The organism is Frisingicoccus sp. (assembly GCF_048388605.1).
Classification (GTDB): domain Bacteria; phylum Bacillota; class Clostridia; order Lachnospirales; family Lachnospiraceae; genus Frisingicoccus.
Map to the genome: position 1 here is coordinate 57,672 of NZ_DBGCTU010000012.1, position 44,570 is coordinate 102,241.

A 44,570-nucleotide genomic window follows, 5' to 3' on the forward strand; every position below is an offset into this window, starting at 1 on the left:
TTGAATCTGGATGCGGAGGCGGATGCCATTGAAGCGGCTGTGCAAAAAGTATTGGAGGATGGATACCGCACTGTGGATATTATGTCCGATGGATGTCAGCTTGTGGGCTGTATTGAGATGGGCGACGCTATTGTCAGCAGGTTGTAAAACATTTCCAATTCAATACAAAATGTACTAAAAAGTAGCAAATAGTACAAAAGCATTGCATTTAAAAAAATATGTGGTATACTGTGAACAATATAAATGAACGTGATACTCTATTAAAGAACTAAAGGAAGGAAGATATCGATGAAAAGTGATGTTGTAACGAAAGGGATGCAGTCGGCACCTCAGCGTTCGTTATTCAATGCTTTAGGCATGACAAAAGAAGAGCTTTCAAGGCCGTTGGTTGGAATTGTCAGTTCTTATAATGAAATCGTACCCGGACATATGAATATTGATAAAATTGTTGATGCCGTAAAGATGGGCGTTGCCATGGCCGGCGGTACTCCGATCGTGTTCCCGGCAATTGCTGTATGTGATGGTATTGCCATGGGACATATCGGTATGAAATATTCTCTTGTAACAAGAGATCTGATCGCGGATTCAACGGAATGTATGGCTTTGGCTCATCAGTTTGACGCCCTTGTGATGGTGCCGAACTGTGATAAAAACGTTCCCGGGCTTTTGATGGCGGCAGCCCGTTTGAATATACCTACGGTATTTGTCAGCGGCGGCCCGATGATGGCCGGACATGTCGGCGGAGAAAAACGGAGTCTCTCCAGCATGTTTGAAGCGGTAGGTTCCTATGCGGCAGGTACAATGACAGAAGAGCAGGTCGATGAATTTGTCAATAAGGTTTGTCCTACCTGCGGTTCCTGCTCGGGCATGTATACGGCGAATTCCATGAACTGTCTGACAGAGGTTCTCGGCATGGGACTTCAGGGAAATGGAACCATTCCGGCCGTTTATTCCGAACGTCTTCGCCTTGCCAAACATGCGGGTATGAAGGTTATGGAAATGCTTGAGAAAAATATCCGTCCGAGAGATATTATGACGGAAAAAGCTTTTATGAATGCTCTGACCGTGGATATGGCCCTCGGCTGCTCCACAAACAGTATGCTCCATCTTCCGGCGATCGCCCATGAAGCAGGGGTTGAACTGAATGTGGATATTGCCAATGAAATCAGTGCAAAAACGCCGAATTTGTGTCATTTGGCCCCGGCCGGATACACATACATGGAAGATTTGAATGAGGCCGGCGGTGTCTATGCAGTAATGAATGAGTTAAACAAAAAAGGTTTATTATATACAGATTTGATAACAGTGACAGGAAAAACGGTTGCTGAAAATATTGCAAACTGCGTCAATAAGAATCCGGAAGTCATTCGGCCGATTGACAATCCATACAGCCCAACGGGCGGTATTGCCGTATTAAAAGGAAATATCGCGCCGGATTCCTGTGTGGTAAAACGTTCTGCCGTTGTACCTGAGATGATGGTACATGAAGGACCGGCCCGCGTATTTGACTGTGAGGAAGATGCTATTGCAGCGATTAAAGGCGGACAGATTGTTGCCGGAGATGTGGTCGTTATCCGTTATGAAGGACCGAAAGGCGGCCCGGGTATGCGCGAGATGCTGAATCCTACGTCAGCGATCGCGGGTATGGGCCTTGGTTCCAGCGTGGCATTGATCACGGATGGCCGTTTTTCAGGCGCTTCCAGAGGCGCTTCCATCGGACATGTGTCCCCGGAGGCAGCGGTAGGCGGCCCGATCGCCTTGATTGAAGAGGGAGATATCATTAAAATTGATATTCCTGCGAATACGATCAATGTGGATATCAGTGATGAGGAACTTGAAGCCCGCCGTGCAAAATGGCAGCCGCGGGAACCTAAAGTAACCAGCGGATACTTGGCAAGATATGCTTCCATGGTAACTTCCGGTAACAGGGGAGCAATTCTTGAGATACCTAAAGCGAAATAGAAAGAGGTAATTATATGGAATTAACAGGCGCACAAATTGTGATTGAATGTCTGAAAGAGCAGGGTGTGGATACGATTTTTGGATACCCTGGCGGTGCCATTTTAAATGTATACGATGAATTGTATAAGCATAGAGATGAGATTACCCATTATCTGACATCCCATGAACAGGGCGCTGCCCATGCGGCGGATGGTTATGCCAGAGCGACCGGGAAGGTCGGCGTCTGTTTTGCGACCTCCGGGCCGGGAGCAACCAATATGGTCACCGGAATTGCAACGGCCTACATGGATTCGGTTCCGGTGGTTATGATTACCTGTAATGTCGGATTGAATCTGCTCGGAAAAGACAGTTTTCAGGAGATAGATATTTTAGGGATAACAATGCCGGTAACAAAATATAATTTTATCGTTAAAGATGTTAACAAGCTGGCAGACGTTATCCGCCGGGCATTCCAGATTGCTCAGACCGGCCGCCCGGGACCTGTTGTTGTGGATATTACAAAGGATGTCACAGCGAAAAAAACAGAATATACATATAAAAAGCCGGAGCCGATCACGCCGGATGTATCCCAGATTGATGAAACCGATGTGGAAAAGGCGGTAACGATGATCGCCCATTCCAAACGGCCTTTTGTATTTGTCGGCGGCGGCGTTACATTGGCTAATGCTTCCGAAGAATTGCGTCGCTTTGTGAAAAAGATTGACGCGCCGGTGGCGGATTCTCTTATGGGAAAGGGCGCCTTTGATGGAACGGATGATTCTTATGTGGGAATGCTTGGGATGCATGGTACAAAAGCGTCAAATTATGGAATTAACCAAAGCGACTTGATTATTGTTGTCGGTTCCCGGTTTTCTGACCGTGTGATCGGCAATCCGAGAACCTTTGGCAGCAAAGCTCAGATCCTTCAAATCGATGTGGATGCTTCGGAGATTAATAAGAACATCGTGGTAGACCATTGTATTGCAGGCGATGCCAAGCTGGTTTTGAGAAAATTGAGCGCCCAGTTAAATCAGATGGAACATAAAGAATGGATGCAGTATATAAATGAATTAAAAATGCGTTATCCGCTGACTTATCCGAAAGACCGGTTGACAGGTCCTCAGATCGTAGAGACCATCTATGAGATGACAAAGGGCGACGCCCTTATTTGCACCGAAGTTGGCCAGCATCAGATGTGGGCAGCTCAGTTTTATAAATACGATGCACCGAGAAAATTTATTTCTTCGGGCGGCCTTGGAACAATGGGCTATGGCCTTGGCGCCAGTATCGGTGCGAAAGTGGCCTGCCCGGAAAAAACGGTCATTAATATTGCCGGTGACGGTTGTTTCCGAATGAATTTTAATGAATTACTTACCGCTTCGAAATATCATATTCCGATTATTGAAGTGATTTTTAACAACAGTGTATTGGGAATGGTACGGCAGTGGCAGACACTGTTCTATGAGAGACGATATTCTAACACTATTTTAAATGGTGATTTTGATTATGCAAAGATTGCGGAAGCCTGTGGTTGTCGCGGCATAAATGTCACGAACAAGGAAGAGCTGACTGCGGCGCTTAAGGAAGCGCTGTCAGCCGATGGCCCGGTTGTCATCAATTGTTTTATTGACTGTGATGACAAGGTGTGGCCGATGGTAGCTCCGGGCGCCTCAATTTCTGAAGCATTTTCGGAAGAGGATATGATCAGAAAGTAAAGTATTATTAAAAAAGGAGATAAGAGAAATGAGCAGAGTATGGAATTTTTCAGCAGGACCAGCTGTATTACCAGTGGAAGTTTTGCAGGAAGCAGCAGATGAAATGCTGGATTACAAAGGAACAGGCATGAGTGTTATGGAGATGAGTCATCGTTCCAAAGCTTTTGAGACAATTATTAATGAAGCAGAAGCCGATCTGAGAACATTGATGAATATTCCGGATAATTATGAGGTGCTTTTCCTTCAGGGCGGAGCAAATACACAGTTTGCCATGGTTCCGATGAACTTTATGAAAAACCGCAAAGCCGGCTATATTCTTACCGGACAGTGGGCAACAAAGGCATGGAAAGAAGCCGCTATTTTTGGAGAAGCCGTAGAGTTGGCGTCTTCAAAGGATAAGACATTCTCTTATATTCCTGATTGTTCGGATCTGCCGATCACAGATGATATGGATTATGTACATATCTGTGAAAATAATACAATTTATGGAACAAAGTATAAAACACTTCCGAATACAAAGGGCAAAATTCTTATTGCGGACCAGTCCTCCTGTTTCTTATCCGAACCGGTGGATGTGACAAAATACGGTATGATTTATGCGGGCGCTCAGAAGAACGTCGGACCGGCAGGTGTTGTCATCTGTATCATCCGCAAAGATTTGATTTCAGAAGATGTTCTTCCGGGAACACCGAATATGTTGAGATATAAGATTCATGCAGATAATGGTTCTCTTTATAATACACCGCCGGCTTATGGTATTTATATCTGCGGCAAGGTATTCAAATGGCTGTTAAAGAACGGCGGTTTGGAAGCAATGAAAGAGAAAAATGAAAAGAAAGCAAAGCTTTTCTATGATTATCTGGATTCCCAGGATTTCTATAAAGGAACCGTTGTGAAAGAGGACCGTTCTTTAATGAATATCCCATTTGTCATTGGCGATAAAGAATTGGAAGATAAGTTCGTTGCCGAGGCAAAGAAGGCCGGATTTGAAAACTTAAAGGGACATCGTACCGTTGGCGGTATGAGAGCAAGTATTTATAATGCAATGCCATATGAAGGTGTTGAAGCTCTCGTTGAGTTTATGAAGAAGTTTGCTGCTGAGAATAAATAAGAGGTGTTGAAAATGTATAAAATTAATTGCTTAAATCCGATTGCTGCAATCGGAATGGATATATTTACGGATGCCTATGAAAAGACCGAAAATTTTGCGGATGCTCAGGTGGCTATGGTAAGAAGTGCAGTGATGCACGATATGGATCTGCCGGAAGGCCTTTTGGCAGTTGCCAGAGCCGGAGCCGGTGTGAATAATATTCCGTTGGATAAATGCGCTGAAAAAGGTATCGTTGTTTTCAATACGCCGGGCGCCAATGCCAACGGTGTTAAGGAACTTGTTCTTGCCGGACTTTTCATGGCAACACGTAATGTTGTGGCCGGTGCAAACTGGGTTACGGAAAATAAGGCGGATGAAAACATTTCCAAAACGATGGAGAAAGCAAAAAAAGCTTTTGCAGGTACAGAAATTCTTGGAAAGAAAATCGGCGTGATTGGTTTGGGCGCGATCGGCGCGATGGTTGCCAATGCCTGTGATGCTCTTGGAATGGTGGTTACCGGTTATGATCCGTTTTTGAACGATGCAATGAAGGCCAAATTGGCAGGAACTGTTGTAACAACCAATGATATCAATGATATTTATAAGAACAGTGATTTTATCACAATTCATGTACCGGCGATGGATTCCACCAAGAAAATGGTCGGCAAGGCTGCTTTTGAGCAGATGAAGGACGGCGCGGTCGTTCTGAATTTTGCAAGAGATGTGCTTGTGGATGATGATGCCATGGAAGAAGCGCTGAAATCAGGAAAAGTTGCAAAATATGTGACAGATTTCCCGAATTATAAGACAGCCAATATGGATGGTGTGATCGCTATGCCGCATCTCGGAGCTTCCACGGAAGAATCTGAAGACAATTGTGCGATCATGGCAGCCAAAGAAGTCCGTGATTTTATTGAGAATGGTAATATTAAAAACTCCGTAAACTATCCGGCGGCAGATCTCGGCGTATGCACAGCGGCAGGACGTATCGCTGTTTGCTGTAAAGCCTCCGCGGGCGTTGCTGAAAAACTTGCCGCAATTATCGGTGAAACTGAACAGGTTGTCAGCGGCACGAAGGGCGACTGGATGTATATTCTGGCTGACACAAAGGCAGCTGTTGCCGATGATGCGGTTCAGGCAGTCGCAGCAGTGGATGGCGTTGTCAAAGTACGTGTGATTAAATAATATATAAAATGGAATTTGATACCCCTGAAAAGCTTCTTTGCTTTTCAGGGGTATTTTTATGTGGTATACTATAAGCAGGAAAGCAGCGTTAAAGACAAGGAGGGCTTGTTATGGAAGATAAATTATTGAAGTATATGCAGTGGCCGGAAATTGAGGCGATCATTTACTCGGAGCATGACCGTCCAAAACAGATTTTGGGACCGCATAAAGTAGATGAAGGCGTACTTGTTCAGGCTTATTTTCCGGGAGCAGACAAGTGTGAAATCATTGTGAAGGGAAAAGATGCTCAGGAGATGCGCGAGGTAGATGAAGATTATTTTGCGGTTCTTCTTTCTGAAGAAAAAATACCAAATTACCATTATCGTGTTACTTATGAAGACGGACATACGGTGAAGTGCCGGGATGCTTACGCTTTTCCTGCCACAATACAGATAGAAGACATCAAGAAGTTTCAGGCCGGAATTCATTATGAAGTTTATAAAATGCTTGGCGCCCACCCGATGACAGTACAGGGTGTCAAAGGCGTTCGCTTTGCGGTGTGGGCGCCGAAGGCGATTCGTGTCAGCGTTGTCGGTGATTTTAATCAGTGGGATGGAAGACGCCATCCGATGCAGCGGCGGGATGGGGATATCCATGAGCTGTTTATTCCCGGATTAAAAGAAGGTGAAATCTATAAATATGAGATTAAGGTGAAAGGCGATACGGTTGTTTTGAAGTCGGATCCCTATGGAACACTTATGCAGCTTCGGCCGGACAATGCCTCCGTTATTTATAATATTGAAAAATGTCATAAATGGCAGGACAGCGCCTGGATGTCTCAGCGAAAAAAACTGGCAAGGAAGGAAAAACCGGAGTTTGTCTATGAGCTTCATCTGGCAGGTTTTATGAGGCCGGAGGCCGTTGTGGAAACGGATGAAGCCGGCGTTGAAACGGTTATTGAGCCGGCAGGATTTTATAATTACCGGGAAATGGCCGAAAAGATCACTGCCTATGTGAAAGATATGGGATATACCCATGTAGAACTGATGCCGGTGATGGAACATCCGCTGGATGAATCCTGGGGATATCAGGTAACAGGATATTATGCGCCGACATCCCGATATGGTACTCCGGAAGATTTTATGTATTTTGTGGATTATCTGCATCAGAATGATATCGGTGTCATTCTTGACTGGGTTCCGGCCCATTTTCCAAGGGATTTAAACGGTCTGGCCCGATTTGACGGCGGTCCGCTTTATGAGCATCCGGATCCGCGGCGCGGCGAACACCCGCACTGGGGAACCTTAATTTTTGATTATGGCAGAAAAGAGGTCAGCAATTTTCTTATCGCCAATGCCATGTATTGGGTTGAGCAGTACCATGTGGACGGTTTGCGGATGGACGCGGTGGCTTCCATGCTTTATCTCGATTATGGCCGGAATGAGGGCGAGTGGACGGCAAATATCTATGGCGGCAAAGAGCATCTGGAAGCTATTGAATTTTTGAAACATTTGAATTCGATGATGAAAAAACGGAATCCGGAGGTTCAGATGATCGCGGAGGAATCGACGGCATGGCCGAAGGTTACCGGTGCTGTGGAAGAAGACAGTCTCGGCTTTGATATGAAGTGGAACATGGGTTGGATGAATGATTTCCTCGGATATATGTCCCTGGATCCGTTGTTCCGAAAGGGCGCTTACGGACAGCTTCTGTTCAGTCTTGTTTATGCTTATAGTGAAAAGTTTATGCTTGTATTGTCCCATGATGAGGTCGTTCATGGCAAAGGCTCCATGATTGGAAAAATGCCGGGCGAATATAGGGAGAAGTTTGCCAATCTGCGGGTTGCCTATGGATTTATGCTGTGTCATCCGGGAAAGAAACTTCTGTTTATGGGACAGGATTTTGCCCAGTTTACTGAATTTAACGAGGGAAAGAGCCTGGAATGGTTTATGCTTGAATATGAGATGCATAAAAAAATGCAGGATTATATGCGGGAACTGATTCATTTTTATAAAGCATATCCGGCATTATATGCACTGGATGATGAACCGGAAGGCTTTGAATGGATCAATGATATTTCTGCCGATGAGAGCATTATCGTATTTACACGAAATACTTCCAAAAAGGATGAAACATTACTTGTTGTCTGCAACTTTACACCGGTGGTGCGGAAGGACTATAAGATTGGCGTGCCGTTCCGCGGAAAATTCAAAGAGATTTTTAACAGCGATGCGGTGAAGTTTGGCGGCGATGGCAATGTCAATCCGAGATTAAAACAGTCAAAGGCGGAAGAATGTGACGGCCGGGACGATTCAATCAAAATTGTTGTACCACCGCTGGGTATCAGCATTTTCAAATGTACGCCACTGGCACCGGCGAAGAAGCGGAAAAAATAGAGAAAATGGTCGAAGCATTGTAATTGAAGAAATTGGTTTTTATGTGGTAACATATACCTATTCAGAAAGATGTGCTGTGGGAAAAAGAATATTGATGGGCACATTGACATACGTAATAATACGTGATACTATAAAACGGTGATAGGGAAGGGAGATACAAAAGATGCCAATGACTTCGCAGGAGATGATAAAACTCCTGAAGAAAAATGGTTTTGAATTTGTCAGTCAAAATGGTTCGCATATTAAACTGAGAAATTCAAAAACCGGAAGAATGGTAATTGTTCCTTATCATTCCAAGGGCTTGAAAAGAGGCTTGGAAAAGGCAATACTTAAACAGGCCGGGCTGAATTGAGCATTGTCATATAATGGAGGTATCGCATATGAATAGATTGTTTTATCCGGCATTGTTCCATGAAGCGGAAGAGGGAGGCTTTTGGATTACGTTTCCGGATATTCCTGAGTGTATGACGCAAGGAGAAGATATGTATCAGGCCTATGAAATGGCTGTTGAAGCTTTGGGTCTTGCGTTGACAGGCAGGGTGGAAGAACAGAAAGAACTTCCGGCAGCATCGAGTCCACAGGATGTTTGCATTGATTCAGGCAGTATTTTAGTGGTGGTTGAGTTTGATATGGCTGAATATCGAAGAAAGCATTGTTCCAGGGCTGTAAAAAAAACTTTAAGTATACCGGAATGGCTGAATGAAATGGCAATGAGGCAGAACATCAATTTTTCTCAGGTTCTGCAGGAAGCTTTGATGGAAAAAATCGGTGTAAAATAGCAGCGAATGAAGAACAGAAAAAGACGGGATCAAGAGGCAGTGTTTTGATCCCGTCTTTTTGACTGTTTCGGAATGTTGATATATTCCGGCAATGTTTATACCCAAAGGTAATCCGTATACACCGGCTGTAAGCCATGATTTAAAATGGCATTGTGAACTTCGGTAACGCTTCGAGGGTCGGAGATCTCAAATTGTTCGTCACCTTTGGCCTCTTCTTCATGGCCGCCGACACCCACGCTGACACCGGCGGAAATTTTTGTGGCCGCCATGCCGATCACATTGTCCCGGAATCCGGCACGTTCCCGGGTGGAAATAGTGATTCCGGCAAATGGCATAAAGAGACGGTAGGCGAGCATGACCTGTAAAAGCTGAGGCTCATGGACGTCATTTGGGTTATTTTCCGCGTTATTTACATAAGGGCGGAGCCGCGGTGTTGAGAAGGAAATTTCGGCGTGGGGATATTTCTGCTGAATGTAGTAGGCGTGCATTCCCGAGGCAAAGGCGTCTTTCCGGAAATCATCCAGCCCCAGAAGAGCGCCGAAGGAAACGCCGCGCATACCGCCCATCAGGGCCCGCTCCTGGGCGTTCAGCCGATATGGGTAAATGCGTTTCGGGCCGCTCAGATGCATTTGCTCATATTTGACCGGATTGTAGGTTTCCTGATAAACGCTGACAAAATCGGCGCCGCATTCATGGAGATACCGGTATTCATCCGAATTCAGCGGATAGATTTCAATGCCGATCGTAGAAAAATATTTTCGGGCAAGTTTTAGAGCTTCGCCGATATATTCCACATCCGACATGTGCCGGGATTCCCCGGTGAGAATGAGAATTTCCTTTAAACCGGTGGCGGCAATGACGGAGAGTTCATGATCGATTTCTTCATAAGTCAGCTTTGCGCGGTGAATCTTATTTTTGCAGTTAAATCCGCAGTACACACATTCATTTTCGCAATAGTTGGCGATGTAGAGCGGTGTAAACATGCATACGGAGTTGCCGAAGTGTTTCCGTGTTTCATATTGGGCCTTATGGGCCATTTCCTCGAGAAAAGGGAAGGCGGCCGGAGAGAGGAGGGCGGCAAAGTCCTCCGGGTTCAGATTGTCTTTGGCAAGGGCTGAACGGACATCGGCTGCCGTGTAACGATGGTAGTCATAATGATTCATGGCATTCAGAACTTTATCCATAATGTCTGAGTCGACAGCCTCCATGGTGTCCAGATATTTCATATGGTCTTCTGCTGTGATCTTCATGTTCCTCGCCTCCTAATTTTCCATAAAACCGGTCAGCGGGCTGGACGCCTCGCCGCGAAAATCAAGAACACGGCCCGGACCTGAGAGATAGGCCAGACGCCCTGCTTCAATAGCCAGTTTAAAAGCTTTTGCCATGGCGGCTACATCTCCGGCAGTGGCAATGGCTGTGTTTGCCATAACGGCGTCAACGCCCAGTTCCATCGCTTCACAGGCCTGGGAAGGACGGCCGATACCGGCATCAACAATAATCGGAAGGTCGATCTCCTCCACGATCATTTTTACAAAATCACGGGTACATAAGCCCTTGTTGCTGCCGATCGGAGCGCCGAGAGGCATGATCGCCGAAGCGCCTGCATCTCTTAAGGCCCTGGCGGCTACCAGGTCCGGCATCATATAAGGCATAACGATAAAACCTTCTTTGGCGAGAATTTCGGTGGCTCTGATTGTCTCATAGTTATCCGGCATAAGATATTTGGATTCATGGATCACTTCGATTTTTACAAAATCACCGCAGCCCAGTTCCCGGGAAAGGCGGGCAATACGCACAGCTTCCTCTGCGGTCCTGGCGCCGGAGGTGTTTGGCAGAAGAGTGATGCCTTCCGGCATATAATCGAGAATATTTTCCTTTCCGCCCGCATTGGCCCGGCGAAGCGCCAGAGTGGCCATCTCCACACCGCCGTTTTCGATAACAGCCTTGGTCATTTCCAGAGAAAATTTCCCTGAACCTAAAATAAAGCGGGAATTAAATTCATGTCCGCCGATAATTAACGTATCTTTCATTTGATGTTTCCTCCTGATCATTTATTTTTATTAAACCTCTTTGATTCCAAGCAATAGCCGAAGCGCCATGTTCGCCTCATGAGCCGCGCAGATCTGAACCCGGGGAGCCATGAGTGAGCCGACCGTTTCGATGCCGGATACTTTATCGCCGCATAGATAGAGATTGTTCATGACTTTTTCCGTGCGGATGGTATTGGAACTGCCGTATCCGGCCATCCCCGAACCGGAGATCAGCGGCAGGCCCGGACAGTTTTCAAGAAGGCTGTTGATCAGTTCGGCTTTCGCTTCCGGCTGATCAAAGGCTTCGCAGACTAAATCACAGTCTTTAAAAAGTTCCGGGGCGTTTTCACCGGTGATCTTCAGGCGCCGGGTGTCCAGCCGTATGTAGGGATTTGCCTGTAGGATTAAATCCCGGATCGCCTCGGATTTTGGCATCCCAAGATGGGAGATCATATAGTGTTGGCGGTTTAAATTGCTCGGCTCCACAATGTCAAAATCAATGAGCAGCAGATGTCCGACTCCGCTGCGGGCCAGCATCATGGCGATATTTGAGCCAAGCCCTCCGAGACCGGCGATTCCCACGCAGGCTTTGGACAATATGTCAAATGTTTTTTTGCCATGCCTTTCAATCAGCATAGCGTCATATTCATTTTTTGTAAGCATCATCAGCCGCCTCCGACAAAATGAACAATTTCAAGGGTATCCGCCTCGGTGAGCATAACGGAATCATAGGACTGTTTCGGAACAATATTTCCATTGCGCTCCACAGCAATGCGTCCGGCTTTATATCCGGAGTTTTCCAGAAATTCCATTAATGAGACAGATTTGGAGAGAGTGATGGTTTCGCCATTGACTTTCATAGGAAAAATACCTCCTTTATCTTTTTTAAACACAAAAAGGGATACACCCGCGGTGGTGTACCCCTTTTATAAAGCATTTGCTAAATAAACTTAACGAATCCATATGAAATTATTACAAAACAAAAATATCACAAAGCCGGCGTGTTGTCAAGATATTCCTGTTCAAGGCGAAGGACATTTTTCATGGCCTCCACGCCCGGTGCTCCAATCGTGTTTCGCGTATTGACGCAGGTTTCAAGGGAAATGGCGTCATAAATATCTTCTTCAAATACCGGGCTGATCGCCTTGTATTCTTCCAGTGTCATATCATCCAGCGCTTTATTGTTTTCAATACCGTAGAGAACAAGCCGGCCGATGATTCCATGGGCATCGCGGAACGGAACGCCGTGTTTCACAAGATAGTCGGCGGCATCGGTGGCATTGGTGAAACCGTTTCTTGTGCTTTTTGCCATGGCAGGCTTATTGATCTTCATTGTCTGAATCATGCCGGTGAAAAGTTTAATACAGCCCTTGGTTGTATCAATAGCATCGAAGGTCAGCTCCTTATCCTCCTGCATGTCCTTATTGTAAGCCAGAGGAAGCCCCTTCATGGTTGTGAGCATGGACATGAGGGCGCCGTAGACCCGGCCTGTTTTTCCGCGGACAAGTTCGGCAATATCCGGATTTTTTTTCTGAGGCATGATGCTGCTCCCGGTGGAGTAGGCGTCATCCAGCTCGATAAACTGATATTCATTGGTATTCCATACAATGATTTCTTCTGAAAAACGGCTGAGGTGCATCATGATCGTGGAGAGGGCGCTTAATAATTCAATCAGATAATCTCTGTCGGAAACCGAATCCATGCTGTTTAATGTCGGACCGTCAAAACCGAGGAGCTCTGCGGTGTATGCTCTGTCCAGAGGATAGGTTGTTCCGGCCAGGGCGCCGGCACCGAGAGGACAGGTGTTCATTCGTTTATAAATATCGGCCAACCGGCTCCGATCCCTTTTAAACATTTCAAAATAAGCGCCGAAATGATGGGCCAATGTCAATGGCTGTGCCTTCTGTAAGTGGGTAAATCCGGGCATAAAAGTTTTGGTATTTTCCTTCATAATGGAAAGAATAACAGAGAGAAGGTCGCAAAGAAGGGCGTCGCATTCCCTGATTTCATCCCGGGTGTAAAGTTTCATATCCAGGGCAACCTGGTCGTTGCGGCTGCGGCCGGTATGAAGTTTTTTACCGGTTTCGCCGGTGCGCTCGATGAGCATGGCCTCCACAAAACTGTGAATATCTTCATAAGCCGGAGAAATTTCAAGTGTACCCGCTTCGATTTCATTCTTTATATCCTTGAGAGCGGCAACGATGGTATCCCGTTCTTCATTCGTCAATATCTGCTGTTTGGCCAGCATGGTGACATGGGCGATACTGCCGTCAATGTCCTGTTTATAAAATTTTCGGTCAAAGGAAATGGACGCATTGAAGTTATGTACCAGCTGATCTGTCTGCTTCGTAAAACGTCCGCCCCATAATTTTAATTCCATTTGGATTCACTTCTTTCTATATAATAGTGTATGTCCTCACAATATTAGCTTATTTTGCATGAAAATGCAAGAAATATTCAATGTAAATTTACATCTTTACAATAAAAAATGTCTATGATATAATAATGCGGTATAAGTAATAACCCGTGTTCAGATGAGGGAAACTCCAACCCGTTCTTAGCACGAGGCATTTTAAGATTCAGGAGGAAAGAGATTATGATTACATCAGAGATGAAAAAAGAAATCATCGCTACTTATGGAAGAACACCGGAGGATACCGGTTCACCGGAAGTTCAGATTGCTTTATTGACAGCAAGAATTAGCGATTTAACAGAGCATTTGAAAGTGCACAAAAAAGACCATCATTCCAGACGGGGTCTGTTGAAAATGGTTGGTCAGAGACGTGGTATGCTCGACTATCTCAAGAAGACAGATATCGAAAGATACAGAGCTATCGTCCAGAAGTTAGGTTTAAGAAAATAATTTTAAACAGTGGGATGGAGCTTTCCATCCCACTATTTACATTCATTTTTCACAGGAATCTGCTATTCGAGACCACTGAAAAGCGCATGCAGCCGATGGATTTTCAAAGGGCGATTACGGAGAAGATTCGTGGCCCGCTTGTCTTTTTCAGTAGTTTCGATTGGTTTCCTGTGAAAATGATCAATATTTTTATAAGGAGATTGAATATGTCAAAAGAGTACAAGAGTTATTCTATGGAACTGGCAGGAAGAACCCTGCGCGTTGATATCGGCCGTGTTGCCAAACAGGCAAATGGCGCCGTTTTTATTCACTATGGAGATACGGTCATCCTTTCTACGGCGACAGCTTCTGAAAAACCGAGAGAGGGAATCGATTTCTTCCCGTTAAGTGTTGAGTTTGAAGAGAAAATGTATTCTGTAGGTAAGATTCCGGGAGGCTTCAATAAGAGAGAAGGTAAGGCCAGCGAGCATGCGGTATTGACTTCCCGTGTCATTGACCGCCCGATGCGCCCGTTATTCCCGAAGGATTACCGCAATGATGTCACATTAAATAACCTGGTTATGAGCGTTGACCCGGATGCTAATCCGGAGGTCGTTGCTATGCTCGGTTCTGCTTTGGCTGTATCTATTTCGGATATTCCGTTTGACGGCCCGATCGCCGCTACCCAGGTAGGACTTGTGGACGGCAAGCTCGTATTTAACCCGATGGAAGAGGAAAAACTGAATTCGGATCTGGCCCTGACAGTCGCTTCCACCCGTGAGAAGGTTATTATGATTGAAGCCGGAGCCAATGAGGTGCCGGAGGATAAGATGATCGAAGCTATTTTTGCCGCTCATGAGCTGAATCAGGAGATTATTAAATTCTTTGACGGTATTGTGGCTGAATGTGGTAAGGAAAAGCACAGCTATACAAGCTGCGCCGTGCCGGAAGAGTTATTTGCCGCAATTAAAGAGCTTGTACCGCCGGAAGAGATGGAGGAAGCTGTATTTACGGATGAAAAGCAGGTGCGGGAAGAGAATATTCGCCAGATTAAAGAAAAACTGGCAGAAGCCTTTGCTGAAAATGAAGAATGGCTGGAACTTATTGATGAGGCTGTTTATCAGTATCAGAAAAAGACCGTTCGTAAGATGATCTTGAAAGATCATAAACGCCCGGATGGCCGTGCGCTGAATCAGATCCGTCCGCTGTCTGCAGAGGTTGACTTACTTCCGAGAGTTCACGGCTCCGCCATGTTTACCCGTGGGCAGACTCAGATCTGTACCGTAACAACACTGGCTCCAATGTCTGAAGCACAGCGTATTGACGGTATTGATGTTAATATTACATCCAAGCGTTATATGCATCATTATAATTTCCCGTCCTACTCTGTCGGTGAGACAAAACCTTCCAGAGGGCCGGGACGCCGTGAGATTGGTCATGGCGCTTTGGCTGAAAAAGCATTGGTGCCTGTATTGCCGAGTGTGGAAGAATTCCCATACGCGATCCGTACAGTTTCTGAGACATTTGAGTCCAATGGTTCCACATCCCAGGCAAGTATCTGTGCATCGACCATGTCACTGATGGCTGCCGGTGTTCCGATCAAGAAACAGGTTGCGGGTATTTCCGCCGGACTTGTTACCGGGGATACAGATGATGATTATGTTGTACTGACAGATATCCAGGGACTTGAAGACTTCTTCGGCGATATGGACTTTAAGGTAGCGGGTACCCATGATGGTATCACAGCGATTCAGATGGATATTAAGATTCATGGCCTGACCCGCCCAATCATCGAAGAAGCCATCCGCCGCACAAAAGAGGCAAGAGAGTATATTATCAATGAAGTATTAACTCCGGCCATTGCCGAGCCTCGGAAGGAAGTCGGCAAGTATGCACCGAAGATCAAACAGATTATGATCGATCCGCAGAAGATTGGTGATGTTGTCGGCTCTAAAGGAAAAGTTATCAATCAGATCATTGATGAGACCGGCGTTAAGATCGATATCACCGATGACGGCGCTGTGGCTGTCTGCGGCGTAGAAAAAGAGGGCATTGATAAGGCCATCGAAATGATTCAGATGATCGCTTCCGAATTCGAAGAGGGCAAGATTTATGTCGGCAAAGTTGTCAGCATCAAAGAATTCGGCGCCTTCCTTGAATTTGCACCGGGCAAAGAGGGTATGGTTCATATCTCCAAACTGGATAAAAAACGTGTAAACCGGGTTGAAGATGTCCTTACTCTCGGCGATGTTATTAAAGTTAAATGCCTCGGAAAAGATAAGATGGGCCGTATCAGCTTCAGCAAAAAAGATGCTTAGTAAGAAATAATTGTATACAAAAAAACGTTATCTCCAGGAAACCGTTTCAAGGTTTCGGGAGATAACGTTTTTTGTTAGTGATTTATGTCGTATATTAGGATAATTGGTAGATGAATGATGATTGCATTTTTTGAAAAATAGCATATAATAAAAATAGAGATAGATATCTATCTTCGGGAGAGTCCCTGCCATATAGTGGGAGATTTTAAACTCGGGAGAGTCCCTGCCATATAGTGGGAAATTTTATTTTAAAGGAAGTGGGGTGTCCACTTCCTTTTTTAAGGGGAATATTGAGTGATAAATGAATTTAAGATATACAGTGTATCAGACAGGTATATTAGCTTTTTAAAGGCGCGTTGTCCAAACGTATATTCCAATAAGGAATTACAACGAGTACATACAAGAAAATATGTTGGGATAGTATTAAAGATAGAAGATTTTTGTTATTATATTCCAATGTCATCGCCAAAGGAGTCCGATTATCAAGTGGCTGGTAAGGATAAAGTGATTAAAAAAAGCATTGTACCGATTATTAGAATTGTTGTGAAGAATAGCCGTGGCATTAAAGAATTAAAAGGAACTTTGCGAATCAGTCATATGATACCTGTGCCGGAAACTGAGTTGGAATTATATGATATGGAACACGAAACAGATTTGGCATATAAGGATTTAGTTCAAAACGAGATTATTTTTATCCGGAGAAACAAAACAAAAATTGAAAATAATGCAAAGTTGATTTATAAACAGAAAAAAGAAGGGGATACTTCAGCGGGATATGTGAAATCAGCATTGGATTACAAATTATTGGAAGAGTATTGTCTGGAATATATGTCTAAACAATAAAAAACGTTATCTCCAGGAAACCGTTTCAAGGTTTCGGGAGATAACGTTTTTTGTCAGATAACGTTTTATTTCCATTACTTATGTTCCGGCTCCATGTTTTCTTCCGGTTCCGTCAGATAAACATGGATGGTATCTATTCGGTTTTTATCCATTTTTTCAATCACAAAACGGATGTAATCTTCTGTAATTTCTTCGCCTTCGGTTGGAATGTGTTCCAGCACATTGATCATATGACCGGCGATGGAGTCGTAATCATCGGATTCGATATGGCAGCCGAAGGTTTCATTGATGTCATCCAGACGGGTAGAGCCATCCACCAGGTATTCGCCGGTGTTCAGTTTCTGGATCGCATCGACTTCATCATCATCATATTCATCGCGGATCTCGCCGACGATTTCTTCGAGAAGGTCTTCCAGAGTAATAATACCGGCGGTAGCGCCGTATTCATCCAGCACGATGGTGATGTTGATGGAATTTTCGCGCATCTGGATCAGCAGATCCGATGTCTTTTGGTACTCATAGGTAAAATAAGGTTCACGAAGCAATTCGGAAAGCTTGAAATCTTCTTTAGGACCTTCATAATTGAAAAAGTCTTTTAATGTGACAATGCCGATCACATTATCTTTGGTTTCTTCATATACCGGAAGACGGCTGTACATGTCTTCTTTAAAGACAGCACGCAGTTCATCATAGGACGCGGCTATAGGGACAGAAACCATGTCGATTCGCGGAACCATGACATCCTTCGCAAGGGAGTCGCCAAAATCAACCACGTTATTAATCATTTCTTTTTCTTCGCTTTCAAGAACACCTTCCTCATGGCTGACATCAATGATCGTCAAAAGCTCATTTTCCGTCATTACCCGCTCTTTGCCCGTATAACGCATACCGAGAAGTTTCATAAGGCCAAAAGAAATCTTATTGACAATAAAGATCAGCGGCGTAAAAACAACGGTAAGCCAGTAGATCGGCTTGACGTAAATAAAGCAGATCCGCTCAGCGGAATGGGTTGCAATGGATTTAGGTGTGATCTCGCCAAATACTAAAATAACAAGGGTCAGCACACCCGTCGCCACACCGATGGCCGTAGCGGTTTTTGAGGCCAGTCCAAGGTTCATCATGATCCGGCTGACCATTGTGGTTGTCAGCGAAGAAGCAGACAGGTTAACAATATTGTTGCCGATCAAAATGGCACTGAGCATTTTCTGAGGCTCTTCAATAATCTTACGGATCAAGGCGGCCTTTGGACGGCCCTCCTCCTCAAAGGTTCTAATACGGATTTTGTTTACTGTTGTAAACGCGGTCTCCGCCGAAGAGAAAAATGCTGATAAAAGTACGAGAATAATCAGCGTGATCAGTTGCGCCACACTCGTGGGATCCAAATAAAATCATCTCCTGTATTTTTATATTATAATGAAAGATTCTATCTTATATAGGGGTGATTGTCAAGAAATAACAGGAAATCAGAGATTTACACTTGTCATTCGCGAAAAATCATTGTACAATAGGAAGGGTCTAATAGTTATGCTATTGTCAAAAGGAGGCACTATGCGTAAGAAATCACATATTTCACTTGCTAATCATATGTTGAATGAATTTAGAGATGATGCGTTCATAGCTCATACTTATATGTTTCAGTTTGGAAGCCTTTTGCCGGATTTGGTGCCGTCATTTATTACAAAAAAGCATCAGATGGATACGACTTTTGACATTTTAGAGAAGAAACTGCGTAAGGTGATCGAGGAATATAGCGGGGATGAGGGCCTTTCCATGTCCAGATGCAAGGATCTGGGTGTGATCACCCACTATATCGCAGATTATTTTACATTGCCGCATAATAAGAAATTCAAGGGAAATCTGAAGGACCATGTGAGTTATGAAGAAGTTCTCAAGCATGCCATGCGTCATTATGTCAGCCAGGAGAATATTGAGAATCAGCCATTGATTCGAATGTCCATGTCTTCCGTAGATGATATTTGTAATTTTATTAAAAACTGCCATATGGAATATATTAAAATGGCAGCCGATGGACAGGATATTGACTGCAGACACAGTGTTGAAGTATGCCGTCAGGTGCTTGAGGCTGTGATGTTACTGCGTCACCAGCAGCAGCGTCACTATATACGGGTGGCCTGAAGGAAGATTCATAAGGATTTACAAAAGTACTTTAACAATCCTGGTTGAAGTACTTTTTTTACAATTTATATAAAAGAAAAGTAGAGGATGATAAAATTGGAACCAATGATTAAGATTGAGCATCTGGATAAAACTTTCAGGGGCAAAACGCAGACGGTTTATGCGCTGAAAGATATCAACCTGGATATTCAAAAAGGGGACATATTTGGAATCATCGGTATGAGCGGGGCCGGAAAGAGTACCTTGATCCGATGTATAAACTTTTTGGAGCGTCCGACTTCCGGGACAGTAAAGATCGACGGCAAGGATCTGGCGGCCTTATCCGATAAGGAGCTTCGGAAGACCCGCCAGGAAGTAGCGATGATTTTCCAGCATTTTAATTTGCTTCAGCAGCGGAATGTACGGAAAAATATTGCTTTTTCCATGGAAATTGCCGGAATGAAAAAAGAAGATATTGATAAGCGGATCGATGAATTGTTGGAGATTGTCGATTTAAAGGACCGGGCGCTGATGTATCCGGCCCAGTTATCCGGCGGACAGAAGCAGAGAGTGGCTATTGCGAGAGCTTTGGCGACAAATCCGAAGATTATTCTCTGTGATGAGGCGACCAGCGCGCTGGACCCGGCGACGACCCAGTCGATTCTGAAACTGTTGAGGGATATTAATCGAAAATACGGTATTACCATTGTGATCATCACCCATGAGATGTCTGTTGTGGAGAGTATATGCAGCCATGTGGCCATTATTGATGACGGCCAGCTGGCGGAGGTGGGCACGGTGGAAAAGGTCTTTACCCAGCCCGAATCCAGAACAGCCAAACGGATCATTTATCAGAAATCCGGAGGAAATCAGGCGGCTCTCGGAAAACGCTGCATCCGTGTTGTATTTGACGGTAAATCCTCCTATGAACCGGTGATTTCCAATCTCATTATGGAGTGTAAGATCGCGGTGAATATCATGTTTGCGGATACAAAGGATATTGATGGAAAAGCCTATGGACATATGATTCTCCAGCTTCCTGAGGACAGGCTCCAGGGGGACAGGGCGATTTACTATCTCCGTTCGAAAAATCTTGTGGTAGAGGAGTTGGAAGATTATGTTATTTAGTTCAGATGTTTGGATGATGATCGCAGAAGGTGTCCAGGGAACGCTGTACATGGTTTTGGTATCTACAATTTTCTCTTATATTCTGGGACTGCCTCTGGCAATTTTGCTGGTGGTCACCCGAAAAAATGGTTTGCACCCAATGCCGGTGGTCAATATGATCGCTGACGTGGTTGTAAATATATTACGTTCCGTACCGTTTTTGATCCTGATGATTCTGGTTACCCCGCTGATGCGGCTGATTGCCGGAAAAAGCTACGGCCCTACGGCCACTATCGTAGCTTTGGTCATTGCGGCGGCGCCGTATGTGGCGCGAATGATCGAATCTTCGCTGTTGGAAGTGGACCCGGGAGTGATCGAAGCGGCCCTGAGTATGGGCGCTTCCACGAAAACAATTATTCTCAAGGTTCTGATCCCGGAAGCAAAGACGTCATTGATCGTGGGCTGTACCATTGTCATCGGAACAATTCTTGGATATTCCGCCATGGCGGGAGCCCTTGGCGGCGGCGGTCTGGGAGATATAGCCATTCGTTACGGCTATAACCGTTATCAGTTTGATATTCTGATCGTTACGGTTATCCTGCTTGTAATCCTGGTACAGATTTTCCAGATCATCGGCATGAAAATTTCCAAGAAAACGGATAAACGTATACGGGAGTAGACGAAAAAGGAAAGGAAGAATAAAAATGAAAAAAGGATTATCCTTAGTATTGGCTGCAGCACTTTGCGTCGCAGCGATGACAGGATGCGGAAACTCTTCAAAAGAGACAAAGGCAGAAACAACGGCTGAAACAACAGCAGAGACAACAGCAGAAACAGGCGAAGAAACAAGCGGTGCTGCTGAAGCCGGAACAAAATTAACCGTAGCGGCATCTCCGACACCGCATGCTGAGATTTTAAATGCCGCAAAGGAAATGATGGCTGAAAAAGGTATTGAACTTGAAGTTATTGAGTTTACGGATTACGTTCAGCCAAACAAAGTTGTAGATGCAGGCGATGTGGATGCAAACTACTTCCAGCATTTCCCATATCTCGAAAACTTTAATGAAGAGCAGGGAACAAAGCTGGTTTCCGCCGGTTCTATCCATTACGAGCCGCTGGGAATCTATCCTGGAAAGAGCAATGACCTGGCAAACATTGCGGACGGCGCAGAGATCATCGTTCCAAACGATGCAACAAACGAAGCAAGAGCTTTACTTTTGCTTGAAACAAACGGCGTTATTACATTAAAGGAAGGTGCCGGTTTAAATGCAACAGCCAATGATATTGATGAAAATCCTCACAATGTAAAAATTATTGAGATGGAAGCTGCTCAGATTGCCAGAGCAGTGGAAGATGCAGATTTTGTTGTATTAAACGGAAATTATGCCCTTCAGGCAAACTTCAATGTTGAGACAGATGCTCTGGCTAAAGAAGAAGCAGATTCTGAAGCAGCTCAGACTTATGGCAACATTATTGCTGTTCGCGAAGGCGATGAGGAAAGACCGGAGATTAAAACTTTAGTTGAAGTTTTAAAGAGCGATGAAATTAAATCTTTCATTGAAACAACTTATGAAGGAGCTGTATTACCTTTAGAATAATTGATACAGTGATCATGCGGCGGCCGGAAGTATTTCGGCCGCCATTTGTTATAGGCCTTCGGTGGATTCGAAGGGGAGTACAAACTGAAGGGGAGAAAAAATTTATGGAGAATCTCTTAGGCAGTCTGAGAAGGGAAAATAAAGAACGGGAGAGACGTTTGAACGTCGCAGATAAGAAACTTTTGTCGGATATGGTTGGTTATATGAAAACTCAAAAAATATGCGACTATGATGTTGAGCAGGTGCGTAAGACGATTATTCGGAATACCCTGCGTGCTTATGGAAAGCGGAAAAATCTTGAAATCTTATCCGGTGGAGATTACCGGGAATATTGTAATAAACTTTGCGAAAATATGCGGCACGCCTCCGGCAAAGAACTCATTTTGTCCAGAGGAGTGACGATTATATATGCACTGGCGCTGATGTATCTGGTGCGTTTAGGGGATGTATTGATTGCCGGAGGTAATTTTATTAAACAGCCGGTAGAGATCAATATGGGCTATTTGTCGGCTACAGCCGCCATTCTTCTGGGAACCGTGCTGATCTATTTATATGTTTCAGGGATATTAAAAGCAAAAACAAATCGTATGACGAATCCGCAGATGATGGGACTTATTGTTTTAATTGCGGTGATTATCGCTGCGGCTTATGGCGGTGTGTTCTTTTTATCCGGTATTCATTTATTTGATATTCAGTGGTGGATTCCGGTTATCATCATTGTTGTTTTGTGGGCCTTGTTTAAAATATTATACATTCAATATGAAGATCAGATGGCGAAAGAGGCTTGAAGACTGCTTTATACTGTGATATACTAAAGTGCACATTTGGTTGATAAAGAAAGAGGGAGAAGAGATGAATTTAACATATACAAGCACACGGGGACATGGTGAAACGGTCACTGCATCTCAGGCTATTTTGAAGGGCCTTGCGGATGACGGCGGTTTATTTGTCCCGACATCTTTGCCGAAATTGGAAGTGCCGATGGAAAGGCTGGCAGGTATGAGCTATCAGGAAACAGCCTATGAGGTGATGAAACTCTTTTTAACGGATTTTACGGAAGAGGAATTAAAGAATTGTATTGCAAATGCCTATGATTCCAAGTTTGATACAGAGGTGATCGCACCATTGGTACAGGCGGACGGCGCTTATTTCCTTGAGCTTTTTCACGGCAATACCATTGCCTTTAAGGATATGGCCTTATCCATTTTACCTCATTTGATGACGACGGCGGCAAAGAAAAACCATGTGAATAATGAAATCGTTATTCTGACGGCCACCTCCGGAGATACGGGTAAAGCGGCGATGGCCGGATTTGCCGATGTTCCGGGAACCCGGATCATTGTATTTTATCCAAAGGACGGCGTAAGCCCGGTGCAGGAAAAGCAGATGGTAACTCAGAAAGGTGAGAATACCTTTGTTGTGGGCATCGAGGGCAATTTTGACGATGCGCAGACCGGTGTGAAAAAGATGTTTAACGATGCGAAGCTGGCTGAAGAGCTGGCCGTGGCCGGTTTCCAGTTTTCTTCTGCCAATTCTATTAATATCGGCCGTTTGGTGCCTCAGATTGTTTATTATGTGTATGCCTATGCAACGCTGGTAAAAAATGAGCAGATCAAAAATGGTGATTTCATTAACATTACGGTGCCGACAGGCAATTTTGGCAATATTCTGGCCGCCTATTATGCGAAACTCATCGGACTTCCGGTGGATAAATTAATCTGTGCGTCCAATACAAATAAAGTTTTGTTTGATTTCTTTACAACAGGTACTTATGATAAAAAACGTGAATTTACGGTGACATCCTCTCCGTCTATGGATATTTTGATCTCAAGCAATCTGGAACGGCTTATTTATCGTATTGCGGGAAATGACGCCGGGAAGAATAAGGCGATGATGCAGGCTCTTTCCGGAGAGGGCGAATACACGATTACAGAAGAGATGAAAGCGGGGCTGACAGATTTCTACGGTAATTATGCCGATGAAAAGGAAACGGCTGAGACTATTAAAAATCTCTATGAAAATACGGGCTATGTCATTGACACCCACACGGCCGTGGCTGCTTCCGTCTATAAAAAATATGTGGCGGATACAAAGGATACAAAGCCGACAGTCATTGCATCCACGGCAAGTCCATATAAATTTGCCCGCAGCGTGATGACAGCGATTGATGGAAAATATGATGCTCTCAGTGAGTTTGAACTGGTGGATGAACTGGTGAAGCTTTCCAACACGCCGGAGCCGGAGGCGGTGAAAGAAATCCGTACAGCGCCGGTACGTCATAACAATGTATGTGCCGTCGACGCTATGGAAGCGACCGTGAAACAGTGGCTTGGCATATAAAATTGAGGAACAGGAAAAATAGAAGGGAATACTCTCTGACAGATAAATCGGCTGTCAGGGAATATTCCCTTTTTAAATCAAGGCTCAAATCCTTCAAAGATAATCATATCCGCGTTATTCCGAACGGCGTCATAGGCATCCATCGTATTAATTGTCCATAAGGCCAGACGGGCCTGAAACAGATGGCAGTTGATTCGAACCATCGGATTTTTGTAATCCGTATATTTATAGGATATAAAATCCGGCCGGGACAGGAAATTGGATGCCAGAACCGTAATCATAAATAATACCAGATCACAGTGCGGTTTCTCCTTGAAAAAGTTGCAGGAGAGCTGTCCGCGCAAAATCTGCGGTTCATTTTTGCGGAACCATCGAAGCGCCAGCGGATTAAAAGATTCCAGGATATAATTACCGTTATAGCTGCGCATTGTTTTGGAGAAGATACGGCATAGGCGATTGCAGGTATGAGCTTCCGTTTTCAGCTCAATGAGCAGCGGTACTTTGCCCTTAACCAAATCAAGAACTTCCTGGAGTGTCGGAATTTTTTCATCGGTTGCAAGCAGCGTATACTGGCGGATTTCCTTGAGAGTCATATCTTTTATATCCCGTTCGATATGGCACATCCGATAGAGGGTATCATCATGATGGACGACCAACTCATTATCTGCCGTCAAATGCACATCCAGTTCAATACCGTAACCCTTGTCAACAGCGGCTTTGAAGGCGGGCATGGAGTTTTCCGGAACCCCCCACATATTATCATGGAGCCCCCGGTGCGCATAATCCCAGTGCATGAAAGGGGCCCATTTTTTCTGATGATTCAGCATGAGGCGGGGACAGATCAGAAAAAGAATAGTTCCGACAAACGCTGTTATTAAATGTGAAATTGATTGAGTAAGTTTTGAAAGTTTTTTCATTTTAAACCTCATCTTATATGTGATTTTGCATATACTAATAGTATCACGGAGAGAAAAAAAAGTCCATACAGATAAAGGTCAATGACATTTTTTGTCATATGCTGAAGGTACGTTATTGATACTTGAATTTTAATTGTATTTGGGATATAATAAGTGAAGAAATAGCCTGGGGTGTTCGACCATCCTGCTGTTTTGAACCTACATTATTTTGTACGGGATACCATATATTAAGAATATGTCAGGCCTCCGTTTGCAGTGGAAGACAAAAAACTTAATGAGGTAACCCACTTGGCGTCGGGTTAGGCGTCAAAAGGCAGGAAACGGCACTCTGGGTATATATAGAGAGATACAAAAGACGGTAAATCCACCGTCTTTTTTTTGTAAGGATATGGAAAGGGGTTGAATGATCTTTGCGGCGATATCTGTTACATATCGGAATATTCGGGGCGGCATTGACTGTTTTACTGTTTTATTTTTTAAATATTCACCGGCAATGGTCTGCAAACGAAATGATGAATCGGGCGCAGATCGCCCGGATGCTGGCGCTGATGCGATATGATGCTTCTGAGTGCGGCGAAATAGGAAAAGCCGATGAGAACGCGCCGCTGCCTGAGGATATCGCTGTAGATGAATGGTATGGCAGTTATGCGGCGGTGGCCCTGAAGGAAGGGTGGATGGATGTTAAAGCGGACGGTGGGTTCCATCCGGCAGACACATTTTCTTATGGTGATCTGAGATATGTGATGGAGCAGTTTCATTTATCGGAGGATTTGCTTTCTTTTTCCATAAAATATCGGCAGGATGACGGTATGGTGCCGAGGGATCAGTGGTGCGAGGTCTACCGGCTTCTTTCAGCGGAAAGCCCAAAAGTGGAAAAAGAAAGAATTTCGATTCATGGCACACCGTCCAATGTTGCCGGGCTGGAAGCATGGCAGGTTTTGACATCTGAGGGAATCAAAAAGGCGGAAGGGCTGGCTGCCGACATTTATATGGACAAGGCTGTTCAGGCCTACACGGCCGGAGATGAGATTTTGTGCATTATCGGGGAGGATACGGAAGAATGTCGACTGGAAAATGTCTGGATCGAATTCGGCGAAAATGACAGTCTTCGGGTATTTTTTGACGGATATGAACGGCAGATAAAGCTTGAGGGAAGGCTGAGCCGGACGCTGGAACCGAATATAGGGGATCTGACATTTGTCGATGGAAAGCTCACCGGGATAGATTATAAGACAAGCCGTGTAAAGGACGCGCTGACGGGGCTGGAAGACGGTGCCTTTGTGCTGGAAAATTACGGTAAGATCCCGGTGGCTGAGAATATGGCGGTGTATCAGATATCTCCGTCGCCCCGGGAAATAGCGAAGGAAACGCTGGCGGCGGATGGGACAGTGTATGAATTTGTTTTTCAGGGAAATGAGATCTGCGGTGTGATCTATCAGGATTATGCGGAGGAAACGATTCGGGTACTGCTTCATGGAAATGACGGCGGCTATGAGCAGAGCCTGGCAACGGTGACGGCGGATGAAGCCTTTATCGTCACTCAGGGAGATGATGTCCGGCGTTATGAGGGAGGCAGTGAGGTGACTATCCCGGCGGGAACAGGCAGCGCCGGAGTAAGGACAGAAAGTGAGCGGGGAAGAATACAGGTTTTATCGCTGGAGAGAAGCTGCGGAGCACCGTCTTATCATGGTACCCTTTGCCTTGAGGACAGGGGAGAAAATCTTTTACTCATTAATGAAGTGAACATGGAGGATTATGTGGCCGGGGTTATTCCGGGAGAAATGCCGGTTTCCTATGGGGCGGAAGCATTGAAGGTCCAGGCAGTATGCGCCCGGACTTTTGGCATGAGGGCCCTTGGGACGACTTTCAGGGATTATCCGGCAAATCTGGATGATACGGTATCCAGCCAGGTATATAATAATCAGGAGGAGTGTGACGAAAGTATTCAGGCTGTCCTGGATACCCGGGGACAGGTCCTTCAGAATACGGAGGGGCTGACGCCAACTTATTTCTTTTCAACCTCCTGCGGGCATACATCCGATGCGAGAGATGTCTGGTACAGCGGAGAGGGCAGCGCTGATGATGAGGCTGTGTCCGTGTTTTTGAGCGATGATTCTGTGGAACTTCATCTGATGCAGGAGGAGGATTTTCGACGGTTTATCAATATGGAAGACGGCGTATCCTATTTTGAGCAGGATCTGCCCTGGTTTCGATGGCAGGTATTTATATCTGCGGAGGATATACAAAACAGTGCGGAGGCTGTCTGTCAGACAGATATCGGGGAGCTTGAGGATATTACCGTGTTAGAGCGGGCGGAGAGCGGTTTGCTGAAGGGGATTCAGCTTCAGGGAAGCCTGAATTCCTGCACAGTGTATGGAGAATATAAGATCCGGCAGATATTTTCTCCGGCCAACGCAGAGCTGATGCCTCAGAGCGGAGAAACGGTGACGGGCTGGACTCTGCTGCCGAGCGCTTATTTTTATATGGATGGAGTGATCGAAAACGGCATCTGCGAGGGATATCTGATTCACGGCGGCGGTTATGGCCATGGCTGCGGGATGAGTCAGAATGGCGCCATGAAAATGGCGGAGATGGGAAAAGGCTATGCAGAGATTTTGAAATACTTTTTCCCGGATTCCGAGTTGATCACAGAATAGAAAAAAATCCGGTATTCCGCAGGCGGCAGAGAGATCTGTTCGCCCGCGGAATCGCCGGATTATTTAATACATCAGATGGAAATCTTCTTTTTTTTCAGGAAACAGGAAGTAATTTAATTCCGCTCCCAAAAAGAAAATATACATCATTAAATATAAATAGATGAAAAAGAATATCAAATAAGAAAGGCTGCCGTACATATAGGAAGAACTGCTGGAGTACTTGACATATAACGAAAAAATGTAGGAGCCGATCATCCATCCGGCGGTTGTAAAAATCGCCCCCGGAAGCTGTTTTAAGGTCTTCATCGGTTTGGCCGGAAGAAACTTGTAAAACAGGGTGAATATTAAAATATAAAATCCAATGGCGATGAAGGATTGGAGCATGTTTAAAAGCTGTGAATATTCGGGCATATTTGGGAATGCCGTGCGCAGCCAGTAGTAAATCCGGTTACCAAAGATAAGAACAATCACAGTGAAGATGATGACGATCGCAAATAACAGTGTGTAGAGGGCTGCCTTTAACCGGAGAATAAAATAATTCCGGTTTTCTTCAATCTCCTGAACCGAGTTCAGTCCATCGGACAGGGCCATGATTCCCTTCCCGGCGGTCCATATGGTGATGATAACAGATAAGGAGAGGATCGTTGCCCCCGATTCGACATGGATATCATCCAATATGGCCTGTACCGTCCCTTCATAAGAACGGGGAATGACCAGAAATATGGCGTCCATCATGGTTTCAATCTTAATGGGCAGATGCTGTACCAGTGTCAGGAGAAACAGCAGAAAAGGAAGGAAGGACAGTATGATAAAATAGGCGGATTGGCCTGAATATGCTGCAATCCGGTCTTTCCTTATTTTTTTTAATATATTTTGAACCCAGACAATCAATCGAAGCATTATAGTTTCCTCCTGATATTATCATTTTCAGATAACAACGATAATATCACGGATTTGAAAAAATGGCAACCAAATCCAGTTACGCCACTTGACAAAGAAAATGAATATGTTAAAATAAAACACAGTGTAAAGGCTGTGAATGTGTCAGTAGACATCTATTTTCTTCCAGAGAGGACCGGTCATCGGGTGGAAGCCGGTTTAAGTTCAGATATATGTTGAAATTCCCACAGGAGCTGCATCTTTGAATCCGGCGGGTAGTAGGAGATGACGTTAATGCACGTTACGCATATCCGAGTGTCAGGCATTTTGTCTGGAATTAGGGTGGTACCGCGGAAGAATCCGTCCCTTTGTTGTAACGAAGGGGCTTTTTTTATGCTATGGACGGCAGGAAATAAAGACCCCGGGCAGTATTTTTTAGAAAGGAATCGATAGAGATGAAAGACAGATTAGAACAAATCCGTCAGAATGCGCTGGCTCAGATTGAAGAAGCCGGTGCTCTGGAAAAGCTGAACGAAATACGTGTCGCTTTTTTGGGTAAAAAGGGTGAGCTGACTTCAATCATGAAGTCCATGAAAGAGATTGCGCCGGAAGAACGACCGGCTTTTGGACAGATGGTAAATGAGACCCGTTCCGAAATTGAGAAACGAATGGAGGAAATGAAGACTGAATTGGCTAAAAAGGCCAGAGAAGCCCAGTTAAAGGCGGAGGTTATCGATGTAACCCTTCCGGCAAAGAAGAGCAACGTGGGCCATCGCCATCCAAACACCATTGCGCTGGAAGAAGTGGAGCGTATTTTCGTCGGCATGGGATATGAGGTGATTGAAGGACCGGAGGTTGAAAAAGACTATTACAACTTTGAAGCTCTGAATATTCCGGCAAATCATCCGGCAAAGGATGAGCAGGATACCTTCTATATCAATAAGGAGTTTGTTTTGAGAACTCAGACATCCGGTACACAGGTACACACGATGGAAACTCAGGAACTGCCGATCCGTATGATCGCGCCGGGCCGGGTATACCGTTCCGATGAGGTGGATGCGACCCATTCTCCATGTTTCCATCAGATAGAGGGACTTGTCATTGACAAGCATATTACATTTGCCGATTTAAAAGGAACGCTGGCTGAGTTTGCCAAAGAACTTTTCGGCGAGGAGACAAAGGTTAAATTCCGTCCGCATCATTTCCCGTTCACTGAGCCGAGTGCCGAGATGGATGTTACCTGCTTTAAGTGCGGCGGAAAGGGCTGCCGTATGTGCAAGGGTTCCGGCTGGATTGAAATTCTTGGCTGCGGCATGGTTCATCCAAAAGTCCTTAAAATGAGCGGCATTGATCCGGAAGAATATTCCGGTTTTGCTTTTGGTGTGGGCCTTGAGCGAATTGCCCTGCTGAAATATGAAATTGACGATATGCGGTTACTCTATGAAAATGATACACGTTTCTTAAAACAGTTCTAAAAGGGGGAAGGAAAAATGAATACACCATTATCATGGATTAAAGCTTATGTTCCTGGCCTTGATGTAACTGCTCAGGAATACACAGATGCAATGACCTTATCCGGCACAAAGGTGGAAGGTTTTGTTGCGATGGATAAAAATCTGGAAAAAATCGTTGTCGGACAGATTGAGAAGATTGAAAAACATCCGGATGCGGATAAATTGATCATCTGCCAGGTGAATGTGGGTGAAGAAGAAAATGTTCAGATCGTTACCGGTGCCCCGAATGTCAGCGAGGGAGATCTGGTGCCGGTTGTCCGTGTGGGCGGCCGCGTAGCCGGAGGCCATGACGGCGGTCCGCTGCCGGAAAACGGTATTGCGATTAAAAAGGGAAAACTTCGCGGCGTGGAAAGCTTCGGTATGATGTGCTCGATCGAAGAGCTTGGCTCCAGCCGTGATTTCTATCCGGAAGCTCCGGAGGAAGGTATTTATATTTTTAAAGCCGGTTCCGTAAAACCGGGGGATGATGCGGTGGAAGCTTTGGGACTTCACGATGTGGTATTTGAGTACGAAATCACATCCAACCGTGTGGATTGCTTCGGTGTTCTCGGTATTGCGAGAGAGGCGGCGGCAACCTTCCGCAAACCGTTTGTTCCTCCGGTGGTTGAGGTTAAAGGCAGCGGCGGCGATGTAAATGATTATATTAAGGTGCGTGTGGATGACGGTGATTTATGTCCGCGCTATGTTGCCCGCGTTGTTAAAAATATTAAACTTGCGCCGTCGCCGGAATGGATGCAGCGCCGTCTGGCGGCCAATGGTATCCGCCCGATCAATAACATCGTCGATATCACCAACTATGTTATGGAAGAATACGGTCAGCCGATGCATGCCTATGATCTGGATACGATTGAGGATCATCAGATCATTGTCCGTCGTTTTGCCGATGGTGAAGAATTTGTCACTCTGGATGGACAGAAGCATCAGATGGATAATTCCATGCTGGCAATCTGCGATGGTAAGAAACCGGTTGGTATTGCCGGGATCATGGGCGGTGAAAACTCCATGATCACGGATCACGTTCAGACAATGATGTTTGAAGCGGCCTGCTTTGATGGAACAAATATCCGTCTTTCCGGCAAAAAACTCGGTATGCGGACCGATGCTCAGAGTAAATTTGAAAAGGGTCTGGATCCGAACAATGCGCTTGATGCCATGAATCGGGCCTGCCAGCTTGTAGAGGAACTGGGCGCCGGTGAAGTGGTTGACGGCATTGTGGATATTTACCCTGAAAAACGGGAAGAGCATGATATTCTTTTCAGTGCTGAAAAAGTAAACGATCTGCTCGGAACGGATCTGACCCTGGATGAAATGCTGACTTATTTCGGCCCTCTCGAATTAAAATATGATCCGGAAACAAAGATGGTGACTGTGCCGACATTCCGGCAGGATCTGGAGGGTCAGGCCGATCTGGCGGAAGAGGTTGCCCGTTTCTTCGGCTATGACAATATTCCGGTGACTCTGCCGAGCGGCGAGGCAACGACAGGAAAATTATCTTATAAGCTTCGCGTGGAGGCTGTGGCAAGGGAAACGGCCGAATTCTGCGGTTTCTCTGAGAGTATGACCTATTCCTTCGAAAGTCCGAAGGTGTTTGATAAGCTCTTATTGGATGAAAATGATCCGCTCCGCAAAACAGTAACGATCATGAATCCGCTGGGAGAAGATTTCAGTATTATGCGTACAACGCCGTTAAACGGTATGCTGACATCTCTGGCTTTTAACTACAGTCATCGGAATAAAGAGGCAAAACTTTATGAACTGGCGGTAGTCTATCTTCCAAAGGAACTTCCTTTGACGGATTATCCGGATGAACGGGTACAGTTTACTCTGGGAATGTACGGCTCCGGCGATTTCTTTACAATGAAAGGCGTTGTGGAAGAATATTTGGAGCGCATCGGTATGAAACAGAGAGTGAATTACGATCCGAAGGCCGGTAAGAATTATCTTCATCCGGGGCGCCAGGCCAATATCATATATGATGGTGAGGTCATTGGTTACCTCGGAGAAATCCATCCGGAGGTTGCCGATAATTATAAACTGGGTGCAAGAACCTATGTGGCTGTTCTTGACATGCCTTATCTGGTTGAACGGGCATCCTTTGAGCGGAAGTTCCAGGGAATTGCCAAATATCCGGCAGTGACCCGTGACATCAGTATGGTGATGAGCAAGAATATCATGGTTGGCGAAGTTGAAGAAGTGATCCGCAAACGGGGCGGCAAGCTGCTTGAAAGCTTTGAGCTGTTTGATATTTATGAGGGCGCTCAGATTAAAGAAGGCTTTAAATCGGTGGCTTATTCGATTGTATTCCGGGATAAGACGCGGACACTGGAAGATAAGGATGTCAATGTTGTGATGGATAAGATTCTTGCCGAACTTGAAAAAATGGGCATTGAATTGAGAAAGTAATCGGCCATGAAAACGTCAGATTTTTATTATGATTTGCCGGAAGAATTGATCGCCCAGGATCCGCTGGCGGACCGTTCCAGCTCCCGACTGATGATTCTGGACAGGAAAACCGGTGATATTCAGCATAAAATATTTAAAGATATTATTGATGAACTGAACCCGCAGGACTGTCTTGTCATTAATGATACAAAAGTCATTCCGGCCAGACTCCACGGTGTCAAAGAAGGCACGGGGGCTCATATCGAGGTTCTTCTTTTAAAGAGAAAGAGCGATTCGGTGTGGGAAACCCTGGTGAAGCCGGGGAAAAAGGCCCGTCCGGGGGCCCGGATCTCCTTTGGTGACGGTTTGCTTGTCGGCGAGGTTATGGAAGTGGTGGAGGAAGGAAACCGCCTCATCCGTTTTGAATATGAGGGGATTTTTGAGGAGATTCTCGACAGGCTTGGCGAAATGCCCCTGCCGCCTTATATCAGCCATAAGCTTCAGGATAAAAACCGTTATCAGACAGTTTATGCGAAACATGAGGGCAGCGCTGCGGCGCCGACGGCCGGCCTTCATTTCACGGAGGAGCTTCTGGATGCCATTCAGAAAAAAGGTGTTCGGATTGCCAGAGTGACGCTGCATGTGGGGCTTGGCACCTTCCGGCCGGTGAAGGTGGAAGATGTGGCGAATCACCATATGCACTCGGAGTTTTATATGATCAGCCAAGAAGCGGCGGATATCATTAATGAGACAAAACGGCAGGGCGGCCGGGTGATCTCCGTGGGAACAACGAGTACTCGGACTTTGGAATCTGTGGCGGATGACCGGGGATTTATTCGGGAAGCCAGCGGATGGACCGAAATATTTATTTATCCCGGGTATCAATTTAAGTGTATTGACGCGTTGATCACCAATTTTCATCTGCCGGAATCCACGCTGCTGATGCTTGTATCGGCTCTGGCGGGGAAAGAATATATTTTAAATGCCTATGAGACAGCCGTTAAAGAGCGGTATCGGTTCTTTAGCTTTGGCGATGCGATGTTTATTAAATAAAGGATATTAAATTAAGCTGATGCATTCTGTGATTTTAGGAACACGGAAGGCATCAGCTTTTTGTATAAATATGCCGGAACGGATGGAAACCGTTAAAAGTGGGCGGAAATGGAAAACATATCGGTTCGTTTCCGGCGAAACCTGCTCGGTGTATGACCCGTGACGGATTTAAAGGAAGCGGAAAAATGCGCATTACTGGAAAAACCAAGGGCATTTGCAATCGTGGTGATGGGTTCATCCGAGTAGAGGAGAAGCATCTTTGCCTCGTCTATCTTTCGGTTTCGGATATACTGATAGAGGGTCATCCCTGTCTCTTCTCGAAAAATCGTGGTCAGATATTGGGGCGTCACAGATACTGCGGCGGCCACTTCTTCCAGTGTGATCGGAGAATAGAGTTTTTGATCGATATATTGAAGGCTGCGTTCGATTCGAAACGAATAGGAAACCAGTCTTTTCTTTTGCGCCAATTCAAAAAAAGTGCCGGCCAGTTCTTCAAGAAATTTAAGAGCGTCATCGGGGCTGTTGATTTTATTAATCTGATTAATATAGTAGTCCGAGACATTATAAACCAGTTCTTTATCTACATTGTATCCAAGAAGATATTCACAAAAATAAAAGCAGTCATTGACAAGGGTGTAACGCAGATTCATGAGGTCGTTATCGTTTAGAAATCCCTGTTCGCCGTTCAGTTCCCTGAAATACTGGGCAACCTGCTCTTTGGCGTCGCCCTTACTGTGAGAAACCTTGTGGAAGAGGCCCATAATATTTTCACGGGTCGGATGCTGAAATCCACTGATTCGGTTATTCATGATGAATTGTAAGCAGTCTTTATTCATTTTATCATCTCCGTTTTACTGATGCTCCATCAGAACTATATTAAAAATTATATAATAATCTTAAAAATATGTAAATAAAGACAGATACATATTGTACAATTTAATTATCATTGGATAAAAGGAGGGGGTTAAAGTGACAAATGAGGAATTGTTGAGACGGGTGAATTTCGATAAACCGGATTTTTCCGCGCGTTCATCCGAAGTTTATGATCTTGGGGAAGGAAAGGTGTTGAAGCTTTATTTTTCAGAAACAGAAGATGCCAGTATCGACAGGGAAATCTTAAATACAAAAACGGCCTTTGAAATGGGATGTACGCCGATGGCCTGCTATGGGGATGTGAAAATCAATGGAAGAAGGGGACTGATCTTAAAAAAGCTTGAAGGGTGTTCCATGACAAACATGCCGGCGAAGAATCCGTTGATTTTATTTAAAGCGGGGAAAATACTGGCGGATCTTCATGCGAAGGTGCATGAAAAGGAGGCGCCTCAGTTAAAGGATGTGCGGATGGAAGCCATCGAATTACTTGAAGAGGAGGAAGTTTTCGATTTTTTGATAAAATCGGAGAAGGAAAAAATAAAAGAGTATATTCTGTCTCTCCCGGAATCGGATCATATTCTTCATATGGACTTCCATACAGATAATATTTTATGTGACGGGGACAATTATCAGGTTATTGACTGGATGACGGCAGTGCGGGGAAATCCTCTGGCGGAGATTGCCATGATGAATTTTCTTCACCATGAAGCCGAATTGTTTCCGGGAAGTTCAAAGATAAAGATTGCCTTTATGCAGATGGTGCGGGGAAGCATCTATAACAGTTTTATAAAAAATTATGAGAAGATGACCGGCCTCACGGAAGCGGAGAGCCACAAGTGGGATATCATCGCTTATATTCTGCGCCTTGGAAACTGGAATATCGATTTTGAACGCGAGAATCTGCAAGGGAAAATCACCGCTTTTGTAAAGGGGGTTTAGAGTTCGTGAGCAGTTTTAGAAGTAAAGTAAAAAAGATCAGGGCGCTTTCGCCGGACATTGAGGTCACCGAGGAAAAGGGGTGTATTGTTCTTCGGGGCGAAGTGGACCAATGGGAAACCGTTGTCAAAGCCGGACGGCTCGCCGTGGATTGTAAGAAATATTACGGTGTGATCAATGATATCCGGCTGAAGGGATACCGGCCAAAGGAAAAACTTCCGAGTGAGAAGGATGATCTTTATGACGGGGAGAAGCCGGATGTATTGATCATCGGCGGCGGGCTGACCGGATGTGCCGCCGCAAGGGAGTTGTCCCGCTATCGTTTGAATATTATGCTTGTGGAGAAGGGGGCGGATGTGGCTGCCGGACAGTCTTCAAGAAACGGAGGCGCAGTGCATGTGGGAATTAACTATTCGCCGTCCTCTCAGAAAAATTATTTTAATTACCGGGGAAATATCATGTATTCCAGATTGTCAAAGGAGCTGGATTTTCCTTTTGAACGCACCGGGCATTTAATGCTCATCGGAGCAAAATGGGAGAAAATTTTGCCGAAGCTTTTGGTGATGAATTCAAAACGGCTTCATATCCCGGGGGTGAGATATTTAAACAGAGAGCAATTGTTAAAAATCGAACCCTATGCTCCGTCATGGGCTTACGGCGCTTTATATATGCCGACGGGCGGTTTTACATCGCCTTACAAAGTCAATGTTGCGCTGGCGGAAAACGCTGTGTCCAACGGTGTGAAAATCTGTCTGAATACGGCGGTTCTGGACATGGAGACAAAAGACGGGGAAATCTGTTCAGTGAAAACAAACAGGGGGACGATCTATCCGAAGCTTGTCATCAATGCGTCGGGCGTATATGCGGACGTCATTGCCGAAATGGCGGGGGACCGGACATTCACCATTCATCCGAGAAAGGGAACAGATATCATTTTAGATAAGAAAGTTGGAAAATACATTCGCACCACAGAGGTAAAGTCGCCGATCACTGTTCTCGGGAAGGACAGGAAGCTCAGCGCGGCGGAACGGGTAAAGATGATAAAATTTGCTTTGTCCCATGAAAATACAAGTAAAGGGATCGCCGTTATTCATACGGTGGATAAAAATATGATCGTAGGCCCGGATGTTCAGGAAATTCCGGATCGGGAGGATGTGACGACGGACAGAGAAACAACCGAGCGGATCCTCAGGGAACAGATGCGGGTGGCGGAAAAAATAAAACCATCGGATGTGATCGCTTATTTTGCCGGAGTGCGAGCCCCGACATATGAAGAGGATTTTCAGGTGCGGAAGGGGATTTTCTGTAAAAACATCCTGGAGGCGGCGGGAATCCAGTCACCGGGGGCGACAGCCGCGCCGGCCATTGGCGTAAAACTTGCCCGTTGGGCGGTGGCCTATTTAAGAGAAACGGGGTCTGTAAAGAAAAATACGGATTTTAATCCGATCCGGAAAGGGACGCCTCATCTTGCTTCCCTTTCAGAGAAAGAGAGAGATGCTTTAATTAAAGAAAATCCGGATTATGGGGAAATTGTATGCCGGTGTGAGGAAATTTCAAAGGGAGAGATACTGGATGTTCTTCGTTCTCCGCTTCCGGTTTATACGCTGGATGCGGTAAAACGGCGCTGCAGACCGGGCATGGGAAGATGCCAGGGAGGATTCTGTTCGCCGCTTGTCGTACAGATCCTGGCAAAGGAATGTGGATGTTCTGTAGAAGATATCAGGAAGAACACAGCGGAAAGCAGGATTCTTTTCAGAAGAACAAAGGAGGCCGGAAAATGAGATATGATGTGACGGTAATCGGCGGCGGGCCGGCGGGACTGGCGGCGGCGCTGGCGGCAGACAAAGAAGGGGCAAAAGTGCTGCTGATTGAAAGAGAGCGAAAACTTGGCGGCATTTTGAAACAATGCATCCATGATGGCTTCGGGTTAATGACCTTTGGAGAGAGATTGAGCGGACCGGAATACAGCGAGCGTTTTATTGACAAGGTGCTTGCTTCGGATATAGAGAAAAAACTTCTGACTTTTGTGACAAAGATAAAAAAAGTGAAGGATGGATTCGTCATTTATTACGTGAATCGGGAAGGCGCCGGACATATAAGGACTAAAGCCATTGTTCTTGCGACCGGATGCAGGGAGCGGACGGCGAAACAGGTGTTTATCCACGGTACAAGGCCATCCGGCATTTATACGGCGGGAACGGCCCAGTATTATGTGAATCTGATGGGTGAGATGCCGGTGAAGCGGTGCGTGATTCTTGGTTCGGGGGATATCGGCTTGATCATGGCGCGGCGGCTGACCCTTGAGGGCGCCGAGGTATTGGGCGTTTATGAGGCGAAACCGACGCCTTCCGGGCTGACCCGCAATATTCATCAATGTCTGAATGATTTTGATATTCCGCTTCATCTGTCCCATACGGTGACACGGGTGTTTGGCGACGACCGGCTGACCGGGGTGGAAGTCATGAAGGTGGATGAAAATATGAAGCCGGTATCGGGAACGGAAGAGAGAATTGAATGCGACGGATTGATTTTATCGGTTGGGCTGATTCCGGAGAATGAGCTGGCGGAAAGCCTTGATGTGCCGATTGATGAAAGGACCGGGGGACCGGTATGCGACCAGGAGTACATGTCGGAGGTTGAGGGGATTTTTTGCGCCGGAAATGCGCTTCATGTGAATGATCTTGTGGACTACGTCACAGAAAATGCATGGTCTGCAGGAAAAAACAGCGCCCACTATGAGAAGAAAGAGCGCATCCGAATTCCAGTATTGCCCGGTGAGGGAACCGCTTATGTGGTGCCGGAACGGCTGAACCTCTCAGCGCCCCTTGACAATGTGACGATGTATTTTCGTTCGGCCCGGGAAATGCGGAACGCAAAATTAAAAATCAAGATTGGCGAAAAGACGGTATTTGAAAAAAAATATCCGGTGGTGCGCCCGCCGGAGATGGAGCGACTTTCGATGGATTTTTCCGGGTTTTCAATCGGAGAAGATCAGACGTTAAAGCTTATTTTGGAGGAGGCATAGAGGTATGAAGGAATTTGTATGTATCGTATGTCCGAACGGATGTCGCCTTCAGGTGGATGATGAGGGAAATGTTCATAATGCAAAATGCGAAAGGGGCATCCGGTTTGCTATAGAAGAGATGAATTGTCCAAAGAGGACGGTATGCAGTACGGTGGCTACAGCCTTTGAAGATTTTCCGGTGCTTCCGGTGCGGACGTCACAGGAGATTCCAAAGGAAAAGATCGGAGAACTCATGGAGATGCTGAATGGAATTTGCGTTAAGCAGCGTCTGAGAAGAGGGGAAATTTTGGTTGAGCATCTTTTTGGAACAGAAGCAGATTTGATCAGCACCTCAGACATGACTTATTCCTATTTTAGCGATGAGGGAGGAAAAAAGTGATGACAACTGAAGAAGAAAAGGCGAAAACAGCTGTGATACAGGCTGCAAAGGAGCTGGTAAAAAAAGGGCTGACTGCGAGAACCTGGGGAAATATCAGTGCGCGGATTTCGGATACGCAATTTGTCATTACGCCAAGCGGACTTTCCTATGATACACTGACAGCGGATAAGATTGTGACGGTAAATATCTGTGATGTGTCCTATGAAGGCGATGTCAAACCCTCCAGTGAGGCGGGAATCCATGCCGATGTTTATAAGCTTCGGCCTTCTGTCGGAGCCGTCATCCATACACATCAGAAAGCGGCTTCCGCAATCAGTGTATGTCCGGAGGGATTGTTGATCGAATCGGAAAAAGAAAAGGCCCTGTTAGGAAATATAGTGCCCTGTACGGCTTATGGGATGCCTGGAACGAAAGAACTCAGAAAAGCGGTCAGAAAGACCGTGTCGGATGATCCCGAAAGCAGGGGCTTTCTTCTTCCAAGGCATGGGGCGCTGCTTGTGGGCAGTGACCTGAAAACGACCTTTTTGGAGGCGGAAGCGTTAGAATGTGTCGCTGAAAAAAAGTATCATAGTATAGTCCGAGAGAGTGGTTTGGCCCGAAAACGGCCGCCGGAGCTGACGAAAGCGCTGTATATCCGGATACGACGCGGGTGCGGCACGGCTCATCTCATTTATGCGGGAGGCGCAGCAACTCTTTGTTTTAGCAAAAAAGGTGAAAAGCTTTTACCTTGGCTGGATGATTTATCTCAGATTGCGGGAGTAAATATTTGCTGCTGTGATATTTCAGATGTAAAATCAATGGTAAGAGAACTTCAGCACAAAAATGCAGTGCTTATTAAAGGATATGGGGCGCTTTGTACCGGCAATACGAGGGAAGACGCGCTGGCAGTGAAAATGATTCTGGAAAAAGGCTGCATGGCAGCGCTGTATGGAGAGAAGGCCGCCGACGCCCGTCCGCTGAATCCCATTGATGCAAGGCTGCAGAGATTTGTTTACAGGTATCACTATTCGAAGATGAGTTAGAAAACTTGTGCAGGTGGCAAATGGTGCGGATGTCCATGTGATTCTGGAGATTTCGGCTGCGGATATTACGCCGGAATCCAAAGAGAGTATCCAGGTCAGGGTTAAAGTGCCGGAAAATCTGTTGAATCAGGACAGCTCTGTGATCCGAACATTCTGGGTCGTTCGGAATCATGAGGGTGTGGTGGAGTTTCTGCCGACGACCTTTGATTCGCAGACAAATACATTAACCTTTGAAACCAATAAATTTTCGGATTATGCCATTGTGTATAAAGATACAAAAAAAGCAGCAGATGAGACAGAAAAACCGTCAAACACGGCCTCCGGTACTTCACCTCAGACGGGAGATTCCGTGAGACTGTTGCCGTGGTTTGTTTTGATGCTGATATCCTTCGGCGTTGCAGCAGCCAGTATTGTCCGGATTCGGAGAAAACGGGCGAAATAAAGAGATTAAACTTATTCGATAATTAAATTGGGGGCTTTGAAAATCAGGGAAAGATTTTCAGGGCCCTTTTGCATATACTAAATAAAAAAGGGGATATGGGATGAATAAACCATGTCGATTGAGCAATGTGACAAAAGCCTATCTGGATACCTATGAATGTATTCGTGAGAAAATGATTCAGGGGATGACGGAGGTTAAATTGACAGACAGTATATCCGATAATTTTATTATTCAGATGATTCCCCATCATCAGGCGGCGATCGAAATGTCTGAAAACCTTTTGAAGTATACAACGAATATTTCTCTTCAGGAGATTGCACTGGGAATTATATCCGAGCAGACAAAGAGTATTGAAGATATGCAGAGAATTCAGTGTCAGTGCGGGGAGTGCAAAAATGAATATAAAGAATTGTGCCATTATCAAAACCGTATAAATGAGATCACACAGAAGATGTTTTTATGTATGACCAATGCCCGTTTTACCAATTCGGTGAATTGTAATTTTATGTGGGAAATGATACCGCATCACAGAGGAGCGGTGGAGATGTCAAAAAATGCGCTTCAATATCATATATGCCCGGATCTTCGCCCGATCCTTGCGGCGATCATTCAATCCCAGGAACAGGGAATACGTCAGATGTGCCGTTTGCTGCAGTGTATTCGCTGTTGATAATAATAAATACCTATTTGACATTAACCTTTGGATTCTATATAATAGAAAATTGTTATAGGACTAAAAAATCAAAGGATAAGGTGAATACAATGAGTTTAATGCAGCAATGGGAAGATATGGTGTCTGTATTTAATAATAATGCTCAGTCTCAGCAGAAATTCTGGACAGACTACTATCTTCAGGAAAAAGGTGTTTATGAAAAATTATTGGAGGAGCCTGTAGAAGTCATTTCCGGTACTGTTCAGGAACTGGCTGACAAGTTTGAAATGGATGTTGTTCTTTTCGGTGGTTTTCTGGATGGTATCAATGAAAGCTTAAAAGAGCCGAATCCGGTGGATACGATCGAGGCGGACAGCCAGGTAACAATTGATATTGATTTGGAAAAACTTTATTACAATATGGTGGCGGCAAAGGCTGAATGGCTTTATGAACTGCCTCAATGGGATAAACTTCTTGATGAAGACCGGAGAAAAGAACTTTATAAAGCTCAGAAACGCTCAAAAATAGTCGTTAAAGGTAAAAAGATCGGAAGAAATGATCCATGTCCATGCGGCAGCGGTAAAAAATACAAATTTTGCTGCGGACGGTAGAGGATTGGACAGATAGGCATAGAAACATTAAAACAGACAGTAAATTGGGGCTCAGATATCAAAAGGGTATCTGAGCCTTTTCATAAAAATGCTTTTGGGATAAGGGGGAACAGCTATGATTAATTTTGAATATTATACACCGACAAAGGTGGTTTTTGGAAAGGATGCGGAAAAGGAAACAGGAAAACTTGTAAAAGCTCAGGGATGCCGAAAGGTATTGCTTCATTATGGAGGACAGAGCGCGAAAAAGTCGGGATTGCTGGACCGTATCGAGACGTCTTTAAAAGAAGCCGGCATTGATTATATTTCATTGGGCGGCGTAGTGCCAAATCCGAGATTATCCCTTGTTTATGAGGGAATCCGTTTATGTAAAGAGGCCGGTGTGGACTTTATTCTGGCCGTTGGCGGGGGAAGTGTTATCGACTCGGCAAAAGCCATTGGCTATGGCGTTGCAAATGAGGGCGATGTCTGGGATATTTACAGCAGGAAAAAAGAAGCGGAGGCTTGTCTTCCGGTTGGCGCAGTGTTGACGATTGCCGCAGCCGGCAGCGAGATGAGCTGGTCTTCAGTGATCACAAATGAGGACGGCTGGATAAAGCGGGGGTACAGTAATGATCTGGGGCGGTGCCGTTTTGCCATTATGAATCCGGAGCTGACCTATACGCTGCCGATGTATCAAACCAAGTGTGGAGCGGTAGATATCCTTATGCATACGATGGAACGGTATTTTAATACGGAAACGGATTTTGAGGTGACGGACAGGATTGCTGAAGGACTGATGGTTTCGGTCATCCATAATGCCCGGATCCTTATGAAAGAACCGGAAAACTATAATGCCCGGGCGTCACTGATGTGGGCAAGCAGTTTGTCGCATAATAATCTGACAGGCTGCGGACTTTCTTCCGATTGGGCAACGCACCAGTTGGAACATGAAGTCAGCGGAATGTTTGATGTGGCTCATGGCGCTGGCCTGGCTGCATTGTGGGGAAGCTGGGCCAGATATGTTTATATGGAGAATCCGAAACGTTTTGCCCGGTTTGCTGTGAATGTTATGGGGATTCCTCAGGATTTTGAACATCCGGAGAAAACAGCCCTCGAAGGAATCGAAGCGGTGGAAAGATTTTTCCGGGAGCTGGAGATGCCGACATCTATTCATGAAATGGGCATCGATCTGACCGAGGAGCAGATTGAAACCCTGGCTTATAAATGCAGTTTTAAGGAGACGCGGACGATTGGCGATTTTAAAAAGCTGGATAAAGAAGATATGATTCGTATTTACCAAATGGCGCGATAAGGGATACCCATTCGGGCACCCCGTATGTCAGATGCTGCGCATGGGCGCGCTTCGTCAGGCTTCGCGCGATAAGGGATATAGATTCAAAGAAAAAGGAGATTGGCAGAGATGATCGTATCTACAGTGCTCGGAAAGATTATATCCATATTCATTATTATGGTCGTCGGAGTTATCTGTTTTAGAGTTGGGATTATTGATAATAACACAAAAGAGAAGCTTTCAAGATTAAGTACTTTAATTGTTAATCCGATACTGATTTTCATGTCTTTTCAGATGGCCTATGATACGGCTCTTTTGAAAAACATGGGTATATTATTTGTACTGGCAGTGATCAGTTACTTGATTTCAATTTTGCTGGCCCATTTTTTGCTTCATGAAAAGAAAGGGTATGATCTGGCTGTTGAGAAATTTGCCGTGACTTATACAAACTGCGGTTTTATCGGCGTACCTTTGGGGTATGCGCTTTTTGGAAGCCTCGGCGTTATTTATGCTACTGTGTTCGTGGCTACGTTTCATATATTCTGCTGGACCCATGGCATCCTTTTGCTGGATAACAGCGGATTTCAGCCGAAGAAATTGATCAATCCATGCCTGATCGCGGTTTTCGGAGGGATTATATGCTTTATCTTTCAATTAAAAATTCCGGAAAATATTGCGTTTGCCATGAATTCCATTGCGGATATGAATACGCCGCTGGCCATGCTTTTGTCCGGCGCGATCATGGCTCAATTAAACTTCCGGGATACATTGAAGAAGGGACGGATGTTTTTTGTCGTTGCGCTGCGCCTGGTTGTTTCATCTGCCATATTTGCCTTCCTGCTCCGCTTTATTCCGATTGATGAACAGATGCGGGTGGTTGCCGCAGTGACGGCCGCATGCCCTTCCGGCGCGATGACTATCACCATGGCAATACTCTATGGACGGGATGACTATTATGCCACAGAACTGTTTGGAATGACGACCCTCTTATCCATTGCAACGATACCGCTCTGCATGATGATTGCCGGGTGAGATCATAGCCTTTATGCTAGTTTTTTCAATTCAGCAGAATGACTTTCGACAACCTTTTCTATAATGTCTACGTTGGCTTTCAAGGCATCAAGTTCAGATATTCCATTGGCATATCTTCGATATGTAGAGGTATAGCAGGATTCAATATTTTGAAGTCTCGGAAGAATATCATTTTCAAGTAATAATTCGATATTCGTGGCTTTTGTGGTTATAGGTTTTAATTTTGTATCCAACAATTGAGAAATAGATAATAAGTCTTCATTTGTTAACGACATGAGTTCACGCCCTTTCAGTATTGATAAAATAAACAGAAGTTTTTGAAGGTGGATTTTGGAATATTAAAGAATAGATGTATGATTAGTCTATTATAGGGTATAAAGAAAGTCAATATAAATCTTTCGACAAAATTCATACCCATCCGGGCATCCCGTATGTCAGATGCTTCGCATGGGCGCCCTTCGTCAGGCTTCGCGCGATAAGGAATACCCATCCGGGCATCCCGCATGGGTATAGGAAATTGGTGATAAATGTCAGAATCTCCCGATACATTATATTTGTGTCGGGGGATTTTTTGCGTTAAAATACTCTTATCTAAAAAACATTTCCAATGATATCATATTACATTTCTAATTAGAAAATCCATTG

At 45.2% G+C, this 44,570-nt stretch carries 41 protein-coding genes, 1 other RNA gene and 1 other annotated feature (1 of these 43 only partly in view); of the genes, 32 read left to right on the plus strand and 10 right to left on the minus strand.

Annotation, left to right across the window (positions count from 1 at the left end):
- The 8 genes from leuB to ACMN7X_RS02955 form a co-directional block, all read left to right on the plus strand.
- A protein-coding gene (leuB, locus tag ACMN7X_RS02920; protein WP_418746008.1) for a 3-isopropylmalate dehydrogenase crosses the window boundary here: on the plus strand, positions 1–147 show its 3' portion. The gene continues 936 nt to the left of window position 1, outside the view; the window shows 147 of its 1,083 coding nt (coding positions 937–1,083); its start codon lies off the left edge, out of view; it ends in the stop codon at positions 145–147.
- 141 nt (positions 148–288) lie between these two features.
- The gene (gene ilvD / locus ACMN7X_RS02925; protein WP_418746009.1) at positions 289–1,962 is read left to right on the plus strand and encodes a dihydroxy-acid dehydratase; all 1,674 of its coding nucleotides are present in this window, start codon (positions 289–291) and stop codon (positions 1,960–1,962) included.
- Positions 1,963–1,976: 14 nt separating this feature from the next.
- On the plus strand, positions 1,977–3,656 hold the full coding sequence (gene ilvB / locus ACMN7X_RS02930) for a biosynthetic-type acetolactate synthase large subunit (RefSeq protein ID WP_418746010.1): 1,680 nt from the start codon (positions 1,977–1,979) through the stop codon (positions 3,654–3,656).
- Between the two features lie 28 nt (positions 3,657–3,684).
- A complete protein-coding gene (gene serC / locus ACMN7X_RS02935; protein ID WP_418746011.1) occupies positions 3,685–4,767 on the plus strand; it encodes a 3-phosphoserine/phosphohydroxythreonine transaminase in 1,083 nt (360 codons plus the stop codon).
- A 12-nt stretch (positions 4,768–4,779) separates the two neighbouring features.
- Positions 4,780–5,931 carry a 3-phosphoglycerate dehydrogenase gene (locus ACMN7X_RS02940; protein ID WP_418746012.1) on the plus strand — a complete coding sequence of 384 codons (1,152 nt, stop codon included), beginning with the start codon at positions 4,780–4,782 and terminating at the stop codon, positions 5,929–5,931.
- A gap of 110 nt (positions 5,932–6,041) precedes the next feature.
- Positions 6,042–8,306: a 1,4-alpha-glucan branching protein GlgB gene (glgB, locus tag ACMN7X_RS02945; protein ID WP_418746013.1), complete on the plus strand. Its 2,265-nt coding sequence runs from the start codon at positions 6,042–6,044 to the stop codon at positions 8,304–8,306.
- 163 nt (positions 8,307–8,469) lie between these two features.
- Positions 8,470–8,658: a type II toxin-antitoxin system HicA family toxin gene (locus ACMN7X_RS02950; RefSeq protein WP_418746014.1), complete on the plus strand. Its 189-nt coding sequence runs from the start codon at positions 8,470–8,472 to the stop codon at positions 8,656–8,658.
- Between the two features lie 28 nt (positions 8,659–8,686).
- A complete protein-coding gene (locus ACMN7X_RS02955) occupies positions 8,687–9,085 on the plus strand; it encodes a type II toxin-antitoxin system HicB family antitoxin (RefSeq protein WP_418746015.1) in 399 nt (132 codons plus the stop codon).
- 95 nt (positions 9,086–9,180) lie between these two features.
- On the opposite strand, the gene thiH is transcribed toward ACMN7X_RS02955, so the two are convergent.
- From thiH to argH, 5 genes are all read right to left on the minus strand, one after another.
- A complete protein-coding gene (gene thiH, locus ACMN7X_RS02960) occupies positions 9,181–10,335 on the minus strand; it encodes a 2-iminoacetate synthase ThiH (protein WP_418746016.1) in 1,155 nt (384 codons plus the stop codon).
- Between the two features lie 12 nt (positions 10,336–10,347).
- Positions 10,348–11,115, minus strand: a complete 768-nt coding sequence (locus ACMN7X_RS02965) for a thiazole synthase (RefSeq protein WP_418746017.1) — start codon at positions 11,113–11,115, stop codon at positions 10,348–10,350.
- A 30-nt stretch (positions 11,116–11,145) separates the two neighbouring features.
- Complete coding sequence (gene thiF, locus ACMN7X_RS02970) at positions 11,146–11,781, minus strand: sulfur carrier protein ThiS adenylyltransferase ThiF (RefSeq protein ID WP_418746018.1); 636 nt, start codon at positions 11,779–11,781, stop codon at positions 11,146–11,148.
- Positions 11,781–11,975, minus strand: a complete 195-nt coding sequence (thiS, locus tag ACMN7X_RS02975; protein WP_418746019.1) for a sulfur carrier protein ThiS — start codon at positions 11,973–11,975, stop codon at positions 11,781–11,783. Before thiS ends, thiF begins: the two co-directional genes overlap by 1 nt.
- A gap of 128 nt (positions 11,976–12,103) precedes the next feature.
- Positions 12,104–13,495 carry an argininosuccinate lyase gene (argH, locus tag ACMN7X_RS02980; protein ID WP_418746020.1) on the minus strand — a complete coding sequence of 464 codons (1,392 nt, stop codon included), beginning with the start codon at positions 13,493–13,495 and terminating at the stop codon, positions 12,104–12,106.
- A 216-nt stretch (positions 13,496–13,711) separates the two neighbouring features.
- Here argH and rpsO point away from each other — a divergent pair, with 216 nt between their 5' ends.
- The 3 genes from rpsO (at position 13,712) to ACMN7X_RS02995 (ending at position 17,118) form a co-directional block, all read left to right on the plus strand.
- Positions 13,712–13,978 carry a 30S ribosomal protein S15 gene (rpsO, locus tag ACMN7X_RS02985; protein ID WP_132090876.1) on the plus strand — a complete coding sequence of 89 codons (267 nt, stop codon included), beginning with the start codon at positions 13,712–13,714 and terminating at the stop codon, positions 13,976–13,978.
- Positions 13,979–14,184: 206 nt separating this feature from the next.
- Positions 14,185–16,275, plus strand: coding sequence for a polyribonucleotide nucleotidyltransferase (locus tag ACMN7X_RS02990; RefSeq protein ID WP_418746021.1), 2,091 nt, complete (start codon positions 14,185–14,187; stop codon positions 16,273–16,275).
- A gap of 294 nt (positions 16,276–16,569) precedes the next feature.
- Complete coding sequence (locus ACMN7X_RS02995; RefSeq protein ID WP_418746022.1) at positions 16,570–17,118, plus strand: type III toxin-antitoxin system ToxN/AbiQ family toxin; 549 nt, start codon at positions 16,570–16,572, stop codon at positions 17,116–17,118.
- Between the two features lie 74 nt (positions 17,119–17,192).
- Here the strand turns inward: ACMN7X_RS02995 and ACMN7X_RS03000 are convergent, their stop codons facing one another.
- Positions 17,193–18,500, minus strand: a complete 1,308-nt coding sequence (locus ACMN7X_RS03000; RefSeq protein WP_418746023.1) for a hemolysin family protein — start codon at positions 18,498–18,500, stop codon at positions 17,193–17,195.
- A gap of 166 nt (positions 18,501–18,666) precedes the next feature.
- Here ACMN7X_RS03000 and ACMN7X_RS03005 point away from each other — a divergent pair, with 166 nt between their 5' ends.
- The 6 genes from ACMN7X_RS03005 (at position 18,667) to thrC (ending at position 24,278) form a co-directional block, all read left to right on the plus strand.
- On the plus strand, positions 18,667–19,254 hold the full coding sequence (locus tag ACMN7X_RS03005) for a zinc dependent phospholipase C family protein (RefSeq protein WP_418746024.1): 588 nt from the start codon (positions 18,667–18,669) through the stop codon (positions 19,252–19,254).
- A gap of 87 nt (positions 19,255–19,341) precedes the next feature.
- Positions 19,342–20,361, plus strand: coding sequence for a methionine ABC transporter ATP-binding protein (locus tag ACMN7X_RS03010; protein ID WP_418746025.1), 1,020 nt, complete (start codon positions 19,342–19,344; stop codon positions 20,359–20,361).
- Positions 20,351–21,019, plus strand: coding sequence for a methionine ABC transporter permease (locus tag ACMN7X_RS03015; protein WP_418746026.1), 669 nt, complete (start codon positions 20,351–20,353; stop codon positions 21,017–21,019). The genes ACMN7X_RS03010 and ACMN7X_RS03015 overlap by 11 nt, the downstream gene beginning before the upstream one ends.
- 25 nt (positions 21,020–21,044) lie before the next feature.
- The gene (locus ACMN7X_RS03020; protein WP_418746027.1) at positions 21,045–21,938 is read left to right on the plus strand and encodes a MetQ/NlpA family ABC transporter substrate-binding protein; all 894 of its coding nucleotides are present in this window, start codon (positions 21,045–21,047) and stop codon (positions 21,936–21,938) included.
- A 104-nt stretch (positions 21,939–22,042) separates the two neighbouring features.
- On the plus strand, positions 22,043–22,726 hold the full coding sequence (locus tag ACMN7X_RS03025) for a hypothetical protein (protein WP_418746028.1): 684 nt from the start codon (positions 22,043–22,045) through the stop codon (positions 22,724–22,726).
- Between the two features lie 64 nt (positions 22,727–22,790).
- A complete protein-coding gene (thrC, locus tag ACMN7X_RS03030; protein WP_418746029.1) occupies positions 22,791–24,278 on the plus strand; it encodes a threonine synthase in 1,488 nt (495 codons plus the stop codon).
- A gap of 77 nt (positions 24,279–24,355) precedes the next feature.
- On the opposite strand, the gene ACMN7X_RS03035 is transcribed toward thrC, so the two are convergent.
- Positions 24,356–25,195 (minus strand): glycerophosphodiester phosphodiesterase, encoded by an 840-nt coding sequence (locus tag ACMN7X_RS03035; protein WP_418746030.1) that lies wholly within the window; start codon positions 25,193–25,195, stop codon positions 24,356–24,358.
- A 160-nt stretch (positions 25,196–25,355) separates the two neighbouring features.
- Here ACMN7X_RS03035 and ssrS point away from each other — a divergent pair.
- Together ssrS and ACMN7X_RS03045 are read left to right on the plus strand one after the other, a co-directional pair.
- Positions 25,356–25,533, plus strand: a non-coding RNA gene (ssrS, locus tag ACMN7X_RS03040) — 6S RNA.
- A 72-nt stretch (positions 25,534–25,605) separates the two neighbouring features.
- Complete coding sequence (locus tag ACMN7X_RS03045) at positions 25,606–27,852, plus strand: SpoIID/LytB domain-containing protein (protein ID WP_418746031.1); 2,247 nt, start codon at positions 25,606–25,608, stop codon at positions 27,850–27,852.
- A 63-nt stretch (positions 27,853–27,915) separates the two neighbouring features.
- On the opposite strand, the gene ACMN7X_RS03050 is transcribed toward ACMN7X_RS03045, so the two are convergent.
- Positions 27,916–28,752 (minus strand): YihY/virulence factor BrkB family protein, encoded by an 837-nt coding sequence (locus ACMN7X_RS03050; RefSeq protein ID WP_418746032.1) that lies wholly within the window; start codon positions 28,750–28,752, stop codon positions 27,916–27,918.
- 126 nt (positions 28,753–28,878) lie between these two features.
- Positions 28,879–29,102: a binding site (T-box leader), on the plus strand.
- Between the two features lie 84 nt (positions 29,103–29,186).
- On the opposite strand from ACMN7X_RS03050, the gene pheS reads away from it, so the two are divergent.
- From pheS to queA, 3 genes are read left to right on the plus strand one after another with little or no spacing between them, the layout of a single operon-like run.
- The gene (gene pheS, locus ACMN7X_RS03055; protein ID WP_418746033.1) at positions 29,187–30,206 is read left to right on the plus strand and encodes a phenylalanine--tRNA ligase subunit alpha; all 1,020 of its coding nucleotides are present in this window, start codon (positions 29,187–29,189) and stop codon (positions 30,204–30,206) included.
- Positions 30,207–30,221: 15 nt separating this feature from the next.
- Positions 30,222–32,648 carry a phenylalanine--tRNA ligase subunit beta gene (pheT, locus tag ACMN7X_RS03060; protein WP_418746034.1) on the plus strand — a complete coding sequence of 809 codons (2,427 nt, stop codon included), beginning with the start codon at positions 30,222–30,224 and terminating at the stop codon, positions 32,646–32,648.
- Positions 32,649–32,654: 6 nt separating this feature from the next.
- A complete protein-coding gene (gene queA, locus ACMN7X_RS03065) occupies positions 32,655–33,680 on the plus strand; it encodes a tRNA preQ1(34) S-adenosylmethionine ribosyltransferase-isomerase QueA (RefSeq protein ID WP_418746035.1) in 1,026 nt (341 codons plus the stop codon).
- Positions 33,681–33,772: 92 nt separating this feature from the next.
- Here the strand turns inward: queA and ACMN7X_RS03070 are convergent, their stop codons facing one another.
- On the minus strand, positions 33,773–34,516 hold the full coding sequence (locus ACMN7X_RS03070) for a helix-turn-helix transcriptional regulator (protein ID WP_418746036.1): 744 nt from the start codon (positions 34,514–34,516) through the stop codon (positions 33,773–33,775).
- A gap of 133 nt (positions 34,517–34,649) precedes the next feature.
- Between ACMN7X_RS03070 and ACMN7X_RS03075 the strand changes: the two genes are divergently transcribed.
- The 10 genes from ACMN7X_RS03075 to ACMN7X_RS03120 all read left to right on the plus strand — a co-directional run bounded on the left by ACMN7X_RS03075 (position 34,650) and on the right by ACMN7X_RS03120 (position 43,925).
- A complete protein-coding gene (locus ACMN7X_RS03075; protein WP_418746037.1) occupies positions 34,650–35,492 on the plus strand; it encodes an aminoglycoside phosphotransferase family protein in 843 nt (280 codons plus the stop codon).
- 5 nt (positions 35,493–35,497) lie between these two features.
- Positions 35,498–37,270 (plus strand): FAD-dependent oxidoreductase, encoded by a 1,773-nt coding sequence (locus ACMN7X_RS03080; protein WP_418746038.1) that lies wholly within the window; start codon positions 35,498–35,500, stop codon positions 37,268–37,270.
- Complete coding sequence (locus tag ACMN7X_RS03085; RefSeq protein WP_418746039.1) at positions 37,267–38,514, plus strand: NAD(P)/FAD-dependent oxidoreductase; 1,248 nt, start codon at positions 37,267–37,269, stop codon at positions 38,512–38,514. The genes ACMN7X_RS03080 and ACMN7X_RS03085 overlap by 4 nt, the downstream gene beginning before the upstream one ends.
- Before the next feature lie 4 nt (positions 38,515–38,518).
- A complete protein-coding gene (locus ACMN7X_RS03090; RefSeq protein ID WP_418746040.1) occupies positions 38,519–38,893 on the plus strand; it encodes a DUF1667 domain-containing protein in 375 nt (124 codons plus the stop codon).
- Positions 38,893–39,915, plus strand: a complete 1,023-nt coding sequence (locus ACMN7X_RS03095; protein WP_418746041.1) for a class II aldolase/adducin family protein — start codon at positions 38,893–38,895, stop codon at positions 39,913–39,915. The genes ACMN7X_RS03090 and ACMN7X_RS03095 overlap by 1 nt, the downstream gene beginning before the upstream one ends.
- A 7-nt stretch (positions 39,916–39,922) precedes the next feature.
- Positions 39,923–40,357, plus strand: coding sequence for a hypothetical protein (locus ACMN7X_RS03100; protein ID WP_418746042.1), 435 nt, complete (start codon positions 39,923–39,925; stop codon positions 40,355–40,357).
- 100 nt (positions 40,358–40,457) lie between these two features.
- Positions 40,458–41,027, plus strand: coding sequence for a DUF305 domain-containing protein (locus tag ACMN7X_RS03105; RefSeq protein WP_418746043.1), 570 nt, complete (start codon positions 40,458–40,460; stop codon positions 41,025–41,027).
- Positions 41,028–41,119: 92 nt separating this feature from the next.
- Entirely contained in the window at positions 41,120–41,620 is a 501-nt protein-coding gene (locus ACMN7X_RS03110) for an SEC-C metal-binding domain-containing protein (protein WP_418746044.1), read from the plus strand.
- 115 nt (positions 41,621–41,735) lie between these two features.
- Positions 41,736–42,914: an iron-containing alcohol dehydrogenase gene (locus tag ACMN7X_RS03115; protein WP_418746045.1), complete on the plus strand. Its 1,179-nt coding sequence runs from the start codon at positions 41,736–41,738 to the stop codon at positions 42,912–42,914.
- A 108-nt stretch (positions 42,915–43,022) separates the two neighbouring features.
- Complete coding sequence (locus ACMN7X_RS03120) at positions 43,023–43,925, plus strand: AEC family transporter (RefSeq protein ID WP_418746046.1); 903 nt, start codon at positions 43,023–43,025, stop codon at positions 43,923–43,925.
- Between the two features lie 11 nt (positions 43,926–43,936).
- Here ACMN7X_RS03120 and ACMN7X_RS03125 read toward each other — a convergent pair whose 3' ends face one another.
- Positions 43,937–44,200 (minus strand): hypothetical protein, encoded by a 264-nt coding sequence (locus tag ACMN7X_RS03125; protein ID WP_418746047.1) that lies wholly within the window; start codon positions 44,198–44,200, stop codon positions 43,937–43,939.
- Between the last annotated feature and the right edge of the window lie 370 nt (positions 44,201–44,570).

Excerpts from the sequence above, each read along its gene's own strand:
- ACMN7X_RS03090 (WP_418746040.1), top strand. The coding sequence starts at position 38,519 with ATGAAGGAATTTGTATGTATCGTATGTCCGAACGGATGTCGCCTTCAG.
- argH (WP_418746020.1), bottom strand. The coding sequence starts at position 13,495 with ATGGAATTAAAATTATGGGGCGGACGTTTTACGAAGCAGACAGATCAG.
- glgB (WP_418746013.1), top strand. The coding sequence starts at position 6,042 with ATGGAAGATAAATTATTGAAGTATATGCAGTGGCCGGAAATTGAGGCG.
- ACMN7X_RS03050 (WP_418746032.1), bottom strand. The coding sequence starts at position 28,752 with ATGCTTCGATTGATTGTCTGGGTTCAAAATATATTAAAAAAAATAAGG.
- ilvB (WP_418746010.1), top strand. The coding sequence starts at position 1,977 with ATGGAATTAACAGGCGCACAAATTGTGATTGAATGTCTGAAAGAGCAG.
- thiH (WP_418746016.1), bottom strand. The coding sequence starts at position 10,335 with ATGAAGATCACAGCAGAAGACCATATGAAATATCTGGACACCATGGAG.
- serC (WP_418746011.1), top strand. The coding sequence starts at position 3,685 with ATGAGCAGAGTATGGAATTTTTCAGCAGGACCAGCTGTATTACCAGTG.
- ACMN7X_RS03095 (WP_418746041.1), top strand. The coding sequence starts at position 38,893 with ATGACAACTGAAGAAGAAAAGGCGAAAACAGCTGTGATACAGGCTGCA.
- ACMN7X_RS03020 (WP_418746027.1), top strand. The coding sequence starts at position 21,045 with ATGAAAAAAGGATTATCCTTAGTATTGGCTGCAGCACTTTGCGTCGCA.
- pheT (WP_418746034.1), top strand. The coding sequence starts at position 30,222 with ATGAATACACCATTATCATGGATTAAAGCTTATGTTCCTGGCCTTGAT.
- pheS (WP_418746033.1), top strand. The coding sequence starts at position 29,187 with ATGAAAGACAGATTAGAACAAATCCGTCAGAATGCGCTGGCTCAGATT.
- ACMN7X_RS03110 (WP_418746044.1), top strand. The coding sequence starts at position 41,120 with ATGAGTTTAATGCAGCAATGGGAAGATATGGTGTCTGTATTTAATAAT.
- ACMN7X_RS03015 (WP_418746026.1), top strand. The coding sequence starts at position 20,351 with ATGTTATTTAGTTCAGATGTTTGGATGATGATCGCAGAAGGTGTCCAG.
- ACMN7X_RS02965 (WP_418746017.1), bottom strand. The coding sequence starts at position 11,115 with ATGAAAGATACGTTAATTATCGGCGGACATGAATTTAATTCCCGCTTT.
- thiS (WP_418746019.1), bottom strand. The coding sequence starts at position 11,975 with ATGAAAGTCAATGGCGAAACCATCACTCTCTCCAAATCTGTCTCATTA.
- ACMN7X_RS02955 (WP_418746015.1), top strand. The coding sequence starts at position 8,687 with ATGAATAGATTGTTTTATCCGGCATTGTTCCATGAAGCGGAAGAGGGA.
- ACMN7X_RS02950 (WP_418746014.1), top strand. The coding sequence starts at position 8,470 with ATGCCAATGACTTCGCAGGAGATGATAAAACTCCTGAAGAAAAATGGT.
- ACMN7X_RS03005 (WP_418746024.1), top strand. The coding sequence starts at position 18,667 with ATGCGTAAGAAATCACATATTTCACTTGCTAATCATATGTTGAATGAA.
- ACMN7X_RS03115 (WP_418746045.1), top strand. The coding sequence starts at position 41,736 with ATGATTAATTTTGAATATTATACACCGACAAAGGTGGTTTTTGGAAAG.
- ACMN7X_RS03025 (WP_418746028.1), top strand. The coding sequence starts at position 22,043 with ATGGAGAATCTCTTAGGCAGTCTGAGAAGGGAAAATAAAGAACGGGAG.
- ACMN7X_RS02990 (WP_418746021.1), top strand. The coding sequence starts at position 14,185 with ATGTCAAAAGAGTACAAGAGTTATTCTATGGAACTGGCAGGAAGAACC.
- ACMN7X_RS03120 (WP_418746046.1), top strand. The coding sequence starts at position 43,023 with ATGATCGTATCTACAGTGCTCGGAAAGATTATATCCATATTCATTATT.
- thiF (WP_418746018.1), bottom strand. The coding sequence starts at position 11,781 with ATGATGCTTACAAAAAATGAATATGACGCTATGCTGATTGAAAGGCAT.
- ACMN7X_RS02940 (WP_418746012.1), top strand. The coding sequence starts at position 4,780 with ATGTATAAAATTAATTGCTTAAATCCGATTGCTGCAATCGGAATGGAT.
- ACMN7X_RS03070 (WP_418746036.1), bottom strand. The coding sequence starts at position 34,516 with ATGAATAAAGACTGCTTACAATTCATCATGAATAACCGAATCAGTGGA.
- queA (WP_418746035.1), top strand. The coding sequence starts at position 32,655 with ATGAAAACGTCAGATTTTTATTATGATTTGCCGGAAGAATTGATCGCC.
- ACMN7X_RS03085 (WP_418746039.1), top strand. The coding sequence starts at position 37,267 with ATGAGATATGATGTGACGGTAATCGGCGGCGGGCCGGCGGGACTGGCG.
- rpsO (WP_132090876.1), top strand. The coding sequence starts at position 13,712 with ATGATTACATCAGAGATGAAAAAAGAAATCATCGCTACTTATGGAAGA.
- ACMN7X_RS03010 (WP_418746025.1), top strand. The coding sequence starts at position 19,342 with ATGATAAAATTGGAACCAATGATTAAGATTGAGCATCTGGATAAAACT.
- ilvD (WP_418746009.1), top strand. The coding sequence starts at position 289 with ATGAAAAGTGATGTTGTAACGAAAGGGATGCAGTCGGCACCTCAGCGT.
- ACMN7X_RS03125 (WP_418746047.1), bottom strand. The coding sequence starts at position 44,200 with ATGTCGTTAACAAATGAAGACTTATTATCTATTTCTCAATTGTTGGAT.
- ACMN7X_RS03035 (WP_418746030.1), bottom strand. The coding sequence starts at position 25,195 with ATGAAAAAACTTTCAAAACTTACTCAATCAATTTCACATTTAATAACA.
- ACMN7X_RS03105 (WP_418746043.1), top strand. The coding sequence starts at position 40,458 with ATGAATAAACCATGTCGATTGAGCAATGTGACAAAAGCCTATCTGGAT.
- thrC (WP_418746029.1), top strand. The coding sequence starts at position 22,791 with ATGAATTTAACATATACAAGCACACGGGGACATGGTGAAACGGTCACT.